46 protein-coding genes and 1 riboswitch (2 of these 47 running past the window's edge) are annotated in these 57,671 nt (G+C 65.1%); of the genes, 22 read left to right on the top strand and 24 right to left on the bottom strand.

Features of this window, described 5'->3' with window-relative positions; all coding sequences use genetic code 11:
- On the bottom strand, window positions 1-1,323 hold the 5' portion of the coding sequence (locus JDV75_RS06240) for a galactokinase family protein (RefSeq protein ID WP_198738351.1). The gene continues 27 nt to the left of window position 1, outside the view; 1,323 of the gene's 1,350 nt are visible here — the first part of the coding sequence; it begins with the start codon at window positions 1,321-1,323; its stop codon lies beyond the left edge, outside the window.
- A gap of 239 nt (window positions 1,324-1,562) precedes the next feature.
- Here JDV75_RS06240 and JDV75_RS06235 point away from each other — a divergent pair, with 239 nt between their 5' ends.
- Window positions 1,563-1,796, top strand: a complete 234-nt coding sequence (locus tag JDV75_RS06235) for a hypothetical protein (RefSeq protein ID WP_198738350.1) — start codon at window positions 1,563-1,565, stop codon at window positions 1,794-1,796.
- A gap of 16 nt (window positions 1,797-1,812) precedes the next feature.
- Here JDV75_RS06235 and JDV75_RS06230 read toward each other — a convergent pair whose 3' ends face one another.
- Both JDV75_RS06230 and pip read right to left on the bottom strand, forming a co-directional pair.
- Window positions 1,813-3,471, bottom strand: a complete 1,659-nt coding sequence (locus JDV75_RS06230) for a CYTH and CHAD domain-containing protein (RefSeq protein ID WP_198738349.1) — start codon at window positions 3,469-3,471, stop codon at window positions 1,813-1,815.
- A 65-nt stretch (window positions 3,472-3,536) separates the two neighbouring features.
- On the bottom strand, window positions 3,537-4,547 hold the full coding sequence (gene pip, locus JDV75_RS06225; protein ID WP_198738348.1) for a prolyl aminopeptidase: 1,011 nt from the start codon (window positions 4,545-4,547) through the stop codon (window positions 3,537-3,539).
- A 127-nt stretch (window positions 4,548-4,674) separates the two neighbouring features.
- On the opposite strand from pip, the gene JDV75_RS06220 reads away from it, so the two are divergent.
- Both JDV75_RS06220 and JDV75_RS06215 read left to right on the top strand, forming a co-directional pair.
- Window positions 4,675-6,015, top strand: a complete 1,341-nt coding sequence (locus JDV75_RS06220) for a glutamine synthetase family protein (RefSeq protein ID WP_198738347.1) — start codon at window positions 4,675-4,677, stop codon at window positions 6,013-6,015.
- A gap of 56 nt (window positions 6,016-6,071) precedes the next feature.
- Complete coding sequence (locus JDV75_RS06215) at window positions 6,072-9,194, top strand: bifunctional [glutamine synthetase] adenylyltransferase/[glutamine synthetase]-adenylyl-L-tyrosine phosphorylase (RefSeq protein ID WP_198738346.1); 3,123 nt, start codon at window positions 6,072-6,074, stop codon at window positions 9,192-9,194.
- Between the two features lie 1,105 nt (window positions 9,195-10,299).
- Here JDV75_RS06215 and JDV75_RS06210 read toward each other — a convergent pair.
- Window positions 10,300-11,091, bottom strand: coding sequence for a CPBP family intramembrane glutamic endopeptidase (locus JDV75_RS06210; protein WP_198738345.1), 792 nt, complete (start codon window positions 11,089-11,091; stop codon window positions 10,300-10,302).
- 420 nt (window positions 11,092-11,511) lie between these two features.
- On the opposite strand from JDV75_RS06210, the gene JDV75_RS06205 reads away from it, so the two are divergent.
- Window positions 11,512-12,186, top strand: a complete 675-nt coding sequence (locus tag JDV75_RS06205; RefSeq protein ID WP_198738344.1) for a biliverdin-producing heme oxygenase — start codon at window positions 11,512-11,514, stop codon at window positions 12,184-12,186.
- A gap of 1,010 nt (window positions 12,187-13,196) precedes the next feature.
- Here JDV75_RS06205 and JDV75_RS12320 read toward each other — a convergent pair.
- Complete coding sequence (locus JDV75_RS12320; RefSeq protein ID WP_418884383.1) at window positions 13,197-13,391, bottom strand: transposase; 195 nt, start codon at window positions 13,389-13,391, stop codon at window positions 13,197-13,199.
- A 2,329-nt stretch (window positions 13,392-15,720) separates the two neighbouring features.
- On the opposite strand from JDV75_RS12320, the gene JDV75_RS06195 reads away from it, so the two are divergent.
- The 3 genes from JDV75_RS06195 to JDV75_RS06185 all read left to right on the top strand — a co-directional run bounded on the left by JDV75_RS06195 (window position 15,721) and on the right by JDV75_RS06185 (window position 19,650).
- Complete coding sequence (locus tag JDV75_RS06195) at window positions 15,721-15,957, top strand: PLD nuclease N-terminal domain-containing protein (protein WP_198738342.1); 237 nt, start codon at window positions 15,721-15,723, stop codon at window positions 15,955-15,957.
- Between the two features lie 1,213 nt (window positions 15,958-17,170).
- Window positions 17,171-18,988: a ribonucleoside triphosphate reductase gene (locus tag JDV75_RS06190; RefSeq protein ID WP_198738341.1), complete on the top strand. Its 1,818-nt coding sequence runs from the start codon at window positions 17,171-17,173 to the stop codon at window positions 18,986-18,988.
- The gene (locus tag JDV75_RS06185) at window positions 18,985-19,650 is read left to right on the top strand and encodes an anaerobic ribonucleoside-triphosphate reductase activating protein (RefSeq protein WP_198738340.1); all 666 of its coding nucleotides are present in this window, start codon (window positions 18,985-18,987) and stop codon (window positions 19,648-19,650) included. Before JDV75_RS06190 ends, JDV75_RS06185 begins: the two co-directional genes overlap by 4 nt.
- A 6-nt stretch (window positions 19,651-19,656) precedes the next feature.
- Here the strand turns inward: JDV75_RS06185 and JDV75_RS06180 are convergent, their stop codons facing one another.
- The 5 genes from JDV75_RS06180 to JDV75_RS06160 all read right to left on the bottom strand — a co-directional run bounded on the left by JDV75_RS06180 (window position 19,657) and on the right by JDV75_RS06160 (window position 23,912).
- On the bottom strand, window positions 19,657-20,310 hold the full coding sequence (locus JDV75_RS06180) for a DUF1345 domain-containing protein (protein ID WP_198738339.1): 654 nt from the start codon (window positions 20,308-20,310) through the stop codon (window positions 19,657-19,659).
- 50 nt (window positions 20,311-20,360) lie between these two features.
- Window positions 20,361-20,780 carry an organic hydroperoxide resistance protein gene (locus JDV75_RS06175; RefSeq protein ID WP_198738338.1) on the bottom strand — a complete coding sequence of 140 codons (420 nt, stop codon included), beginning with the start codon at window positions 20,778-20,780 and terminating at the stop codon, window positions 20,361-20,363.
- Between the two features lie 152 nt (window positions 20,781-20,932).
- Window positions 20,933-22,207, bottom strand: coding sequence for an MFS transporter (locus tag JDV75_RS06170; RefSeq protein ID WP_198738337.1), 1,275 nt, complete (start codon window positions 22,205-22,207; stop codon window positions 20,933-20,935).
- An 83-nt stretch (window positions 22,208-22,290) separates the two neighbouring features.
- Window positions 22,291-23,226, bottom strand: coding sequence for a uridine-preferring nucleoside hydrolase UriH (uriH, locus tag JDV75_RS06165; protein ID WP_198738336.1), 936 nt, complete (start codon window positions 23,224-23,226; stop codon window positions 22,291-22,293).
- 83 nt (window positions 23,227-23,309) lie between these two features.
- A complete protein-coding gene (locus JDV75_RS06160) occupies window positions 23,310-23,912 on the bottom strand; it encodes a hypothetical protein (RefSeq protein WP_198738335.1) in 603 nt (200 codons plus the stop codon).
- 214 nt (window positions 23,913-24,126) lie between these two features.
- Here JDV75_RS06160 and JDV75_RS06155 point away from each other — a divergent pair, with 214 nt between their 5' ends.
- Entirely contained in the window at window positions 24,127-26,097 is a 1,971-nt protein-coding gene (locus JDV75_RS06155) for an ABC transporter C-terminal domain-containing protein (protein WP_198738334.1), read from the top strand.
- Here the strand turns inward: JDV75_RS06155 and JDV75_RS06150 are convergent.
- Window positions 26,094-26,921, bottom strand: a complete 828-nt coding sequence (locus tag JDV75_RS06150; protein WP_198738333.1) for a hypothetical protein — start codon at window positions 26,919-26,921, stop codon at window positions 26,094-26,096. The two genes, JDV75_RS06155 and JDV75_RS06150, sit on opposite strands and share 4 nt — an antisense overlap.
- A gap of 246 nt (window positions 26,922-27,167) precedes the next feature.
- Window positions 27,168-28,604, bottom strand: coding sequence for a type I glutamate--ammonia ligase (glnA, locus tag JDV75_RS06145; protein ID WP_198738332.1), 1,437 nt, complete (start codon window positions 28,602-28,604; stop codon window positions 27,168-27,170).
- A 218-nt stretch (window positions 28,605-28,822) separates the two neighbouring features.
- Here glnA and JDV75_RS06140 point away from each other — a divergent pair, with 218 nt between their 5' ends.
- Entirely contained in the window at window positions 28,823-29,299 is a 477-nt protein-coding gene (locus JDV75_RS06140) for an RDD family protein (RefSeq protein ID WP_198738331.1), read from the top strand.
- Window positions 29,300-29,387: 88 nt separating this feature from the next.
- On the opposite strand, the gene JDV75_RS06135 is transcribed toward JDV75_RS06140, so the two are convergent.
- The 6 genes from JDV75_RS06135 to sucB form a co-directional block, all read right to left on the bottom strand.
- The gene (locus JDV75_RS06135) at window positions 29,388-31,007 is read right to left on the bottom strand and encodes an aspartate-alanine antiporter-like transporter (protein WP_198738330.1); all 1,620 of its coding nucleotides are present in this window, start codon (window positions 31,005-31,007) and stop codon (window positions 29,388-29,390) included.
- Window positions 31,008-31,299: 292 nt separating this feature from the next.
- Window positions 31,300-32,073 carry a DUF4191 domain-containing protein gene (locus tag JDV75_RS06130; protein WP_198738329.1) on the bottom strand — a complete coding sequence of 258 codons (774 nt, stop codon included), beginning with the start codon at window positions 32,071-32,073 and terminating at the stop codon, window positions 31,300-31,302.
- A 67-nt stretch (window positions 32,074-32,140) separates the two neighbouring features.
- Window positions 32,141-33,208 (bottom strand): lipoyl synthase, encoded by a 1,068-nt coding sequence (lipA, locus tag JDV75_RS06125; protein ID WP_198738328.1) that lies wholly within the window; start codon window positions 33,206-33,208, stop codon window positions 32,141-32,143.
- A gap of 44 nt (window positions 33,209-33,252) precedes the next feature.
- Window positions 33,253-34,032, bottom strand: a complete 780-nt coding sequence (gene lipB, locus JDV75_RS06120; protein WP_198738327.1) for a lipoyl(octanoyl) transferase LipB — start codon at window positions 34,030-34,032, stop codon at window positions 33,253-33,255.
- 39 nt (window positions 34,033-34,071) lie between these two features.
- On the bottom strand, window positions 34,072-34,680 hold the full coding sequence (locus JDV75_RS06115; protein WP_198738326.1) for a TetR family transcriptional regulator: 609 nt from the start codon (window positions 34,678-34,680) through the stop codon (window positions 34,072-34,074).
- Window positions 34,681-34,920: 240 nt separating this feature from the next.
- Window positions 34,921-37,044: a 2-oxoglutarate dehydrogenase, E2 component, dihydrolipoamide succinyltransferase gene (gene sucB, locus JDV75_RS06110; RefSeq protein WP_198738325.1), complete on the bottom strand. Its 2,124-nt coding sequence runs from the start codon at window positions 37,042-37,044 to the stop codon at window positions 34,921-34,923.
- Between the two features lie 126 nt (window positions 37,045-37,170).
- Here sucB and JDV75_RS06105 point away from each other — a divergent pair, with 126 nt between their 5' ends.
- Entirely contained in the window at window positions 37,171-37,566 is a 396-nt protein-coding gene (locus JDV75_RS06105; protein WP_198738324.1) for an oxidoreductase, read from the top strand.
- Between the two features lie 61 nt (window positions 37,567-37,627).
- Here the strand turns inward: JDV75_RS06105 and JDV75_RS06100 are convergent, their stop codons facing one another.
- On the bottom strand, window positions 37,628-39,121 hold the full coding sequence (locus JDV75_RS06100; protein ID WP_198738323.1) for a leucyl aminopeptidase: 1,494 nt from the start codon (window positions 39,119-39,121) through the stop codon (window positions 37,628-37,630).
- A 192-nt stretch (window positions 39,122-39,313) separates the two neighbouring features.
- Between JDV75_RS06100 and JDV75_RS06095 the strand changes: the two genes are divergently transcribed.
- Window positions 39,314-40,435, top strand: coding sequence for a branched-chain amino acid aminotransferase (locus JDV75_RS06095; RefSeq protein ID WP_198738322.1), 1,122 nt, complete (start codon window positions 39,314-39,316; stop codon window positions 40,433-40,435).
- A 101-nt stretch (window positions 40,436-40,536) separates the two neighbouring features.
- On the opposite strand, the gene JDV75_RS06090 is transcribed toward JDV75_RS06095, so the two are convergent.
- The 4 genes from JDV75_RS06090 to JDV75_RS06075 all read right to left on the bottom strand — a co-directional run bounded on the left by JDV75_RS06090 (window position 40,537) and on the right by JDV75_RS06075 (window position 43,798).
- On the bottom strand, window positions 40,537-41,391 hold the full coding sequence (locus JDV75_RS06090) for an adenosylcobinamide-GDP ribazoletransferase (RefSeq protein WP_198738321.1): 855 nt from the start codon (window positions 41,389-41,391) through the stop codon (window positions 40,537-40,539).
- 2 nt (window positions 41,392-41,393) lie between these two features.
- A complete protein-coding gene (cobT, locus tag JDV75_RS06085; RefSeq protein ID WP_198738320.1) occupies window positions 41,394-42,437 on the bottom strand; it encodes a nicotinate-nucleotide--dimethylbenzimidazole phosphoribosyltransferase in 1,044 nt (347 codons plus the stop codon).
- Window positions 42,438-42,521: 84 nt separating this feature from the next.
- Complete coding sequence (locus JDV75_RS06080; RefSeq protein WP_198738319.1) at window positions 42,522-43,049, bottom strand: bifunctional adenosylcobinamide kinase/adenosylcobinamide-phosphate guanylyltransferase; 528 nt, start codon at window positions 43,047-43,049, stop codon at window positions 42,522-42,524.
- Between the two features lie 17 nt (window positions 43,050-43,066).
- Complete coding sequence (locus tag JDV75_RS06075; protein ID WP_198738318.1) at window positions 43,067-43,798, bottom strand: DUF3043 domain-containing protein; 732 nt, start codon at window positions 43,796-43,798, stop codon at window positions 43,067-43,069.
- 246 nt (window positions 43,799-44,044) lie between these two features.
- On the opposite strand from JDV75_RS06075, the gene JDV75_RS06070 reads away from it, so the two are divergent.
- Window positions 44,045-44,389, top strand: coding sequence for a HesB/IscA family protein (locus tag JDV75_RS06070; protein ID WP_198736308.1), 345 nt, complete (start codon window positions 44,045-44,047; stop codon window positions 44,387-44,389).
- Window positions 44,390-44,592: 203 nt separating this feature from the next.
- Window positions 44,593-45,141 (top strand): hypothetical protein, encoded by a 549-nt coding sequence (locus JDV75_RS06065; RefSeq protein WP_198738317.1) that lies wholly within the window; start codon window positions 44,593-44,595, stop codon window positions 45,139-45,141.
- Window positions 45,142-45,170: 29 nt separating this feature from the next.
- On the opposite strand, the gene asnB is transcribed toward JDV75_RS06065, so the two are convergent.
- Window positions 45,171-47,093: an asparagine synthase (glutamine-hydrolyzing) gene (asnB, locus tag JDV75_RS06060; RefSeq protein ID WP_198738479.1), complete on the bottom strand. Its 1,923-nt coding sequence runs from the start codon at window positions 47,091-47,093 to the stop codon at window positions 45,171-45,173.
- 518 nt (window positions 47,094-47,611) lie between these two features.
- Here asnB and ctaC point away from each other — a divergent pair.
- From ctaC to JDV75_RS06015, 9 genes are all read left to right on the top strand, one after another.
- Window positions 47,612-48,748, top strand: coding sequence for an aa3-type cytochrome oxidase subunit II (gene ctaC, locus JDV75_RS06055; protein ID WP_198738316.1), 1,137 nt, complete (start codon window positions 47,612-47,614; stop codon window positions 48,746-48,748).
- 16 nt (window positions 48,749-48,764) lie between these two features.
- Window positions 48,765-49,196 (top strand): aa3-type cytochrome oxidase subunit IV, encoded by a 432-nt coding sequence (gene ctaF / locus JDV75_RS06050; RefSeq protein ID WP_198738315.1) that lies wholly within the window; start codon window positions 48,765-48,767, stop codon window positions 49,194-49,196.
- A 742-nt stretch (window positions 49,197-49,938) separates the two neighbouring features.
- Complete coding sequence (gene ctaE / locus JDV75_RS06045) at window positions 49,939-50,553, top strand: aa3-type cytochrome oxidase subunit III (RefSeq protein ID WP_198738314.1); 615 nt, start codon at window positions 49,939-49,941, stop codon at window positions 50,551-50,553.
- A 92-nt stretch (window positions 50,554-50,645) separates the two neighbouring features.
- Window positions 50,646-51,536: a cytochrome bc1 complex diheme cytochrome c subunit gene (qcrC, locus tag JDV75_RS06040; RefSeq protein ID WP_198738313.1), complete on the top strand. Its 891-nt coding sequence runs from the start codon at window positions 50,646-50,648 to the stop codon at window positions 51,534-51,536.
- Complete coding sequence (gene qcrA / locus JDV75_RS06035; RefSeq protein ID WP_198738312.1) at window positions 51,533-52,738, top strand: cytochrome bc1 complex Rieske iron-sulfur subunit; 1,206 nt, start codon at window positions 51,533-51,535, stop codon at window positions 52,736-52,738. The genes qcrC and qcrA overlap by 4 nt, the downstream gene beginning before the upstream one ends.
- Window positions 52,735-54,366 (top strand): cytochrome bc1 complex cytochrome b subunit, encoded by a 1,632-nt coding sequence (qcrB, locus tag JDV75_RS06030; RefSeq protein ID WP_198738311.1) that lies wholly within the window; start codon window positions 52,735-52,737, stop codon window positions 54,364-54,366. Before qcrA ends, qcrB begins: the two co-directional genes overlap by 4 nt.
- Before the next feature lie 831 nt (window positions 54,367-55,197).
- A riboswitch (cyclic di-AMP (ydaO/yuaA leader) is annotated at window positions 55,198-55,369 on the top strand.
- Between the two features lie 15 nt (window positions 55,370-55,384).
- Window positions 55,385-56,005: an NlpC/P60 family protein gene (locus tag JDV75_RS06025; RefSeq protein ID WP_198738310.1), complete on the top strand. Its 621-nt coding sequence runs from the start codon at window positions 55,385-55,387 to the stop codon at window positions 56,003-56,005.
- A gap of 229 nt (window positions 56,006-56,234) precedes the next feature.
- The gene (locus JDV75_RS06020; RefSeq protein ID WP_418884386.1) at window positions 56,235-57,299 is read left to right on the top strand and encodes a C40 family peptidase; all 1,065 of its coding nucleotides are present in this window, start codon (window positions 56,235-56,237) and stop codon (window positions 57,297-57,299) included.
- Window positions 57,300-57,315: 16 nt separating this feature from the next.
- Window positions 57,316-57,671: the 5' portion of a glycosyltransferase family 4 protein gene (locus JDV75_RS06015; protein WP_198738309.1), read on the top strand. Its footprint extends 787 nt past the window's final position; only the first 356 of its 1,143 coding nucleotides appear in the window; it begins with the start codon at window positions 57,316-57,318; its stop codon lies beyond the right edge, outside the window.

Genomic DNA, 57,671 nt, shown 5'->3' with positions numbered 1-57,671 from the left:
CACCTCCGCCGGACGGCCACCAGCCAGGGGGATGACCAGCAGACCGTCGTCGGCCAGCCGTAGTGCGGCGTCGCCGGCACCCCTGCCCTCCCGACCGGACGGGAACCAGGCGATCACCGCGCCGGAGGCACCCGCGTGTGCGGCTCTGGCCGTGGCAGCCCCCCGGCTCCGGCAGAGCTGCACCAGGGCTTCCGTGTCGGAGCCGAGTCCGAACGCGGCACAGGTGTGTTCCTGCGAATCGGTCAGCCGGGAGAGTGCCTCGGCAGTCCGACGCGACCGCAGGAGAGCCGCACAGTCGGAGGCCCGGCCGGTCTCCGCGGTGAGGAAGGTCATCCAACCGGAGGCCTCGGCGACCGGGGGCTGGGCATCCGGCCCCTTCACTTCGTGCACGGTCGCCAGCCACTCGATCACCCGCTCCTCGGAATCGGGCAGCAGCCGCAGCGACTGCACCCCGTAGGTCCGTGAGGCGAGCGCGATGAAATCGCCCCGTCGGCGGAGCTCAGGGATCCGGGACTCCCGGGAATCGGCGGCCTTTCCCGGAACCGCGACGAGAAAGGGGCGGAAGCTCCGGGGGGCCGGTGAGGGCGCGTGGGTGACCGAACCGTCGGCGTAGTCGATGACCGACAGATCCCTCTCGGTGCCGCCCCGCAGCGCCGTGGTGTGTCGGGCCCGTAGCGGCGGAGTGTCACCGAAGATGGCCGCGGACTGGGTGCAGATGTCGGCGATCCGGGTGCGCAGCGGAGCGTCGGGCTGGTGGCCGGCGAGATCCGCGAGGCCGAGCGCGAACGCCGCTTCCGCGGACGAGCGGCCCCCGAGACCGCAACGCGGGGGAATGTCCGAGACCACCGTGATGTCGAACCCGGGTGTCTCGCGGCTGATCAGCTGCCGGTGGATCATCATCCAGGCCACCCCGCCGAGCCGGTTCGCCCAGTCACCACCACCGTCTCCATCGCCTGGCGGCGGTGACGGACACGCTCCAGCGCCGGGATCGTCCTGCGCGGCCTGGTGCCGGTTCGCGTGGGCCGCTAGTTCCGTCATCGTCACCTCGCCCGTCGTGGGCACCGTCCGCCCGTCGGTACCGGTACGAAGCACCCGGACCTGCACCCGGTCATCGGGTCGGCGGGATGCCGTCACCACGATCTGCCTGCCGGAGACACCGGTCAGGACGACTCCTCCGTAGGGGTCAGTGTGTTCACCGATCACCGGGAAGGTCGCGGGCGCGGTGGCGACGAGACCGGGGTCGGTGCCGTAGGTGCTCCGGTGCTCGTCGAGCGCGGTGTTCCGGACGGCATCGTCCGCGATCGGCCACATCAGGTTGGTCAAGAAATCGGCTCCTCGGATCGGTGACGGACACCCCCACTGTAGTCGTCCGGAGGTTCACCGGACGTCGGGCACGGATGGGACGTTTCACCGTACGCGCCGACCGTTCTGCCGGTACCCTTGGACTCCATGGCACCGACGGGCATCGCCTGTCACCGGTGCGGCGGAACCACCCGGCGGTGTGCCGGTCGGTGAAGACCGTGCCGGTATCCCGCCGTACCGATGTTGAGGAGCACCCGCCCATGGACCCCGTGACCCCCGAAGACCGGAAGTGGTACTACAACCCGGAGACCGGCGAGGTGTCTGTCGGCAAGCAGGGCAGCTGGACCAACCGCATGGGCCCCTATGACACCGAGGAGGAGGCCCGGCACGCGATGGACATCGCCGAACAACGCAACCGCGAGGCGGACTCCTTCGACCGGGAGGACGACTCATGGGGTGAGGCACCGTCCTGGGAAAAGGACGCGGGCAACTGAGCCGGAGGGAAGGAGATCAGTGCTTCTTCCCGCCCTTCTTCCCTGACCTGCCCGACTTGTCCCCGGCCTTTCGGCGGGCTTTCCTGCGCTGGTTGTCCAGTTCCGAATACGCGTCGACGACGGCATCCATCGTCCTCCGGTAGCCGGCGAGAGCCTGCTCGCCGTTGGCCATCTCCCGCTGGTACAGCAACCCGTGGAGGAAAGTGTCGGCACCGCCGTCGGCACGTGCCTGCTCCGCCTTGGCCAGGAGAATATCGCGCGAGGTGACCGCGTCCTGGAAGTCCCCCAGTACGGACTGCATCCTGCTGCAAGCCTTGTACAGGTGCTTCGTCCTGAGCCCCGTAGCCGCGCCGACGGCCTCGGCCGAGTAACGCAGTTTCTTCGCGGCCTTCCGGATCCGGTGGATGTTCTCCTCCCGCTCACGCAGTGGAACGGAGCGATCATCCCACACCGACATCGCGTGATCGTGACGCGCGAGCAGTTTCCGGTACGCACGTCCGAGATGGTCCAGCAGTATCTCGGATGCGGTGTCCCCGGTGTCGCCGCTTCCCGGAGCATCGGCATCTCCGCGGAACGGCGGATCGGCGAGCAGCTTCTCCAGTTCCTCCAGCAGACGGAGGTACTCGGGGGAATTCAGGTACTCGACCACCCGGGCGTGCGCGTCGCGGTAGTCGGCGCGGACCGAGGCGACGAGAGCGGCCGTCGCTTCGGGAGCCACCACCCCCGACCCGCCGTCGGAGGTGAGATCCCGGAACCGCTCGGCGACGACCTCCGCATCGCGGGCGGCACCGAGCACCGAAGCCAGTTCCCGGAGTCCGCGTGCGGTACCCCGGTAACGGTCACCGTCCATCACTCCGTCGAAGGTCTCGAGATGACTGCGGAGTTCCCGCGTCGCGACGCGCATCTGGTGCACCGAGTCCCACTCGTCCACCCGGACCCGTGGGTCGTAGTCCAGCAGCCTGCGGTAGTTGTGCTCCAGGACCGCGAGTACACCGGCCTCCGCCGAGTCCGGGGCAAGCTCCGCCACACACGGCGGATGCGGAGCATCATCGATGGAGTCCCCCAGCGCAGCGACCAGCTTCGACGGGCTTTCGGAGGGATCCGCCCCGGCGGTACCGAACAGGTCTGTCGCGGATTCGATCAGGTCCGCTCCGGCGTCGGTGCCGGCGTAGTCGTCCGAGAGCTCTATCTCCCATTCCCGCCAGGTCGTCCTGTCCCCGTCGGGGAGCAGGGACCACGCGGTGACGTGGTCGTCACAGAACTCGGCGCACACGGCGCCCCCGGAGTCCGTCAACGTCGACTCGTGACGCTCGTTGTCCACCCGCGCGATCGGGACGAGCGGCAGATCCCGGACGATGGCCCGCACCGGATCGATGAGCGCCGCCGGAACGGTATTCGCGTCATCGTCGGACAGCTCGTGGTGGAGTTCCCTGCGCCCGCCTTCGCCCGGTAGCTTCGCGTGCCAGCCGGCATCTGTACCACCGGTCCGGCGACGCAGGGTGATCCTCGAACGGGTGAGCCGCAGATCCCCGGTGTCGTAGTAGACGGCGGACAGTTCGTGTACGGCGGTATCCGCGACCCCGTCCACGCCGGCGATCCCGGTCAGATCCGGGACCTCCGTGTCGTCGGTGACGGCGAATTTCGCTTCGACCTCAAAAAACTCACGAGTGGACATGCGTCCGTTTCTACCAGCTTTATCTCCCCTGCATAGGGGAGCAACCGGAGCGGGGGCGGCGCAGATCAGCAGCTCTCCGGCGATGCGTCCGCGAATCGGTCTGTGGCTGCGACGAGAGCCCGGGATATCTCCCGTTCCATCTGCGAGTGACCGGAGGTGGGGCAGATGGTCAGATCCGCCTCCGGCCAGGCCCGGTGCAGATCCCATGCGCTCCGCGCGGGGCACACCACGTCATAGCGCCCCTGGACGATCACCGCCGGGATGTGCCGGATCCGGTCGATGTTGGACTTCTCCAGCAGTTGGCCGTCCCGCAGAAACGCGCCGTTGAAGAAGTAGTGGTTCTCGATCCGCGCGAAGGCGAGCGCGTAGTCGTCGGGCAGGTTCCCGTCGACGTCGTCCGGGACCACCAGTGCGGAGGTCGACTTCTCCCAGGTCGTCCAGGCGCGTGCCGCCCGCAGCGCGATCGCCCGGTCCGGGTCGGACAGCAGCCGGTGATACTCCGCGATGAGATCGAGGCCCGCGACATCGCCGCCACCGTGGGCGCGCCGCACCGGCTCGAGGTAGCCCTCCCAGAGATCCGGGAACAGGTGGTCCGCCCCGCCGTTGTAGAACCAGTCCAGCTCACTGCGTCGGAGCAGGAACACGCCCCTCAGGACGAGTTCCCGGACCCGGTCCGGGTGCGCCTGGGCGTACGCCAGTGAGAGTGTCGATCCCCAGGATCCGCCGAACACCTGCCACCCGGCCACCCCGAGATGCTCACGCAGCTTCTCCATGTCCGAGATGAGGTGCGCGGTGGTGTTCTTCGCCAGGGCGCGGTCGAGGTCGACCGCCGGATCCGCGAGATGCGGTGTCGACCGCCCGCAGCCCCGCTGATCGAACATGATCACGCGGTAGCGTTCCGGATCGAAGAACCGGGAGACCGTTGGATCACTCGCCCCGCCGGGCCCGCCGTGCACGACGACCACGGGTCGTCCCTCCGGGTTGCCGTGCACCTCGTAGTGGATCAGCTGTCCGTCCCCGACGGCGAGACGTCCGGTCTCGTGTGCCTCGGTCGCCGGGTGAAATTCCGTGGGCACCGGTTGTCCTCCTCGCAGTGTTCGAGCGGTGTTCTCATGTTGCGCTCCCCCGGATCAGGATGAGATCTCGGGCGGTCGACGAGTTTACCCCTGACCCGGGGAGTCCGGACCGCTACAGTTGGATGTCATGAACAGCCAACAGGAATTCGTCCTGCGTACCGTGGAAGAGCGGGAGATCCGCTTCGTCCGGCTCTGGTTCACCGACGTCCTCGGCTACCTGAAGTCCGTCGCGGTCGCCCCCGCGGAGCTCGAGACCGCGTTCGCTGACGGCATCGGCTTCGACGGCTCCGCCATCGAGGGATTCTCCCGGGTCAGCGAGGCCGACACCATCGCCCGCCCGGACCCCTCGACGTTCCAGGTGCTCCCGTTCGACCGGGACGAGAGTTCACCCAAGCAGGCTCGGATGTTCTGCGACATCACGATGCCCGACGGCCAGCCGTCCTGGGCCGACCCGCGGCAGGTGCTGCGCCGTCAGATGACCGCCGCGGCCGACGACGGATTCGTGTGCAACATCCACCCGGAGATCGAGTTCTTCCTGGTCAAATCCCTCGACACCGACGGTCAACCACCGGTACCCACCGACAACGGCGGATATTTCGACCAGGCGGTGCACGACGACGCCCCGAACTTTCGCCGCGACGCGATCGAGGCCCTGGAGTACATGGGCATCTCCGTGGAGTTCTCCCACCACGAGACCGCCCCGGGCCAGCAGGAGATCGACCTCCGGTACGCCGATGCGCTCACGATGAGCGACAACATCATGAGCTTCCGCTACCTGATCAAGCAGGTCGCACTGCTCAACAACGTGCGCGCAACGTTCATGCCGAAACCCTTCACCGACCACGCCGGTTCCGGAATGCACACCCACATGTCCCTCTTCGAGGGCGACACCAACGCCTTCCACGACCCGGACGACCCCTACAACCTCTCGCGGACCGCACGCAGCTTCATCGCGGGCATCATCGAGCACGCCCCCGAGATCTCCGCCGTCACCAACCAGTGGGTCAACTCCTACAAGCGGATCGTCTTCGGATCCGAGGCCCCCACCTCCGCCACCTGGGGCCTGTCCAACCGGTCCGCACTGATCCGGGTCCCGAACTACCGGCCCGGCAACGTGGAATCCAGGCGTGTCGAGGTCCGCAACCTCGACTCCGGGAGCAACCCGTACCTCGCCTACTCGGTGCTTCTGGCGGCCGGGCTCAAGGGCATCCGCGAGGGCTACGAGCTCGGTGAGCCCGCGGAGGACGACATCTCCTCACTGACCCGCCGCGAACGGCGCGCCCTGGGCTACAAGGACCTGCCCACCTCACTGGATCAGGCGCTGCGGCTCATGGAGCAGTCGGAACTCGTAGCCGAGACCCTCGGGGAGCACGTCTTCGAGTTCTTCCTGCGCAACAAGTGGCGGGAATGGCACGAATACCAGGCGCAGATCACCCAGTGGGAGCTGCGCACCAACCTCGACTACTGACCCGCCGATGTCTCCGGGGGCCAGGGACAGGCCCCCAGTCAGGACCCTGACCCAGCATGAAACACGCCCGATCGACCCGCAGAACCCTGCCCACCCCGGCGGGCCTCAGCCTCAACGGCTCCGGTGCCGCGCGGGATCTCGACTGGCTCGGATGGATGAACCCGGAATCCGTCGACCTCCTCTGGGCGCTGTCCGGGGCCGGTGACCCGGATCTCGCGTTGAACTCCCTGATCCGGCTGATGGAGGCCCTCGACGCCGCCGACGGGGTACCGAAGGGGGAGATGGGGGACTCCCGCCGCGAACTCGACCGGCAACTGCGCGAGGACATCCCCCTCCGCGTGCGGCTGATCTCCCTGCTTGGCGCGTCCACGGCGCTCGGCGATCACCTCGTCGCCAATCCCGGACTCTGGCCCCTCCTCGCCAAGCCCGCCCCCGACCGTGCCGAGATGACACAGGCGATGCTCGGCTGCGTCGACGCCATCCCGGCCGTATTCGACCTCCCCGACGGCGCGGAATCCGATGACGCCGCCAACGAGTACCTCTCCGCGGCGGGCACTTACCGGGCGCGGATGACCGGCAGGGAGGCCGAGCAGGAACTGCGCCGCACCTACCGGACCCTGCTCATGCGGATCGCCGCCCACGATCTCGCCGGCACCTACCCCGAATCACCACGCCGCGTCGGACAACCCGAGGTCCCCTTCACGGTCGTCGCCGGCCTGCTCACCGACCTCGCCGACGCCGCACTGACCGCGGCACTGGCCGTCGCCGTCGGCGGGGTCTACGGCGACAAACCTCTCGACACCCGTATCTCCGTCATGGCGATGGGCAAGTGCGGCGCCCGCGAGCTGAACTACATCTCCGACGTCGACGTCATCTTCATCGCCGAACCGTCGCACAGTCGCGCGACCCGTCTCGCCGGCGAGTTCATCCGCATCGGCTGCCGTGCGTTCTTCGAGGTCGACGCGGCCCTCCGACCGGAGGGCAAGCACGGAGCACTCGTCCGCACCCTCGAATCCCACATCGCGTACTACAAGCGGTGGGCCCACACCTGGGAGTTCCAGGCACTGCTCAAGGCCCGCCCCATGACCGGCGACCGGGGACTCGGGCACGCCTACCTCGACGCACTGAACCCGATGGTGTGGGACGCCAGCCGGCGGGAGAGCTTCGTCGATGATGTCCAGGCGATGCGCCGCCGGGTGATCGACAACGTCCCGGAGAACCTCCGCGACCGCGAACTCAAACTCGGCCGGGGCGGACTCCGCGACGTCGAATTCGCCGTCCAACTGCTGCAGATGGTGCACGGCAGGTCCGACGAGACACTGCGGGTCACATCCACCGTCGACGCGCTCGGCGCCCTCATCGAGGCCGGCTACATCGGCCGCGAGGACGGACAGAACCTGATCGGCGCGTACGAATTCATGCGGCTGCTCGAACACCGGCTCCAGCTGCAGCGTGTCCGCCGCACGCACACCATGCCCGAACCCGACGACGAGGCCGCGCTGCGTTGGCTCGCGCGAACCTCCGGGATCCGTGGATCCGGGCACACATCCCTCCCGGTCGCCATGCTCGAGGAACACCGCCGGGTCGTCCGCCAGATCTCGTCGCTGCACGCCAAACTGTTCTACCGGCCGCTTCTCAACTCCGTGGTCAATCTGCCCGTCGAGACGCTCCGGCTCTCCGCGGAATCTGCGAAGCTCCAGCTCGCCGCCCTCCGCTACCAGTTCCCCGACCGTGCCTACGAGCACCTGCAGGCACTGGCGTCCGGGGGTTCACGCCGGGCGAAGATCCAGGCGATGCTCCTGCCCACCCTCATGGAGTGGCTGTCCACCACCGCCGATCCGGACGCAGGCCTGCTCAACTACAGGAAGCTGTCCGAGGCCGTCACCGACCGGCAGTGGTTCCTGCGCATGCTGCGGGACGAGGGCATTGTCGGCCAGCGCCTGATGAAGATTCTCGGGAACTCGCCCTACGTATCCGACCTGATCCTATCCACCCCGGACACCGTAAAACGCCTGGGCGACGGGGCGAACGGGCCGAAACTCCTGGACACCAACCCGGACACGGTATCCAGGTCGCTCGTCAGCGCCGCCTGCAGGCACTCCAATCCCGACAAGGCCATCGCGACCGCCCGCTCGCTCCGTCGGGCAGAACTCGCCAGGGTGGCCGCCGCAGATCTGCTGGGAATGATGGACGTCAAGGAGGTCTGTCGGAGCCTGTCGCTCGTCTGGGACGCTGTTCTGGAGGCTGCCCTGCAGGTGGAGATAGCCGCCGCGCCCGAAGCGGATTCCGACGAGGGGCCACCCGCCCGGATCGCCGTCATCGGAATGGGGCGGCTCGGTGGCTCCGAACTCGGCTACGGTTCCGACGCGGACGTGATGTTCGTGTGCGAACCGACCGAGGGAGTCAACGACTCCGATGCCGTGAAATGGGCCGTCGGGATCTGTGACCGCCTTCGGCGACGCCTGTCCAAACCGAGCGACGATCCACCACTGGAGGTCGACCTGGGTCTCCGGCCGGAAGGACGCTCGGGGGCGATCGTCCGCACCGTGGACTCCTACGACAAGTACTACGGGAAATGGGGGGAGACGTGGGAGATCCAGGCACTGCTCCGGGCGACCGCCATCGCCGGTGACCCGGAGGTAGGGGAGCGGTTCCTCACCACCATCGACAAGTTCCGCTATCCCCCGGAGGGCATCAGTACCGATACGGTCCGCGAGGTCCGACGGATGAAGGCCCGGGTGGACAACGAACGGCTCCCCCGCGGAGCTGACCGGAACACACACACCAAACTCGGACGCGGTGCCCTCACCGACATCGAGTGGACCGTCCAGCTGCTCACCATGCTGCACGCACACCAGATCCCGGAGCTGCACAACACCTCGACACTCGAGGTACTCGACGTCATCGAGAACCACGACATCCTCGAGGCCGGCAAGGTCGAAAGGCTCCGGACCGCGTGGCTGACCGCCACCCGCGCCCGCAACGCGCTGGTCCTGGTCCGCGGAAAACGGACCGACCAGCTCCCACCGGCCGGGCCACAACTGGCGCAGGTCGCCGGTGCAGCAGGCTGGGAACCGAGCCGGTACCAGGAGTTTCTCGAGTACTACCTGAAGGTCACCCGTCGGGCCCGGCAGGTCGTCGACGAGGTGTTCTGGGGTGACCCCACCTTCGAACCGTAGAATCCCGGTCGGACACGGATTCCCGCAACCGGGACACCGTGATCGCAGGCCCGGGCGGGGCCGATCACCGTCGACCGCCCGCCCTCAGCGAGGTGGCGGAGGGGTGTGAGCCGGGGAGGAGCTCCCCCGGGGTCACCGAACGATGCGTCATCCCGAACGAACCGGACCGCTTATCCGGTCGCGGTCGTGAGGGGGGCATGATCAATCCCGCGAACACCGCCCCGATCCCGATCCGCCCGGGGCCCAGCCACGGATGGCGGGGCCGGGGACACAGATCCGGACGTACGGCGGATACACGGACGACGCTGGTGCAGATTTCGCCACGTGATCCCGGATCCCTGTCCCCGGAATCAACGGAGGGAGGCTGCAGCTCCGTCATTCCAGCGGACGGGGATCCGGGCCCGGGGACACGCGCCGTCCGGACACTGACGTCGACGACTCCGACCACTGGAAACACCGGCGCGTCCTCGCCCCGCCCGCCCGTCGCACGGCTGAAAAACCCGACCGGCCGTTCCCGTCAATGGGAGATGAAGCCGCAGGAAACCCACGGACGTGAACGCCATGTCCCCGGTGCAGCGGTCACGGAACCGAACAGCGGTGACCGGGGATCGTCTCCGGGGCACAGCCGGCGGTTCCATCACGATTGCCGTGGCGGGCGAGGGAGAGGGGAGGTGAACTGATGTCCCGGAGCGGGGACGACACACAGCAGAATCCAGTCACGAGCGCCATTCACGTCGATGGTGGAGCCGCACCGGATTCTCAGGGGCGTCAACAGTGGGGGAGGGGGACCTGGAGAGCCGACAGGATTCCCGGAGACGGATCATCCGGCCCGGAATCTCCGTGGCTCATCCTCCGTCGTCCCCGGATGCGGAACCGACACCGACGTCTGCGGGACATGGACGGGTGCGACCGTCGGTGGGTACCTTCGCGGATCCGGGACACCTGGGAGCATAGTCATCCCGGGTGTCCCGGAGGTGGATGCGGGGGTACGTACGGGGCGCCGGTTTCCGGGAAAGCGGTGGGTGAACGCGCGAAAGCCCCGTCTCAGTGATGAGACGGGGCCGGCGAAGGGGAAGTGGGGCCCGGGGCATGAATCCCGTACGGGCTACGCCCTAGCGGTGTCCCGGACGTACATCCGGCGTGCTATCCAGATGGCGGGCATCAGCGCGACGAGGAGGATCGCCGCGGCGAAGACCGGCATATCGGGGGTGGGGCCCGACGGAGGATTCGTGAATACCGCGCTGACACCGCCCAGCATGTTGAACACGGCGTGAATCAGGATCACCGTCACCAGATCACGGGTGAAGTGGTAGATGACACCGAGCAGCATCCCGATGGCGAACGCGTAGAGAACCTGGGTGGTCGTGGTCACCACGAGATGCGGATCGGTGATGAGACGTACGAAGTGCATCACGGCGAAAATCGCCGATGACGCGGTGATCGACCACCATGTCCGACGACGGTCGGTCCCGAAGGCGTCGACGAGGGTGTTCTGGATCAGACCCCGGCACAGGAGTTCCTCCCAGAGACCGGTCATGAGGCAACCCAGCACGAAGAACAGCACCGGCCCCACCGATGGCGCCGTGAGTCCTCCGGAGGGAGGGAAGATGAAGAACACGGAACTGAGGATCACACCGGCGAACAACAGGTATCCGCCACGTCGGATGTTCGCGAAGCGGAAGGTGGCGTCCCGGAGCACGGAGACCCGACCGAGGATGACATACAGCAGGCCGGTGACGATGAGCGGAATGACATAGGTGGCCACCGCATTCGGTGAGGCGGGCTGTTTGCTCCCGACCAGAAGGGCAGACACCCAGAGGCTCGCAAGGCCTACCGCCGCGATGAGGACGGCCAGTGGTGCCGCCCAGCGGTGCTGCCAGTGAGTTTGACGCAACATTGTTCCTTTCTCTTGAATGGCACCGGTTTGGTACCGCAGAGAATGCTAGCCGGGCATGACTGACGGAATCGTGTCACCGGCGGTTCTACCCGACAGCTCGCCGTGAACTCACAGGGTTCGCACAGGCGGTGTCGAGAGGTCGTCCGTCGGCGTACCGCCGAGAGAGGGGGGCGGACGCGCACGTTGGGGCCAGTGCCCACCGGTGGAAGGGTCGAGGACCTCCGTCGGTGGAGATATCCCGAGGTAGAGGGCGCGTAGGGGTAGGACGGTCGATACAACATCAACATTTCGGACTATAGATCGGTCAGGGTGCCCTTAGTTACAGTTGAGTCACCGAACGGAGCACGGTACGGCGCACGTGAACCGCAGAAGAGACACAGTCGGAGTGCACGACGCTCCACAATCGAGAAGGCGAACGACATGACCACAGCAATCCAGTCACGGCAGGAATCAGACTTCCTCCCGCTCTCCGAGGCCCTCAAGTCATCCACCGCGGATGCGCACAAGTCAGCGGAGTACTCCACCTTCACGCAGGATCTGATGGCGGGCAAGCTCACGGTCGCGGACTTCATCGCCCTGCAGGAGCAGTCCTGGTTGTTCTACCGGGCACTCGAGAACGCCGCGCGAGTCGTCGCCGATGACCCCATCGCCGCCGCGATCGTGGATCCGGCGCTCGAGCGTGTTCCCTCCATCGAGGCCGACCTCGATGCACTCCACGGCAACACCGAATGGCGCGGGACCGTGACGCCGTTACCCGCCACCGCGGCATATGTCGCCAGGCTCAACGAGATCGCGGACACCGCGGACGCTCCCGGGCTGATCGCGCACCACTATGTCCGCTACCTCGGGGACCTCTCCGGGGGGCAGGTCATCGCCCGCATGATGCAGCGCCACTACGGTCTCGGGCCCGAGGTACTCTCCTTCTACCGCTTCGCCGAGATCCCGAAGATCAAGCCGTACAAGGACAGCTACCGTGCGGCGCTCGATTCCCTACCTCTCGAGGCGAGCGACCGCGAGCGTCTGCTCGATGAGGCGTGCGCGGCGTTCCTGTTCAACTTCAACCTCTTCGCCGACCTCGGGCGCACCACCCGGTAAACAGATCTGAGCAGGTAGTTCAGCTCTTCATCACCCTGCATGACCCCGGCCCGTCACCGGTCCCGAATCCGCATTGATCCCGCGCCAGCCCCGCGGCAGTCTCAGCGGCACCGGGGCACCGCACGCCGGCACACGGGAGTGGATATCCAGAGTCACCGAAGTGGTTGCATGCCCCAACCGCTTCGCCATGGTGGACACGGGGACGCCAGCCTGCAGCGGTTTCACCGCGCGGAAGCGCCGGAAGGTGTGGGATGTGCCCCCGCCGGCGGAACTCCGCCCCTCGACCCCGTGAACGTGCACCGACGCGTGTTAGGCCGCGTCGCCTGCACCATGCCCCCGAAAGATCCGCGACGCTCACCCGCCGCATAATCAACCGGTCAACGCGGCAGCCCCGCGTTGACTGAAACAGTCCCGGCCGGCATCCCCGTGTGAGTCTCGGGATCAACTGCCATGGCGCCCGGGATACTGGGGGCGCCGGTCGTACGGCCCGCGGCACCTTGATCGGCTTTCGGCACCTTGATCGGCTTTCGGACCTGAGCAGCCATCGGCAGGCCCGCCACATCGACTCCGCCGCACGCGGGATAGTGGCTCTTCCGGTTTTGGGGTGCGGTGATCCGGTTGTGGAGTCGCCCGGAGTGAACGAATTAGCGCAGGATGTCGTTGGGGTTACGGAAAGCCCGGGGTGCTGCCCCGGAGGTGTGCGTTGATCGCTTCGACGGGGGATGTTGCCTGTGCCGGTATCGGAAAGACCCAGATCTCGCCGCGTCGTGTCCACGGTGATCGTACGAGTTGGGCGGATACGGCCAGGAGCCACGGGTGCACCCCGGATGGATCGAGCGAAGCACCTTGTCCTTGGCGATCCTGCCGTCCCGGTGCCGGGGACCGGTGTAGGTGTCGATGAGCCGCCGGTCGACGCGGTGGACCACCTGCAACCCCGAGGTGGGGGTAACGGGCGTTCAAGGCAGTGTCGGGGCGGGTTTATCGCCACCCGGTGCACACTTCGGTGTGGGTCAGGATCGTGCGTCGGATCCCGTACAACAGATCCCCGGTGCGGCCGGGTGCCCGCAGGTGTCGTGCTGGATTGGTTGACGGCACAGCGTCAGTTTCCCGGCGGCGAGGTCCACGACGTGGAACCGGTTCATCACCGCGGGTGCGGCAGGCACTGCCGTGGCGGCCGCGGTGTGGTGGCCGGCGGAACCGTCCATGTCCATTATCTTGATCCGGTCCCGGAACTTCCGGTCACGGGTACCCGACCAGCCGGTCGGGACCTTCGCACCGGGGCCCTTGGATCATGTCCGGCAGCCGGGTCGACCCGCTGCCCGTCGACCACCGGTGGGGAGGTCCTCCGAGACGGTGACGAACGCGCCGCTGTCATCCTCGCGAACGTGTTTTCCACTTGTGCGTGCACCCGCACCTCTCCGCCGTCGTAGACCTGGGCCCAACCCACGCCGGGTGCTGCGACGATCGCGGAAAACTCTGGCGTGGTCGACCTCTGAACCGCTGCAGGATCCACTTCGTGCGCCGGCGGGTGGTCGAGGTCCTCGGTTCGGCCGGAGGCGGGAAGTGCTGTCGGATGATCCTCGTGCCGCAGTTGTGGTTGCCGCAGGTGTACCGGGTGACCGCGCGTGCGGACTGGTGGGTTGCCCGACAATCGGCGAATCGGTGAGCGTGCGCTGGAGGTGATCACGCGACCGGCCCGCGACCTTGTGCTCCGGGTATGCCGGGTCGACGGTGACCGGGGCGCAGAAACGGGTGCGTCCGGTCGTCGGCGGCCGCGGCATCGGTGATCATCGCCCCGGAACTCCGCGGTACGGTACATGGCGTCAGCGGCAGACCGGCGGTGGCGTTCAGGGTGGGGGCCCGGAGGTGTGTAGATACGGGCGTGGACAACCTCGATCTTCACACCAGAGGACCGCCTACCTCATCCCGGTCACCACGGTCCTTCCGCCCATGCCGCACTCTCAAAACCGAAAGAGCCGGTAGCATCCTGCTTGGGGCAGTTGTATAAGTTCTTTTTGCTTATGTGTCAGTAACCAGGTTGTCTCTCGAATAGAGAAGAGTGGGGTTATGCACCAGAAGACGGTTCCGTTTACCAATGTGATCTGAATCGTGGGCGCGTTGATCGCGTCACGGATCTGACACAGCACCACTGAATGTGTGATAGCCGTTGTTGCGGCATCCATCTGTGTCGCTTTTGTGGTGGCAGCCACCATCGTTTTCCTCGGAGGGGCACCGGGACTATCGGAAGATGGTCCCCACGAAAACTGATGGAGCTTTGGGGGATCTTCCGGATTGAGAGTGCGTCATGGGACGAGTGGGCAGCATCAGCGCCATCCCGTCCTCAGGTTCCGGGGGCGCCCGATTGTGCGAGAAGCCCGGCCGCCTGCTCGATGTGGCCGAGGAGCCGGACAGCGGTGGGCCGGTTGCCGGACCCCGGGTCTTCAAAACTCGTCGACTCGATCGGGGAAAAAGAGAATACGGGCAGTGGACATGCGCCGCCGGAAATCAGACCATCGTCCGGAAGGCGAACAAGCCCTGACGGGGATGCGTCCGTATCAGGGACAATTGCAGACCACTGAATCAACGCGCAGGCAGCACAAATGAGATTCGGCAGAAAACCCCCAGAAAGGAGGCGTCGAGAGAGCCTCTGGGGGACAGCGCACCATCAGTGGCAGGTTTATTCTCTACGGCGTCTCAGCCAGATGTGGACAGCGGCGACCAGCCGCACTATCGCGGCGAAAATGCCGGCTCCGACCGCCCGGTCCGGGCTGTCGGTGAGGTGCCCCAAGCAACAGGGTGCAGGGGACTGCGATAACGATCCACAACAGCCGCTCAAGAAATATGTATATCTCGCCCCACACTATCGCCGATGGGTCTGCTGCATGAACAGGTGACATTTGAGGTGGCCAGCTCGACAGGGCTGGCTGGAAGGATGTCAGTATGCCCAATCCCTGCCCGAGACAGTTCCGCGAGGACGTGGTCCGGGTCGCCCGCAACCGCGAATACGGCGTGAGCCCGGAGCAGGTCGCCGGGACCTGGGAATCCACCCGATGATGTTGAACAAGTGGCTGTTCCGGGACCTCACCGGCACCGGCGAACAGGCCGGGGTGAGCACCACCGGGTCGGTCGTGGCACGAGAGCTTCGATGCCGCAATCGCCTGCTGCAACAGGAGGTCCAGGTGCTACGACGCGCCGCTGCGTACCTGTCTCGGGCCAACTCGCCCGGAAAAGGCTCTACCCGCTCGTGGGCGAGCTCGCCGCTGACAGGATTCCCGTGGTGGTGACGTATCGGGTATTGAGGATCGCCCGCCATCCCGACTACCGGTGGGGCGCCTATGACGGTTGGCCCCTGTCGAGTTCGAGATGATCACGAAACCGGTAGTCGCCCAGGCTGCGTAACCACTGCCACCTGTTCGTGCAGCAGACCCGAATGCTCGCTCGCGGATGCCGATACCATGGAAGGTGACCACCGCACATGTAATCGGGAGGTATGCCGGTATGCACCTGGACGGGTAGTCACCGCTGGTACCTTCGGTGAGCGATGGAATCATGGCCGCTTCGGTTTCGGCCCTCATCACCGGCCACCTCGTGGTCCTCATTATTCTTCTACGCGATCGCCGAGACCTGACCCACACCATCTTCTTTGGGCTCATCGTGCTCTACGTTCCGGTTGCAGGCCCCGTGGGGTACCTGTTCTGGCGAGGCCACGAACGGCAAAAACAGGCGATCAACAGAAGAAATACACACCGCACCAAAGCGGTATCCGCATAAGATACGGACCGCGGATCTGATGCGGGGATGGGGCACATTCGAGATGGTCGGCCCGGTGGGACCGGCTGGAGGGATGCCAGTTCGCCGGGGCGTATCCCGGAAAAGTTCCGCTGTGACGTGGTGTGTGCCCCACAGTCGTGCGGACGGCGTCACGGTGGGGCGGGCTACCGGGGGTGCGGTGTCAGCCGGTGACGTTGAATAAGTGGCTCCGGCAGCACCGCATCGACACCTGTGAGCAGTCTGGAACCACCACCATCGAGTCGGGGCTTTCCATCGGGCGAACCGGGGTGGACGGTGTTCGGGGGACCTGGCTGCGGCAGGAACCGACGTGCCGGACCGCCCGTCCGTGGCGACCTCTCGGGGTTCCGGCTCCGTGCCGGGGCGCCGAACCAGGTGCGGGTCACGGGGATCTCCGTGCAGAACGCCGCTCGGGGAAGGGGCGCCCTTTGTGTGGTCAGGGACATGTTCTCGGGAGAGGATCGTGGGTTTCTCTCATCGACTCGTGCAGGCAAGCCTGCCTGGCCGTCACTGCATTGGATGACGTCGTAGCTCTCAGGCGATGGAAGATATGGCCGGTTGTCGGCGATGACGCACCCGTGGGGAGCTGCGGGTCGCGATCGTGATCTGGATCGAGGAGACTGACCACCGCCGACGGCGGCACGAGGTGACCCGGACGGTTGATCACCGTCGGATTCGAGATGGTCATGGGGCAGGCAGTCAACGAGGCTGGACAACCACTGTCACCGGATCCTGAGACAGGACTCCGACAGCAGGTCAACCTCGGTTGCCCAGCGATCCCGGTCCCACGAGAACGCGCTACCGGCGATGAGCCGGCCCTCCGCCATCGATGTCGGGGCCGGCTTCCGGATGATCGGGCGTCCCGGGCGCACGCGTCGACAACGGGAACACCCACGAGGGATCCGGTGTATCCGGTTGCCGGGCCCCGGATCGTGGGTATCGGACAAGTGTGTGTCCTGTCCCCGGGGCGGTGGATGTCCTCGCCGGTGTCGGCTCGGCCGGGTGCCGCCGCCACAACGGATGGGGTCCGCAGCCGCTCGCGCGTGCTGGGCAATCGCAGATCTATCGAGGGCGGACGAGTGGCCCTATGGTCCATATATTGTGCCTGTGACCCATTCGGGGCGTGTATATCGTGTTTCTCACAATGACGTTCGAATAATGACACCAGTGTCATTACGGGCTTAGAGTGACGGGCATGAGCACATTCCTCCCTCCCAACGTGAGCCACGCCGCCGACCCGGTCGATCCCGTTAGCACGGTCACCGAGTACCTTTCCCGCGCCGATTGGCGGGTCAACGCCAACGCCAACCAGGACTACTCCCTGGGCGGGCTGATGCTGAACGCCACCGGGAAGGTGGTGGCGAACTACTGGCTGAGCGAGGTGTTCAGCCCCGACGCCGCGGCGGCCCACCGCGACGGCGACATCCACATCCACGACCTCGACATGCTCGCCGGTTACTGCGCGGGATGGTCGCTCCGGCAGCTGCTGGAACAGGGGTTCGGGGGAGTACCCGGCTCGGTGAGCTCCGCACCGCCGAAGCACTTCTCATCGGCCTGCGGACAGATCGTCAACTTCCTCGGCACGCTCCAGAATGAGTGGGCCGGTGCCCAGGCGTTCAGTTCCTTCGACACCTACATGGCACCGTTCGTGCGGATCGACGGCCTCGACTACCCGCAGCTGAAGCAACTCCTGCAGGAGTTCGTCTTCAACCTCAACGTGCCGAGCCGGTGGGGGATGCAGACCCCTTTCACCAACCTCACCTTCGACTGGACCTGCCCCGGAGATCTCGCCGAGGACCATCCGTTCATCGGTGGAGAGGTCATGGACTTCACCTACGGTGAACTCGGTGCGGAGATGGATCTGATCAACCGCGCCTTCGTCGAGGTGATGGCGGAGGGGGACGCCGACGACCGGGTGTTCACCTTCCCGATCCCCACCTACAACATCACCCGCGACTTCGACTGGGACAGCGACAACGCCCGTCGGCTGTTCGACATGACCGCGCGTTACGGCCTGCCCTACTTCCAGAACTTCATCAACTCCGAGCTTGATCCCGGCCAGATCCGCTCCATGTGCTGTCGGCTCCAACTGGATCTGCGCGAGCTCCTCGCCCGTGGCAACGGACTCTTCGGATCCGCCGAGCAGACGGGGTCCATCGGCGTGGTCACCCTCAACTGCGCGCGCCTCGGACACCGGTTTGCCGGCGACGAGGAAGCACTCCTCACCGAGGTGGAGCGCCTGGTCGACCTCGGCGTCGACACGCTCGAGCGGCGCCGCGCGACGATCGCGGAGCTCATCGACGTCGGCCTGTACCCCCACACCCGACGCTGGCTGCCGAGCCTGGACAACCACTTCTCGACCATCGGCGTCAACGGGTGCAACGAGATGATCCGGAACTTCACCGGTGACGCCTACGACATCACCGATCCGCAGGGGCACGCCCAGGTCGCACGCCTCCTCGATCACATCAACTCCCTTCTGGTGAAGGCGCAGGAGGCGACCGGGCACCTCTACAACCTCGAGGCCACGCCCGCGGAAGGGGCGACCCACCGGTTCGCACGGGAGGACATCCGGCGGTTCGGCGATGGGATCATCCACGCCGGAACAGCCGCCGAGCCCTACTACACCAACTCATCCCAACTGCCGGTCGATCACACACCGGACCCGTTCGCCGCCCTCTCCCAGCAGGAGGATCTGCAGGTCAAGTACACCGGAGGCACCGTCCTGCACCTCTACATGGGGGCCGAGATGAGCTCCGGGGACGCCTGCTCCACCCTTGTACGGCGGGCGCTGGAGACTTTCCGGCTGCCGTACATCACCATCACGCCAACCTTCTCCATCTGCCCGAACGACGGTTACCTCTCCGGTGAACACCCGACGTGTGGGCACTGCGGGGAGACAACCGAGATGTGGACCCGCGTCATGGGCTACTTCCGCCCGGTGTCGAGCTTCAACACGGGGAAGAAGGGGGAGTTCCGCGAGCGGACGTACTTCGCGGAACCGGTGCTGTGACCAAGGAGCCGGAGGGCGAGGGGCCAGGGTTGCCGGTCGCGGGGATCATCCCGTTCTCCGCGACGGACTGGCCCGGCCGTCTCACCGCGACGGTGTTCACGCAGGGATGTCCGTGGAGGTGCGTCTACTGCCACAACCCGTCCCTGCAGGACGTGGGCACCGGTTCACATGAGTTCGGGGAGGCTCTGGAGTTGATGGAGTGCCGCCGCGGTCTGCTCGACGGTCTGGTCATCAGTGGTGGAGAACCCACCATGCACCGGGCGCTTCCCGGGGCGATCCGGGAGGCACACCGCCGCGGATTTCCGGTCGGGTTGCACACCTGCGGATACGCACCGGCACGACTCGCGGCGCTCCTGGACGATGAGCTGACCCGGCCGGAATGGATCGGGCTGGACGTCAAGGCGCTTCCGGCGGATCTGCCTTCCGTCGTCGGCTGCACCTCCGCTGTGGCGGAGCGGTCCGCCACAGCGCTCGGTCTGGTCGCTGAGACGGCGCTCCGAACCGGTATGGAGGTGCAGGTACGTACCACTGTCTGGCGGGGTGGAGTCGTGGACCGGAACCTCGGTGAATTGAGGGAACTGGTCGCGGCACACGGGTTCGATCTGGTTGTGCAGCAGGCCCGGAACGTCGACCCTGAGGGCGTCTACCGGCTGCCGGCGTGACCGATCCTAGAACAGGGAGACGACGAGATTGACCGTCGTCGCAGTGACCGCCGTTCCGAAATAGAAGGAATAGAAGGCGTGAACGAGTGCGGTTCGCCGAATCTCCGGTGCCGTGAATGAGGTGTCTGACGCCGCGTAGGTCATTCCGAATGTGAAGGCGGTGTACGCGAAATCCGTGTACCGGGGAGCCTCGGGCTGATTGAAGTCGATTCCCCGACCGGTGTCCCCGTCGGCGTGATCCGAGTAGTGCTGAGAGGCATACTGCAGCATGAACAGCAGATGGACGAATGTCCACGTGGCACACACCGCGATCAATCCGAACAGGGACAACAGGATCCGCTCGTCACCGTGAACACGGGTCGAGTCGTAGATCAACAGACCCACGGTCACCGTGGCGGCGATGGTCGCCGCATTGAGCAGGATCGTGTGGACTCTGTGGGGGACACCTCTGGCTCGGGCATGCTCCCGGGAACCGGCGGGGTCGAGTCGTCCGACCGAGCGCCAGACCATCAGGTCCCAGACCGTCGCTGCGGTGGCCCAGCCTATCGCGGGACCACGCCACGCGGAGGTGAGAACCGTCGCTGCGGCGGTGGCCAGGACGAACACCACCGTGAGAACGATGATCCGGTCGGTTGATTCGCGCTGTCCGAGGGAACCCATGTCACGTACATCCATCCTTCCACGGCCCCGGGAGACAGCCGGCGCGGGGTCTAGTCCTCGACGGCGGTGACCGTGACCTCGATGTTCCCGCTCGTCGCCCGGGAGTACGGGCAGACCGTGTGCGCGGTGTCGGCGAGCTTCTGAGCGGAGTCGAGATCCATGTCCGGGATGTGGACCTCGATCTCGACGGCGAGGGCGAACCCCTCGTCGTCCTTGCCGAGGCTGACCCGTGAGCCGACGGAGGACCCGTCGATGGACGCGCCCTCGTTCCCCGCGACGAGCTGGAGGGCACCGTGGAAGCAGGCGGCGTAGCCGGCGGCGAAGAAGAGCTCCGGGTTCGGGGCGTTCTCCGCACCACCCATCGCCCTCGGAAGAGCGAGATCCGTGTCGACGATTCCGTCGGTGGTGCGGACGTGACCGTCGCGCCCGCCACCGGTCGCGAGTGCTTCTGCGGTGTAGATGGTCTCCATGTGATGTCTCCTTGTCGGCGATGAACGAAAAGTACTGCCCACCGTAGAGGAATTGCCGTTGACGTGTTCCCGGGCGTGGAAACGGGGTGCCACCCGGGACACTCACCGGATGCGTGGACCGGACGCACCTGCGGCATCCGGGAAGACGCGGTTCAACGACCCGGGGCGCGACGTTTCTGCAGCTTACGGCGGCTCATGAGGAAACCCCCTATTCCCGCGGTCCACACGATGAGCGCCGCCCAGCCCGCAACCTGAAAATCCGACCACACGTAGTCCGGTACACCACCCGTGTGGGCGATGTCGAGCAGTACCCCGATACCCTGTGTCGCGATCATTCCCCCGGTGAAACCGCCCATGTTCGCCAGCCCCGTACCCGCCGCCAGTACCCGTCGGTCGACATGCTCACGTACCGTGTCAAAGGCGAAGTTCCCTGCCGGGCTGACTAGCGCCATCGTCAGGTTCACCGCCATCAGTGCGATGTATCCGCGTGGTTCGGAGTGGGAGAGGAACCACACCCAGATACCGGAGAGGATCACCGCGGAGGTCAACACGAGATAATCCCGGCTCCGCCCCGCACGTCCGGAGACAAGCCCGGCCAGGGGGCTGGCGAGCATGATGACCACCATGTTGGCCACCAGGGCGGTGCTGACCTGCGACTGGCTCAGACCGAGTCCCAGGGACATCAACGGAACGCCCCAGATGAGCGTGAACACTATCTGGGGGAAGACGCAGGTGAAGTGGGTGAAGAACCCCTGCCAGCAGGCCGGGTGGGTGACGACGCTACGCAGCGCCGCCGCGAGATGCACGGGAGTGTCCGCCTGCACGGTCCGGGTCGGTTCCGGGATATCGCGGATGACGAGGGAGGCCGCGACCGCAACGATCAGACCGGACGCCCCGAGGGAGACGAACGCCGTCGACCAGCCTCTCGAGTACAGGATCGCGGCGAATGGGACCGCGGACAGCACCTGCCCCAGCTGGCCGAGGGCGGAGGTCAGCTGCATCATCAACGGTGCTCTGCGCAGCGGGAACCAATTCGGCAGCATCCGGAGCACTGAGAGAAACGCCGTCGCGTCACCCGCCCCGATCAACACCCGTGCCGACACCGCGACGGTGAAGGAACCGGTGGAACCGAGGATGATCTGGCCTACGGCCATGATGAGCGCCCCGACCACGAGCATCCGCCGCGGCCCGAAGCGATCGACCGCGAGCCCCATCGGAATCTGCGCCAGGGAGTAGACGCCGATCTGCACCGCGGTGAAGACCGCGACCCGGGACGCATCGATCTGGAAATGCTCCAGGGCGGCGACACCGGCGACCCCGAAGGACGTCCGGCCCGTCGTCGCCGTGATGTAGACGGCGACCGCCGCCAACCAGACCACGAGCGCGCGTCTGGTCACCCGGGTCGTCTCATCTCCGCTGCCAGCCATAGGGAAGACAATAGGACGTGGTGCAGTCGATCACTGATCCCGGACAACCAGGGAGGGGGAGTGTCCGGGGGAAACCGGAACTGCTATCCGACCGCGGCGACCGCGGCGATCACGAGGTCCCAGAACCGCCGGTGGTCTAGCTCCACCGCGACCCTGGTCGAGCAGCTCTCCGGTACCGGTGCCCGGAAATCGGCGACGGTCATGCCGGCGGTCAATGACCCGTTCAATTCCACGTCGACGGGCACGGTGCGGGTCGTCATCACCCCGGGGTCGATGAGGTACGCGACCGCGCAGGGGTCGTGCACCGGCGGATCATCGAAGCCCTGGTTGTCCCTGTACGCCCGACGGAAGAAGCCGAACAGCCCCAGCAGAAAACGGGCCGCGTCGCTGTCGAGAGCCCGGAGTTCCTCCTCGACGTCCGCGGTGGCGAGCGCCTGGTGGGTGAGATCCAGTCCAACCATCGTCACCGGCCAGTCCTCGTTGAACACGATGTGGGCGGCCTCCGGGTCGGTGTGCACGTTGAACTCGGCGACCGCCGTGCAGTTGCCGGTCCTGTAACCACCACCCATCAGGACCACCTCACGGACACGCTCCACGATGCGGGGCTCCTTGCGTACCGCCAGGGCGATGTTGGTCAGTGGCCCGACGGGGACCAGCGTGATCGTTTTCGGTTCGGCGGACATGACCGTGTCGATGATGAAGTCGACGGCGTGCCCGTCCGCGACCTCGCCCGTGATCTCGGGCAGCTCGACCCCGTCCAGGCCGGATTCACCGTGGACGTGCGCCGCCACCGCACCCTCGCGGACGAGCGGTCGCCCACAGCCTGCGTGGACGGGGATCTCCGGATGCCCCGCCACCCGGAGCACGGCGAGCGCATTCCGGGTCACCTTCTCCAGCGTCTGGTTGCCGCCCACCGTCGTCACCCCGACCAGATCAATCTCGGGGTTGCCGGCCGCGAGTATCAGGGCCACCGCGTCATCGTGTCCCGGATCGCAGTCGAGGATGATCTTCCGTGCCATGGTGTTTAGCCCTGCCTGTCCGTGCTCGACGTCGTCGGGGAGTACCCCGGTTCCTTCTCCCGATGGTACGTGGCCCGGATCGCTCAGCGGTCGGAAACCGAGAGGATGCCCCGCTCGTCCTCGGCCCGGGCCGTGACCCGGACCAACTCACCGAGAGGATGGGCCGCAGTCAGATCGAGGGATGCCACGGTGGGCGCGCCGGGCACGTCCGCGAAGACCCGCCACCGCACGCGACCGTTGTCGAGCATCCCGAACGCCACCGCCTGATCGTCGCCGATCTGGGCCAGACAATCGGACAGACGGTCATCGGGAAGCGCCATGGTGACGATGAGTTCACCGTCCCCGGCGGTCGTGGCACCGCGCAGTGCGCGGACCAGATCCCGGTCAGCGGCGAGCGCCTTCGTGAGGCGGGGAACCATGAGGTTCCGCAGATCCAGGTGATCGTCCTCCGGATCGCGGTAGACGCGGACCACCACAGAACCCGAGTCGTCGAGGGGAATCTCGTCGTGGACCTTGAGAGCCACCTCCGATGGTGCGACACCCCGGGCGGCGGCGGCCGCTGCGGTGGCGTCCCTCAGTGCGGCGGCCCGGTCGCGGGTCTCGGTGGTGAAGTCGAAGTCGATGCCGCGGGTGGCGCATTCTTCCCCGGAAATCCGCTGGGTGACATGCGCTTCGTGGGTGTTCATGTCGTCATCAATCCTTGAACCTGGGGTGTGTGGGTCGGTGCGCCCGTGTCGGGCACACCCCCAGGATACGGCACCGTAGGTTAGCGCGACCGGAATGAGTGTTCCAGGTCACTTTGCCAAATGGAGGTTTATATTTCATATAAGAATAGAATGTGAAATCAAGATCGAAAAGACGGATTGACCACCGGAAAACAAAGAGAAAAGCAGGGAGCTCGTGGCACTCAAACACAGAACCTTCGGAGAAATACCGGAATGTCTGGATCCGTTGAAGGGTGTAGAGCGCGCCTATCGGAAGTGGGTCGGAAGGCGGGAGGAATACGATCTGAGCAAGATCGGGGGGAGAGCTTCCGTCGATGTCGGAAATGGTAGGAAGGTTTCGCTTTTCCGCACTGAGGTCGACTCGCGGAACTGCATTCTGATAGAAGACGTTGTCAATTTTTATCGAACGCGCATTTTTGCGGTGGAGGGGTCCCCGAGCCAACCCGGAAGAGCCTTAGTCGAGGTACACGCACCCTCACATAAAGTTGAGTATTACCCGACCCTGGTCTCCAAATTCCTCGCAGATGAGCTGGTTCTGATGGGTAGCGTCGGTCAATCTATGTACGCGGGGGATCCGGTTATTCGTAAAGCTCATCAAGTGAATGACCTACTGGAAAATGTCCTAAACAACCCACGCCGCCGTGAATCGGTGATAGTGGCGGCTATGAACCCCGACCATGCCAACCATCCTCGTATTCAGAAAATGCTCCGCAAGAGAAAAGAGAAAGTGGCAGAGTACTGCGGAAAACTCCATGGGGTTACTTCGGTCTACCTCCTAGATGCGGAGGCAAGTGTGACATTTAATAATCTCGCTTCGCCGAAATACCCGGTGGACCACTATGGCTTGCGGATCTTTCAACCTGGTTTCGACAGCGAAGCGGGGGACGATGCACGCCGGCATCGTCGCTACAGGTTGGAACATCTTGCAGAACCTGAGATCAGAAGAGTTCAGGATTCACTCTATTTCGAATGTATCCGTGCCGTGACAGGGGGAACCGTAGATCGGGAGTTCCTTGATCTGTTGAAGACGGTGGAAGGAAAACGCCGCGGAACAACGACGGCCGGTATCGGCAGAACAACGGCGACAACAGTACCACTGCGCACTACGTGTAGAAGTCCGCTCGACGTTCCGCGCCGAATAAAAGAGCAGTCTCACGGAGATGGCAAAGGTGGTGATCATCTTCCAAGGATCATCGGGGCACGGGAGACTGGAGTCGCGCCGAGCGTGGTTCCGTCCTCATGTCCTGAGGAATCGAAACAGAGTGGTGCGCAACCATCATCCAGGAAATCAGGCGAAGCGGAGAGAATCGTCGATTTGATGGTTGAGTTTTCCGCGAATCTGGGAATCGAAGATCCTGGTAAGGATATTGAAGAGAGCGTCCTCCAGCTTCTCGCTCTCGCAGAAGGGGGTAGCAAGGTTCAGGGTCTGACAGCTCGGATTGAAGAGCTGGAGCGAGAGAAAGCGGAGACGTACGATTTCTTCGACGAGGTCACCGGAGAGTGTGACTATTACAGGGAACTTTACGAGGAGATCAGCGAACAGAACAATCAGCTTGAAGAACAGCTGCAGGAGCGTTGGGAAATCACCGGAGCACTCCATGCGAAACTGCAAAGTGGTCCGTTCTCCAGTTCTCTCTCGGAAAGGCCTGCAGTGAAGACCCCAGCGAGTATGAGCAAGATTATCCAGTATCTTCAGGATGGTGAGACCTTCCGGCATGTGCGCTTTACCGGAGATTCGGGCAAAGCGACCATTCTCGATGAACGTAAGAGTGCGCGAAATATCGTCAGGGCATGCTGGAACTTCATAAAGATGCTCGAGAGCTACGGACGGCAGTACAACTCACCGGGTTCCGTCAGATCCTTGTATCACTACGTGAATGATACGCAGAGGAGCGTTCCGCCCGACCGCTTCGCTGCGGATGAGACGAAGGCTGTGAAGAACAACCCCAAATTTTCGGGCCCCAGAATGTTGCCTGTACCCGCGAACGTGGACCCCAGTGGTTTCGTTTTCATGGCGGCTCATGGTCGACTCGCCAACGACAGTGGCAAGGCTCCGAGAATGCACTTCTTCGATAATCTTCAGAACGACGGCAAGGTGTACATAGGCTACATCGGTGAACATCTTCCAAGTCCCATGACGAACTAGTCTGCACTCGGTGTGATCGGTCTGTCGGGCACACCGATCGCGGCGCTCATGTCGTCGCGTCTGGAGAAGCGGGGCAACTTCGCCCCTTCCAGGTCGTCATTTTCCAGTTCATCGATGATCGAGACCAGTTCGTCCCCGGCACCGGCCTGCACCCGGTCGAAGAGCTCGGGGTAGGTGAGCACCCCGAGGAGTTCGACGATCCGGCTCATGCCGTCGGTGCACGCGGAGACCCGTGACACCGATCCAGTGGGGAACGTGCGCACCGTGATTCTCGCGGCGACGTCCTTTGCGGGAGTGAAATCCGAGATGATCCACCGTCCCTCGCAGGTGTTCCGGGCCACCCTGTCAGTGGACAGGAGCGGCCGAGCCGAGGTGTACGCCCGGGAAGCCGGCACGCCTTCGGACAGAGCCTCCCTGACCCGGGCTAGAGCCGCGTCCTCGTGGCCGTCATAGGCTGGGTCGGTGATGATCACCGTCGCGTCTTCCCCGGCCCGCTCGACGACGACCGGGCTGTCGCCGATGACCGCTGCAGCGAGGTTCTCCGCGTCCCAGACGGCGAGCGCCAGAGTGGCGGTCACCCCGTGGTTGCCGCACCGCTTCTGCGTGTTCTGCAGGGCCGTCGCGATCTGACCGTGGACATGGCCCGGATCCGACACGCTGGCTGCGAGATCCTCCGCGAAGGTAGCCGCGAAATCGGAGACCCGTTCACCGGAGCCGTCCGCCGACGAAATGGGTGAGCATCCGTCGATCGCCGCGATCAACCGGTCGGTGGCGATGACGGCATCCTGGTTCCGTGCTTTCCACGAGTGTGTGTAGGTCACCATGTTTTGTCAGGCTACCGGTACCCGGCTCACCGCCGGGAACAACCGGAGTTCACCCGACCGGTCCGGGGCCGCAGCCCACGGGAGCCACACCTCCGCCTCGTCCCGGTGCAGGACCAGACGCAGAAGGCGGGCCAGAGAACAACGCTCTGGCCCACCTTCTGTCCGCATCAATCCGGGGAGACGGGGATGTGAACTACACGGGTGGCCCCTGACCAGCGGAAACGCAACGGTCAGGGGCCACTCAAATCAGCAGTCGTAGTACATTTCGAATTCCTGCGGGGTGGGACGCAGGCGGACCGGGGTGATCTCGTTGTCGTACTTGAACTTGATGTACGTGTCGATGAGATCCTCGGTGAACACGTCGCCCTCGGTGAGGAAGTCGTGGTCGCGCTCCAGCTCCTTCAGGGAGGCCTCGAGGGAGGTCGGTGCCTGCGGGATGCTGGCGGCCTCCTCCGGGGGCAGCTCGTAGAGGTCCTTGTCCACGGGCGCGTGCGGCTCGATGCGGTTCTTGATGCCGTCGAGACCGGCGAGCATCATCGCCGCGAAGCCCAGGTAGGGGTTACCGGACGGGTCCGGTGCGCGGAACTCGATGCGCTTGGCCTTCGGGTTCGAGCCGGTGATCGGGATGCGCACGGCGGCGGAACGGTTGCGCTGCGAGTAGACGAGGTTGATCGGCGCCTCGAAGCCCGGTACCAGGCGGTGATAGGAGTTCAACGTCGGGTTGGTGAACGCGAGAACCGCGCCGGCGTGGTGCAGGATGCCGCCGATGTAGTAGCGGGCCATGTCCGAGAGGCCGGCGTAACCGGACTCGTCGTGGAACAGCGGTTTGCCGTCCTTCCACAGTGACTGGTGGGCGTGCATACCGGAGCCGTTGTCGCCGGCGATGGGTTTGGGCATGAAGGTGACCGACTTGCCCTGCTGGAACGCGGTGTTCTTGATGATGTACTTGAAGCTCTGCAGATCGTCCGCGGCGTGCAGCAGGGTGTTGAACTTGTAGTTGATCTCCTGCTGGCCGCCGGTGCCGACCTCGTGGTGCGCACGCTCGAGGGAGAACCCGCAGTTCGCCAGGTTGCGGCACATGTCGTCGCGCAGATCCTGCGCGTGATCGTACGGTGCTACGGGGAAGTAGCCGCCCTTCATGCGGTTCTTGTAACCGAGGTTCGGGCTGCCGTCGAGGTTCTCCTCCTCACCGCGGTTCCACCAGCCCTCGACGGAGTCGAGGTGGTAGAAGCCGGAGTTGGTGTCGGTCGCGTAGGAGACCTTGTCGAAGATGTAGAACTCGGCCTCGGCGCCGAAGAAACAGGTGTCGGCGATACCGGTGGAGGTGAGGTACTCTTCCGCCTTGCGGGCGACGTTGCGCGGGTCCCGGGAGAACGGCTCGCGGGTGAAGGGATCGTGGACGAAGAACTTCATGTTCAGCGTCTTAGCTTTACGGAACGGGTCCACCACGGCGGTGGCGAGGTCCGGGAGCAGGTTCATGTCGGATTCGTCGATCGTGGTGAAGCCACGGATGGAGGAACCGTCGAATGCGAGACCCTCCTCGACCGCGTCTTCGTCGAACATCGAGGCCGGAATGGTGAAGTGCTGTTCAATTCCGGGAACGTCGGTGAATCGGATGTCGACGAACTCGATGTTCTCGTCGGCGATGAACTTGGTGACGTCTTCTGTGGTTTCAAATGCCACGGTGACTCCTAATAGCGGGCCGGTCTCGGGGTGCCGGGTGCATGATCGTCTCGGATGATCTCTGGCATGAACTGATTCCGTTGTGGCTGTCGTGGCTCGCGCTGGCAGTCATCTTCGGAAACTGTTCATATATATAACCACTGTACCCAGTATCTGTCGCGCGACCATAACCCACGCCCTGTGCGCAGGGGCACCGCGTGGACGCTAAGTTAGGGGACATGGCACGCGACAAACACAGTTGGCTCGATGGACCGCAGATCCCCGCCGAGAATGAGGACCCACTCGCACCCGCGAAATGGCCCGGTGAGCGACTCGGTCTGCCCGAAGAGGGATACGGTGCGCTGGCCAGCGTCATGCGCCGTGTCGGCGGGATCGCCCTCGACTGGGTCGTGGCCATGCTAGCCACCGTGATCGTCACCTCGATGACGGATGCGCTCGGGGGATTCGCCACCGTCGAGCTGCTGATGTTCTTTATCATCAGCGTCATCTCTGTGACGCTGTTCGCCCGCACCCCGGGCCAGGCGATGATGAGGATGGGGGTGGCGCGGATCGACCGTCCCGGCCAGCGCGTCGGATTCGTCCGGGCCCTGGTTCGGGCCGTTCTGGCCGTATTCATCTTCCCGCCGGTGCTCGTCGACTCCGACGGCCGCGGACTCCACGACCGGGTGACCGGGACAGCGGTGATTCTCGGCTGACCACGGTGCGGAGAAAACAGGAAGGGCGCGTACCCCCCGAGGTGGGTACGCGCCCTGATCTTTCGCGGGGAGTCGATCCCGCCACGCGTCACAACAAGATGAACAGCACAGCCTGGGCGGCAATGATCTTCACCATCATCGACATCGGATACACCGTGGTGTAACCCATTGAGGGCAGCTCGTTCCTGGTCTGGTCGGAGACGTAGCTCAGGATCGCGGGGTGCGTCTGTAGCCCCGCGACGATACCGGCGGCCTGTCCGAACGGTATCCCCATCACACGGTGACCGATGATCAGGGTGAACAGGGAGAGCACGAAGGTCAGGACGGCACCACCGGCGATGATCTTCAGCGTCGCGGGGTCGCCGAGAGCAGCCTTGAATCCGGCTCCCGCTGTGGTGCCGATACCGGCGAGGAACAGTGTGATCCCGAACTGCCGCAGCGCGAGGTTCGCGCCGTAGGGGACCTGCCAGACGATCTTTCCGGTGCGCCCGAGAGCTCCGAGCGTCAGTGCCACGACGAGCGGGCCACCGGCGCTGCCGAGGCGGAGCGTGATGCCACCGGGTAGCGGCAGGGGGATCATGCCGACGAGGACACCGATCGCCATCCCGGCGAGCAGCGGGAGGAGGTTGATGTCGGAGAGCCGCTTGTAGGAGTCACCGAACAGCCGGGTCGCCTGGTCGATCCGGTCATGGGTGCTCACGACCCGGACGCGGTCACCGAGCTGGAGGACCGTGTCCGGGGTGGCGACCATGTCGACGTCACCCCGACGCACGCGGGTGACCAGTATGCCGGGCATACGGGAATTCAACTTCGACAGGGGAATACCGACCATTGAACTGGTGGAGACGAAGATACGGCGGTAATCGAGGCGCTCATCGTGGGTCGGATCTCCCGGGAGGAGCTCACCTATCTCGGCGGCGGCCCGTTCGATCTCCTCGGCCGTTCCCACGATCGAGAGGATGTCCCCGGGTTCCACCGTGTCACCGGGTTCGGGGAGGAAGAGCTTGCCGTTGTGCTCGATCCGGGAGACGATGATCTGGAGGTGCAGACCGTTCCGGAGATTGACGACCTCGGCGAGATCGTCCCGCTCGACGCGGATCCGGCGGGTGATGAGCTTCTGTGGGGCGACCCCGGCTTTCCGTGCCTCGGCGTCGTGGTCTATCTTCCACACCTTGCCCAGGATCGCGACCGACACGATCACCCCGAGAACACCGATGGGGTAGGCGAGGGAGTAGGCGACGACGGGGAGTTCGACGACCTCGGCCAACCGGGCGGGATCATTGACCAGTCCCGGGATGGCGTCGACGACGGCGGCCATGGCGGGCGTGTTGGTCATCGCTCCGGTGAACATGCCGGCTCCGGAGGCGCCGCCGATCCCCAGCAGCGGGATGATGACGAGTGCCGTCAGGGTGGCCAGCAGGATCGCGCCGGCACCGAGGAGGTTGTGGCGGACACCGGTGGTACGCAGCGAGCGGAAGAACCCGGGGCCCGCCTCGAGTCCGATCGTGTACACGAACAGGGAGAGCCCGATGATGAAGACGATCGGAGGGAGCTGGATCTCGGGCTCGGCGGTGGAGAATCCGATGCCGACGAAGAGGACTGCGGCGACACCGAGACTGAATCCGCCGATCCGGAGCCGGCCGATGACCAGACCGATCGACATGATGACGAGGAGGGCCAGGAGCTGATTGTCGACGAGTAGTTGCACATCTCCATGATCCCGCCGGTCACGCCCGGTTTGCAAACGGGTTCACTAGGGGAATCATCACATTAAGGTGCAGGTGGGTGGACATAATGGAGATACCCGGAAAACAGAGATATTCCGGGGCTGTGCCCGAGGGGGTCCGATCGGGCACATTCAGACAATGGCGATCGGCCACCTGTTGGTCCTGTCTCCTGAAAGAGGGCGGTTTCCGGCGTGTCGTGCGAACGGTGCAGAAACCCGGGATACGAAAAGCCCTCCCGGGAGGGGGCCGGGAGGGGGCAGGCACGTGGAGGAGCTACTTCTTCTTGCGGTCGGCGGCCCGACGGGCACGCCGGTTGAGACCGGACATGGAACCGCCCCTCGGTATTGGGCCCTTGGGCAGACCGGGGTTGCCCTGCTGGGTGTCCATCGCCTCCAGGCGGGCGTACAGCGAGTGGACCTCGTCCTTCTTGATGTTCCTCGGGAGCCGGACCATGGCCCGCTGGAGTTTCGCCACCGGTACCTCATCCTCGCCGTCACCGACGTAGATTTCGTACACGGGGTACTGGCTGGCGATACGCTGGAGTCTGCGGCGTTGTTGCGCCATGAGAGGCTTCAACCGCCGTTTCTCGCCTTCCCCGACCAGTACGATGCCGCAGACGCCGACGACACGGTGCACGGCATCCATCTGCGTGGTTGCTGCGACGGCATTGTGGGTCTTCCACACCATTCCGACACCGCTCCGGAGATTGTCGAGCGCCCACCCGGCGGCTCCCGGTTGCCCCTCGGCGCGGCTGTAGACCGATTTCTGCAGGCGGTTGGTGAAGATCCACAGGGCGGCCAGGACACCGAAGATGAGCCCGATGGGCAGCATGAACCACTCTCCGCCCCAGAGCAGTCCGATGAGGAAGCCGACGAGGCCGAGTCCGAGAATGGCCAGCAGAACCAGCGGCAGGAACATTTTGTCCTGCTTCCGCAGCATGTTGAATGCCTGCCACAGTTGGGTGCGCGTCTCCTTGCGTTGGGCGCGCTTAGCGGCTTTCTCTTCCTTCATCGCGGCCTTCGCGGCCGCCTTCTTCTCGTCTGCCATGGCCTCAACAATAGGCGATGCAGCCGGAAAACCGGCCACCGGCCCCGCGGCGCGTGGGCCCGTTCGGTCAGCAGCCGGTGCGCTGGAAGGGGGCGAAGCTCTGTACGGGTGTGTCCTGTGAGGCGCCGTACTTGCCGAGCAGACTGGACGCCTCCTGCGCGGTCGTGCCCTCCGTCGTCTCCTTGAGGTGCGCGAGATTCTCCGGCAGTTCCTCTCCCCGGGCCTCGATGGTCTGGGCGTACAGCCGTCCGGCCCGGTACGAGGACCGGACGAGAGGGCCGGACATGACGCCGGTGAAGCCCATCTCCTTGGCAGCCTCCGCGTGTTCCAGGAATTCCTCCGGCTTCACCCATCGGGCGATCGGGTGGTACATCGGTCCGGGGCGGAGGTACTGGGTGATGGTGAGGATGTCGCAGCCCGCGTCGTGCAGGTCGTGCATCGCCTGTGTGATCTCCTCGTAGGTTTCCCCCATCCCGAGAATCAGATTCGACTTGGTCACCAGGCCGAAGTCGCGGGCCTGCCGGATGACGTCCAGGGAACGGTCATAGCGGAACGCGGGGCGGATGCGCTTGAAGATCCTGGGCACGGTCTCCACGTTGTGGGCGAAGACCTCGGGCCGGGCCTCGAAGACCTCCTGGAGCAGATCCGGTTTTCCGGAGAAGTCCGGGGTGAGGTTCTCGACACCGGTGTTCGGGTTGAGTTCATGGATCTTGCGCACGACCTCCGCGTACAGCCAAGCGCCCTCATCAGCGAGATCGTCACGGGTGACACCGGTGATGGTCGCGTAGTTGAGTTTCATCTCACGGATGGACTCCGCGACGCGTCGTGGTTCGTCTTTGTCGAGGGGGTCGGGTTTGCCGGATGAGATCTGGCAGAAGTCACACCTGCGGGAACACTGCGAACCACCGATGAGGAACGTGGCCTCGCGGGATTCCCAGCACTCGTGCAGGTTCGGGCAGCCCGCCTCCTGGCACACGGTGTGGAGGGAGGCGCCGGCGACCCGCTTCTTCATGTCCTTGAACTCGGGACCGGTTTTTGCGGTGGTGCGGATCCATCGGGGTTTGGTCTCGATCGGGGTCTGCGCGTTGCGGGCCTCGACCCGGAGCAGCTTTCGTCCTTCTGGTGCGACAGTCACGGCCCCCACCCTACCCGGGGGAGTGGGCACGGTGAAAAGTTCCGTCAGGGCTCCGGTGATCCGGATGTCGCATTCGGTCTACCGGTCGGAGCGCAGGGGTCCGGGGCGCTGCCCAGCGTATGGTCCGCGACGGTGAGGCGTCCGGAGAATGCGTTGTCGAGTGCGGCTGCGAGAGGGGCGGTCATCTCCTCGGGGGGCACGGTCCTCCCGAGTTCCGCGGTGAGCGTGGTGACGCCCGCATCAGATATACCGCAGGGAACGATGTGTTCGTAGTACTCCAGTGTGTTGCAGCAGTTGAGGGCGAGTCCGTGCATCGTCACCCCGCGCGTCACACGGATGCCCAACGCGGCCACCTTCCTGTCGGGCCGATCCCCGGATGCGGGTAGCCAGACGCCCGACCGTCCGTCGATCCGCCCGGCTTCCACGAGCCCGGTCTGCCGGACAACCTGGATCAACGCCTCCTCGACACGTCGGACGTAGTCCACGACGTCGATGGGTTCAGTGAGTTTGATGATCGGATAGCAGACGAGCTGTCCCGGGCCGTGCCACGTGATCCGGCCACCGCGGTCCACGTCGACACAGGGGACCCCGTTCGTCGGTCGATCCGCAGGTTGTGTCCGCTTTCCGGCCGTATAGGTCGACGGGTGGGTCAGCATCAACAGCTGGTCGGGGACCTCCCCCGCTGCCCGGGCGGCGGCGATCTCCGCCTGCTCGTGCCACATCCGCATGTAGTCAACCTCGCCGAGTTCTCTGGTGAGCAGTGGAACTGAACAATCGCGGATCGGTGCATCGGCCGGGGTGAACGGGGGGCGTGGCGCAATCATAGTGCACTCAACAGTACAACCGGGGCTGGGGTGCCCCGGTCAGGGGCGGGGCGGTGTCGCTGCGGTCGCGCGCTGTCGGGAGCAGTACGGCTCGAATGTGGCAACCAGGGTCGCCCAGACGGTGTCGGCGAAGGTGGTGTCCGGATAGCGGCCGTCCGTCTCCATGCTGGCGATGCCGTGGGCGGAGGACCAGAGGGTGATCGCGATGAGTTCGGTGTCCGCGATCGAGGTGACCGGGGTGCCCGCCCATTTCTGCATGTCGGCGAGCAGTTGGCGCCAGGGATCCGAACGGAGGGCCAGGCAGTGGGTGGTTCCCGTGGACACCAGGCGGTAGAGCTCAGGTTGCTCGGTCGCTACCCGTCGGAACGCGGCCATCAGATCTGACAGGTGAAACTGTCCTTCATTGTCACGTGTCGCCCACAGGACGTTCCCGATGATCTCGACGGCGTCGATGGTGAGCATCGCCCGGAGTTCGTCCTTGTTCGAGGTGTGCTTGTAGAGCGATGGTGCCTTTATCCCGATTCGCTCGGCCAGGCCCCGCATGGTCAGGGACTCCCACCCCTCTGATTCCGTCATCTCGCGGGCGGTCGCGATGATCTGCTCAGCTCGAGCGGTGCGGGAGGGGAGCGTGGGGGCGGGGATATTCACGGATCTGAATGTATCACCGTTGAGGTACTTGAGATGCAGTATAGAAGCCCTGTCCAACAGGTCTGTCGGGATCTCGCCGGACAGATTCGGGTGTGAAAACCGGCGGAAAGTCTGTGACCGCACCTTTTATCCGACTGACGCAATGCTGAGGCTAGCCTAAAACGGGGGTGTGATGAGGTCGTGAATGACCACCGCCCCACAGTGTTGAAGCGCACTGTGGGGCGGTGGGGAGGGAGCGGACTAGAGCTCCAGATCCTCGATGAAGTTGCCTGCCTCAAGACGATCGCGGACCGTCGTCATGAAGCGACCGGCATCCGCGCCGTCGATGACCTGGTGATCGTACGTCATCGGGAGGAACACCATCTGCCGGACGGCGATCGCGTCAACACCCTCATCCGTCACCACTACCGGGCGCTTGACGATCGCACCGGTACCGACCATGGCGGCCTGCGGCGGAACGAGGATCGGGGTATCCGTGAGTGCACCCTCGGAGCCGATGTTCGTGATCGTGAAGGTGCCGCCGGTGAGATCGCTCGGCTTGAGCCTGTTGTCCCGGGCGCGCTCGGCCAGGTCCACGATCGCCTTGGCCAGCTCCGGCAGCGACATGTCCTGTGCCTTGTGGATGACCGGGGAGAGCAGCCCGCGCGGCGTATCCACGGCGATGCCGAGATTCACGTCCTCGTGGTAGGTCATCTCCTTGGTCTCGGCGTTGTAGCTCGCGTTGACGTTCGGGTGCGACACCAGTGCCTCGACCATCGCCTTCGCGAAGAACGGGAGGTAAGTGAGGTTGATGCCGTGCGCCGACTGGAACGCGGCCTTGTTCGCCTTTCGCAGCTCGGCGACCCGGGACATGTCCACCTCGTGCACCTGCGTCAGCTGGGCCGCCGAGTGCAGGGACTCGAGGGTCTTCTTCGCGGTGATCTCGCGGATCCGGTTGACGCGCTGGGTGGTGCCGCGCAGCTTCGCCTTCTCCGGATCGACGGACTTGGTCGAAGCCCGGGACGCCTTCTCCTGGGGAGCGCCGGAATCACCGGAACCGCCTTCCGCGGCGGCCAGGACATCCTGCTTGCGGATACGGCCACCGACGCCGGTGCCCTCGACGGAATTGAGGTCGACCCCGTGCTTGTCCGCGAGCTTCCGCACCAGCGGAGTCACGTAGGGGACGGACTCGTTGCCGGAGCTCGAAGCCTTCTTCTCCTGCTTCTGCTCGGGCTTCTCTTCCCTCTGCTCGGCCTTCTCCTGCTTCGGCTCCGGCTTTTCTTCCTTCTCCGCGGCAGGCTTCTCTTCCTTCTCCTGTTTCGGCTCCGGCTTCTTCTCCTCGGCCTTCCCCTGCTTCGGCTTCTCCTTCTTGGCGGAGGACTTGCCGGAGCCGTCGCCGATACGGACGATGACCTCGCCGACGTCGACGGTGTCGTCCTCTTCGGCGAGGATCTCGATGATGGTGCCCGCGACGGGGGAGGGGACCTCGGTGTCGACCTTGTCGGTGGAGACCTCGAGGAGTGCCTCGTCGACCTCGACGGTGTCACCGACGGACTTCAGCCAGCGGGTGATGGTGCCCTCGGTGACTGATTCACCGAGTTCCGGCATCTCGACATCGGTGGACTCACCGGAACCGGAGTCATCGTCGGAGTCATCGTCCGCGGCTTCTTCGACGGTGTCGTCCTCGTCCTTGGACTCGGATGCCTCGATCTCCTCCTCGGAGGGAACCTCGTCATCGGAATCGGAGTCATCCCGGCCATCCGATTCGCCGGATGCGGCGGACTCGTCGCCGATGCGGACGATGACCTCGCCGACGTCGACGGTGTCGTCCTCTTCGGCGAGGATCTCGATGATGGTGCCCGCGACGGGGGAGGGGACCTCGGTGTCGACCTTGTCGGTGGAGACCTCGAGGAGTGCCTCGTCGACCTCGACGGTGTCGCCGACGGACTTCAGCCAGCGGGTGATGGTGCCCTCGGTGACTGATTCGCCGAGTTCGGGCATCTCGACATCGGTGGACTCACCGGAACCGCCGCTCTTTCCGGAGCCGGAAGTGGAGTTGTTCTCCGCGTCCTTCCCCGACTCATCGCTCTCGTCGGCGGTATCGGAATCATCGGAGGTTTCGGAATCGGAGTCGTCGGCGTCGTCGGCGGAATCGCCGATCTCGGCGATCACCGAGCCGACGTCAACGGTGTCGTCCTCCTCCGCGAGGATCTTGGTCAGGACACCTGAGGTCGGGGACGGGATCTCGGTGTCGACCTTGTCTGTGGAGACCTCCAGCAACGGCTCATCGGTTTCGACCGTGTCACCGACTTCTTTGAGCCAGCGGGTGATTGTGCCCTCGGTGACGGACTCACCGAGTTCGGGCATCTCTACAGAGAACGCCATTGTGTCAGACTCCTCAAAAACGTCGTGTCGGGTAAAGCTCTTAGTAACTTGAGAGTACCGGTTCAACCCGTCAGGTGTGGCCTTCGGGACACGGAGAATCGGTTTTTCCCCCTACAATCGTTGATTGTGTTCAACATATTCGGTCGCAGCAAGTCAAAACCGGGGCTGAAGCCCCCGAGGGCCCCCGGGGACACGATCCGGGACGACGATCTCGCGGACCTCATGAATTGGGTCGGGGGGAGGACCCTCATCGAAGGATTCGTCGAACCCGAGACGGTGGTCAACGAGATGTCGGTGGTCCTCGTGGACGGGGACGGCGATTTCATCCGCCGGAGCATCGGTGGTCCCAAAGGTATCGACGTGATCGCGAAACGACTCGGCATTCCGGTCTACGATGTCGAGGAGACCGGGTATCCGCAGCGGATGCGCGAACGGATAGAACGGGAGCGGCTGCTGCGGAAACGACGCGAACAGCAGGAACGCAGGGCCAGGTTCGAACGGGGTGAGAATCCGCACGCGTGATTCCCCGGTCCCCGAGACCACTCCACAGACAACCGGGGCTCCGGAGGGCCTGGTCTCGGGGCTATTCGCCCGCGATCCCGGTGAGAGCCTCAACTATCGTCCGGACGGGAACCCCCGTCGCCCGCTTCGGGGTGCAACCCCAGACCCCGTCGGTGTTGAACGCCGGACCGGCGACATCGATGTGGGCCCACTCCACGCCTTCGGTGACGAAGGTGCTGAGGTAGTGACCGGCACCGAGCATTCCGCCGTTCCGCGAGGGATTGACGTTCCGGAGATCGGCCACGGAGGACTTCATGCCCTCGGCCACATCCTCGGGGATCGGCATCGCCCAGGCGTCCTCGCCCACCGCGCGGCCGTGCGCGGCGACCCGGTCCCGGAATTCCGGGGAACCCATCACTCCGGCGGTACGGGCGCCGAGTGCCACCAGCTGTGCGCCGGTGAGAGTCGCGGTCTCGATGAGATAGTCGGGGTCGTCCTCACAGGCCCGTGCGATGGCGTCCGCCAGGATCATGCGCCCCTCCGCGTCGGTGTTGATGATCTCCGAGGTCGTGCCGCCGTAGTGGGTGACCACGTCACCCGGGCGGTAGGCACCGCCACCGGGCATGTTCTCCGCGAGCGGTACGGTCGCGGTGACATTCACCCGCAGGTTCAGTCGGGCCGCGGCGATCACGGAGGCGATGACCGCCGCGGAGCCTCCCATGTCGGAGATCATGTGGTCCATGTTCGAGGACGGCTTGATCGAGATACCACCGGTGTCGAAGGTGATTCCCTTGCCCACCAGCGCCACGGACTTCGAGGCCTTCCGGGGGGACCAGGTCAGGCGCAGCAGACGGGGTTTGCGGCTGGAACCCTGGCCGACCGCCATGATGCCGCCGTATCCGTCCTTGAGCAGGCGTTTGTCGTCGAGGATCTCGACCTTGACACCGTGCTCCCTGGCCTCCTTCGCGGCGATTTCCGCGTAGGACTCCGGGTAGAGGTGGGATGAGGGGGTGTTGACGAGGTCGCGGGCGAGGATAACCGCTTCAGCGGTGATCTGTGCGGCGACGAACTCCTTCTTGTCGCCGCCGAGGAACACGACCTCGCCCACGGTCCGCTTGTGTCCGGGTACCTCATCGGTCTTCAGTCCGCGGTAGTCGTAGGCGCCGAGGGTGATTCCCTCGACCGCCGCGCGCAGGCCGAAGGCGCCGATGGTCGTCGCCACGCGGCTGAATCCGCGGAGACTGCGGGAGGCGACACCCGCAGCCCGGCGGAGCCGATCGTCGCTCAGGTCATCCGCGTTGCCGAGGCCGACGGCGATGACGGTACCCACGCCCGTGGCCTTGAGGCCTGGGACCCGGGTGATCTCCTCCTTGGCGCCGGTGGCACCGACTGCGGCGAGCTGCTGCCACACGGCGATCTCGACCTCATCGTCGAACAGTCCGGTGGCCGCCAGCTCGAGTCCCTCTTCGCCCTCGAAAACAGCGACGAGCAGGGCGTCGGTGTCGCCGGAGATCTTCTTTGCGAGGCCGAGGGCGGGGACGCCGCCTCTTGCGGGAAGCGTGAAAGTGGCAGTCACAGTGATATTCCTCCAGAGATAACTTGGTCGGACCTGAACGCCCGTGGCCGCGCCGGAAAACGGGGTTCCTGACCCGGTCGGGCTCGGGCACAAGCCTAGTCCGACCGGCACCGGACCGTCCGTGAAGGACATCCCCGGAACAGTGTGGAACAACCGCGGGACCCCGGATAACGGAGGTGTAACCTTGTGTCCATGAGCTCCCTGAACTTCGAAGTGACCCCGACCGATAATCCGACCAGTGCCGAACGACGTGCCGAGATCCTCGCGGATCCCGGATTCGGCCGCTACTTCACCGACCACATGGTCACCATCGAGTGGACCGCGGACAAGGGCTGGCACGACGCCAGGGTCCGGCCCTACGGCCCCCTGTCCCTCGATCCCTCGACCTCGGTGCTGCACTACGGCCAGGCGATCTTCGAGGGGCTCAAGGCATACCGGCACGCGGACGGATCGATCCGTACCTTCCGCCCCGACGCCAACGCCGAGCGTATGCAGCAGTCCGCCGCCCGGATGGCCATGCCGGAGCTTCCCGTCGACGTGTTCATCGAATCCATCCGGCAGCTGGTCGACATCGACCGCGACTGGGTTCCCGCGGCCGGGAGCGAGGAAGCCCTCTATCTCCGCCCGTTCATGATCGCGACCGAGAGCACGCTCGGTGTGCATCCCTCCACCAGCTACACCTATGCGGTCATCGCCTCGCCCGCCGGTGCCTACTTCAGCGGCGGCGTCAATCCCGTCTCCGTGTGGCTCTGCGAGGACTTCGTCCGCGCGTGCCCCGGCGGTACCGGTGCGGCGAAGTTCGCCGGCAACTACGCCGCCTCCCTGAAGGCCCAGGCGCAGGCCGCTGAGAAGGGCTGCGACCAGGTCGTGTGGCTCGATGCCATCGAGCACTCCTACGTGGAGGAGATGGGCGGCATGAATCTCTTCTTCGTCTACGGTGACGGCGACGCCGACACGGCCCCCGGTGAGGTGACCGTCGCGACCCCGGCGCTCTCCGGCTCGCTGCTCCCCGGCGTCACCCGCCGTTCCCTGCTGCAGGTCGCCGAGGACCGGGGTTTCCGGACCGAGGAGTTCCGCATCTCCACGGAGCAGTGGCGCGAGGAGGCGACCTCCGGCAAGCTCCGGGAGGTCTTCGCCTGTGGTACCGCCGCGGTGATCACCCCGGTCGGGCACGTGAAGAGCAGGCAGGGCGACTTCGACATCGCCGACGGCGGCTCCGGTGACATCACGATGAAGCTCCGCGGGATCCTCACCGGCATCCAGAAGGGTGAGATCGAGGACACCCACGGCTGGCTGCACACCCTCGTCGACTAGACGCGGGGATCCGGGCGCACACCGTTCCTCCTACCGGGGAACGTCGTGCGCCTTTTTCCGTTTCGGGTCCCAGTGTCCGTGCGAACTGCACCGGCCGGGGATCAGAGGGATTGTGCGATCCGGACGACGATCAGAGCCGTCAGCGCACACACCGCCGTCGTCATCTCGATCAGTGCACCCATGCAGTCGCCGTTGAGACCACCGAGTCTGCGGTTGAGATGCCGGGAGACCAGCAGCGCGAAGCCCACACCGCCCACCCCACCGGCGGCCACACCGACCGTGGCGGACACAGCGGTGGAACCGGACAGGAGAAGCGCTGCGCTGCCGCCGGTGGCGACGGTTACAGCCAGCCACCAGAATCCGACCCAGCGAAGTGGAACCGTCCCGATTATCATCGCGCCGAAGCCGCCCTCCGAGAACGGACGGAACAGCCGACTGCACCCGATCATCGCCGACATCCTGGACAGAGCCGGTACCATCCCGACGATCAGAATTCCTGCGGGCGCGGACGGCAACGCGAGCAGATCGGACAACGCCGCCACCTGGACCGCCAACGTGACCAGGACGGCCCCCATCCCGAGCGCACCCGTGTACCGGTCCGCGATGATCTCCCTGGCCCTCTCCGGTGCCGCGTAGGAGCCCAGGGCGTCGCCGACGTCCGCGAGACCGTCGATGTGCATCATCCGCGTCAGCAACTCCCAGGAGGCCACGCAGAGCACGGCCGTGAGCAGCGGGCTGAGGCCCAAGAGGGTGGCGACCGATCCGATGCCGGTTGCGACGGTCCCCAGGAACAGGCCGGGAACCGGGAGCGCCGCCATGGCACGCCGACCGGTGGTGCGGTCGAACACGGTCGCCCCGGCGACCGGGAGAACAGTCAACCAACTCAGAGCGGTGAACAGCCCCTCGCGGAACGCCGGGCCGTGTTCGCCGGTCGTCTCGACCGCTTTGCCGGACAACGTCAGTGTGCCCCGGAGACGCCGGCGGACTCGAAGGTCGTCATGTCCCGCATGATGTCCACCGCGACCCGGACCAGCGGCAGGGCGGCCGCGGCCCCCGATCCCTCACCGAGGCGCATGCCGAGTTCGACGATCGGTTGCTTGCCGAGGTGCGCGAGTGCGATGCTGTGCGCCGGCTCGACGCTGCGGTGACCGGCCATCCACCACGCCGCGGAACCGGGGGCGAGACGCTCGGCCCACAGGGCTGCGGCGGTCACGACGACCCCGTCGAGCAGGACCGGTGTGCGGCGCACGGCGGCCTGTGCCAGGAATGCAGCCATCGCCGTCATGTCGGGGGAGGACACGGTACGCAGGACCGCCACCGGATCGTGTTTGAGGTCCCGTGCCCGGAACATCGCGTCCCGGACGACCGCCGTCTTCCGCTTCCACCCCTCATCATCGATGCCGCTGCCCCGACCGACGACGACGACGGGTTCCGTTCCGGTTGCCAGGCCGATCAGGACGGCTGACGGAGTGGTGTTGCCGATGCCGAGATCGCCCGCGATGAGAAGGTTCGCCCCGGAATCGACCTCCCGATCGGCGATCCTTTTGCCCACCTCGATCGCGCGGAGTACCTCTTCCTGCGTCATCGCGTCCTCGATGTTGATCGCTCCGCAGCCGCGACGGACGCGGTCCGGGCCGGTTGCGTCATGATCGAGGGAGATGTCGGCGACCTGCACCCGCGCTCCGGCCGCACGGGCCAGAACGTTCACCCCGGCGCCCCCGACCTCACCGATGTTGTGGGCCATCTGCAGGGACACCTCCGCGGGGTACGCCGAGACGCCGTGGGCCGCGACCCCGTGATCGCCGGCGAATACGACGACCGACGGGTCGGAGATCCTGTTCGGCGGGCAGCAGCCCTGACACGCGGAGAGCCATACGCCGATCTCCTCGAGGCGGCCGAGGGAACCCACGGGCTTCGTGAGGGTCAGCTGGTGGTCCAACCCGGCTCGGTGCATGTCGGCGTCTGGCGGTGTCACGGGCGGGAACAGGTCGGGTTCAGTCATGAAGCCGTCTCCTTCGGTGGTGGCGTCTGCCGGGCCGGGGCCCGGCGGGGGAGGGCCGGATTACTCGGGATACCCGGCCGGGAACTATCCCAAGACTAGCGGGCGTCCGGCGACAACCAGGATCGTTTCCTCGCAGACCTCGGCCAGATCTCCGTTGAGTTTCCCGATCTCATCCCGGAACAGGCGCGCGGACCTGTGCTCCGGGATGACCCCCATCCCCACTTCGGGGGACACGAGGATGAGTCGGGAATCCGCGGGAAAGCGCGCCACCGCGGACACCAGTTCCCGGCAGCGCGGGCCGACGGTGCCCCGGGGTGCGTCCCAGGCGTGCGCGGAGTCGATGGTGTGTGTCAACCATGTGCCGAGGTCGTCGACGATGATCCAGCCCGGCGGGGGATCCGCGAGAACCTCGACCGCGTCCACGTCATCGATGGTGTTCCAGTGTCCGGGACGGCGGATGGTGTGCTCCCGGATACGTTCCGAGAAGTCGTTGTCGCCCGGCCACGGTCGGGCGGTCGCTATGTAGGAGACCCTGGTCGCGTCCGCGGGTACCAGCCCCTCGGCGTGGGACGATTTGCCGGAGCGGGCCCCACCGAGAATGAGTGTGCGCACGGGGTACGGTGCCGGTTCTAGATGTCGTCGCCGACGTTGACGCGGGGTTTCGGGGTGCGCAGTTTCCGCGGCTGTGTCGACCGGGAGTACGCGTAGAAACCGAGCGAGAATCCGGGGGCGGTGCTGCCGGGGAACCGCTCGTGGGTGGCCCGGTTCACCCGACGGCCGATGAGAACGCCCTCGATGAAGAACATCAGGATGACGGCCATCGCGATCAGGGTCAGGACATTGGCGACCACGGGGTAGTACTGGGAGGTGAACATGACCACCAGGAGAACGAGGGCCACCGGCATGAACAGGGAGTTGAAGAATCGACGGCTGTCGACCCAGTCCCGGGCGAACCGGCGTTCCGCGCCCTTGTCCCGGTCCTGGAGGTAGCGCTCATCGCCGGCGTCTATGTGTTTCTGTGCCTCGTGCCTGCGTGCGGCGCGTTCGTCGCGCTCGCGCTTCTTGTACGCCTTGTATTCCTCTCTGGTCATCGACGCCTTCAGCGCCTTCTTCCGCTCGCGCATCTGGCGGAATGTCTGCGGGGTGTCCGCAGGTTCCCGGATGATCCCCTTCTCGCGTTCGACCTCCCGGCGCTTGGGCGTCGGCCGTCCCTTGGGTGGGGTATACCCCTTCGGTAGGGAAGCGTCCCGGGAATCGGACGGGGATGCGCCGTGCCCGTCGACGGCACCGGCCCCGGTGGGACCGGACTGCGTCGTGTCGTCGGCGTCGGTACTCGAGGATTTCTGCCAGGGTAGTTTCACGCACTCAAGGGTACAGGGGGCCTCTCCCGACCGGGAATACCGGGATGGGCCCGTGCGTTGCACCCGATGTCCCCCGGAAACCGGAATCCGGCGGACGGTGCCGTCCCGGTAAGTCCCGGTAATCCCACGCGTGTGACGCCTGCGGCACCCGGTAGGTGCACCACTGCCCGGCGCAGTAGTACGGTGGTGCACACGAGTTCTACGTCACCCGTCAAAGGGTGCCACTTATCAAGGAGAGACACCGACATGACCGCACCCGAGACAAGCACCGGTGTGATCCTCACTGACGCCGCGGCGGCCAAGGCCAAGGCACTGCTCGATCAGGAGGGTCGCGACGACCTGTCCCTGCGCATCGCCGTGCAGCCAGGTGGCTGCGCCGGCCTGCGCTACCAGCTCTACTTCGATGACCGTGACCTCGACGGCGACAAGGTCGACGTCATCGGTGGTGTCCGCCTCGTCGTCGACAAGATGAGTGTCCCGTACCTCAACGGTGCGCGGATCGACTTCGCGGACACCATCGAGTCCCAGGGATTCACCATCGACAATCCGAATGCATCCGGTTCCTGCGCCTGCGGGGACTCCTTCAACTAAAGCCGAAGATAGCCCGGTGCGTCAGCGTCGGGGCACCCCGCAGACGACGGCCGCTGAACCGCAGAGGTTCAGCGGCCGTCTCGTCTGTGCGGGCAGGGTGTTGCGGGGGTGGATTCCCCGGGGCTCCGCTAGGCTCTGCAGGCGTGCAGCCCACTGGTTGACCGCACGTACGGGTCGTCTGTCCCGGGAAGGATTCCACCGCCATGTCCGCACTGGATCGTCTGCTCGAGTTGTTCAACCGGAAGATGACGTCTCTCCGGGAGCAGCTCGTTGGATGCGAAGAAAGGGAGCGGATCGATGCTCTCGCGGTTGCGGGCCTGTCGGCGGACGGGGTCACCCCGACCACTCCCCGGCGGCGGCCACACTTCGCCCGGGTCGAGGGGCTCCTCGTTCTCGTGGTGTTGATCGTCCCGGGGGTGTTCCCCCGGGACGAAATGATCATGCCGGCATCCTGGCTGGCCGGAACGCTGCTCTGTGCCCTGTTCTGGAACCTCATCCTCGGTCTCTGGCGGGATTTCACGTCCGTGCACCTGCCGACGGTGCGCAGTGCGTGGTACGAGATCGCCGTGGGAGCATTGTTCACCGTGCTGCTCGGCTATGCCGCGGTCCGGCTCGTCGACGCCACGGAGATGTCGAAGGTGATGACCGTCGCCATGGTCCCCGCGGGTCTCACGGTGACCGCGACGATCAGCCTCCTGCTCCGCAGGTTCGTGCCGTACACCCCCCAGACCAGGTGGTGGCTGTACTCCTAGCACGGTACCGGTGGGGGTGCCCCGTGGCGTCAGATCTCCACGGGGTAGTCCCTGTCCTCGATGTCCGGATGGATGCGGTCCTCGACGAAGATCCCGTGCCAGATCATGAAGGCCAGTACGGTCCACAGGCGGCGCGAGTGGTCGGATGCGCCCTTGCGGTGTTCCGCGAGCATCTCGCGGATCGCCGGGATGTTGAAGATGTGCTCCGTACCCGATTCGTTGATCGTCGCGAGCGCCCAGTCGTGGAGTTCATCTCCGGCGAGCCAGTGCCGCATCGGGACGGGGAAACCGAGCTTCCTCCGGTGCAGGACGTGCGGGGGAACGATCTGTTCGAGGGCTTTGCGCAGGGCGTATTTCGTGGTGCCCTCGGCGATCTTGAGGTCATACGGGATCGTCTCGGCGACGGCGAACACCTCCCGGTCGAGGAACGGGACCCGGAGTTCCAGCGAATTGGCCATGGTGATCTTGTCCGCCTTGACGAGGATGTCGCCGCGCATCCAGGTGAAGAGATCGAGATGCTGCATCCGCGCGACCGGGTCCATGTCCACGGATTCGGCATAGATGGGTGCGGTCACGTCGGTGTGGTCCCAGTCGCGCCGGGCATCGGGAAGTACGCGCTGCAGTTGTTCCCAGTTGAAGGAACGCGCGTTGCCGTAGTAGCGCTGCTCCATGGGCGTTGTTCCGCGTTCGAGGAGGGACTTCCCCTTCATTCCCTCGGGAAGTGAGCGGGAGAACATCGCCAGAGCCTTCTTGAGCGGATCCGGGATCCGGTTGAAAGGTGCCAGCGACAGCGGTTCCCTGTAGATGGTGTAGCCGCCGAACAACTCGTCCGCGCCTTCGCCCGAGAGGACCACCTTGACGTGTTTTCTGGCTTCGGCGGCGACGAAGTAGAGGGGGACCAGCGACGGATCCGCGACCGGGTCGTCGAGGTACCACATGATCTTGGGGACGGCTTCGGCGTACTCCTCCGGGGAGACGATCTTCACTATGTGCTCCGCACCGATCGCCTCGGCGGACTCCGCCGCGACATCGACCTCGGAGTACCCGTCGCGTTCGAAGCCTGTCGTGAAGGTGAGGAGATTCGGGTTGTGGCGCTTCGCCAGGGCGGCGATGGCGGTCGAGTCGATTCCACCGGAGAGGAAGGAACCGACGGTCACGTCGGCGCGCATGTGCTTGGTGACGGAGTCCTCGAGAGCCGCGGCGATCCGGTCGAACAGATCCTGCTCGCGTCCCTTCGTGACGGGGCGGGCCGGGAACCGGGGGCGGAAGTACCGACGCTGGGTGACGTCACCACCGGGGGACACGGTGGCGGTGCACCCCGACTCGAGCCGCCGGATCCCGGAGTGCAGTGTCTCCGGTTCCGGCACGTACTGCAGATCGACGTAGTGCTCGATGGCGCGGTCGTCCAGGGCCGGGTCCAGACCGATCGCGGGCCCCATCTCGAGGATGCACTTCTTCTCGCTGGCGAACACGGTTCCGCGGTCCGTGGTCGCGTAGAAGAGCGGCTTGATCCCGAACGGATCCCTGGCGAGAAAGAGCTGCCGTTCGGTCGTGTCCCAGATCGCGAACGCGAACATCCCCCGCAGGTGTTCCACCACCTCGGCTCCCCAGTGGTGGAATCCGACCAGGATGGGTTCACCGTCCCCGGAGGTGGAGAACGTGTACCCGGCCTCCTCGAGCTCCCCGCGGAGTTCGAGGTAGTTGTAGATCTCGCCGTTGAACGTCATCGTGTAGCGGTCGGGCTCGCCCTCGGGGCCCCAGGAGATGGGCTGGTGGGAGTGGGCGATGTCGATGATCGAGAGCCGGTTGAATCCGAAGACAGCCGAATCATCGTGCCAGGTGCCGTCCTCGTCCGGGCCGCGGTGCCGCATGCAGGGCAGGGCCTGCTCGACAGCTGCCACGTACGACGCGGCGTCACCGCCGGACGTGAGCATTCCTAGTAGACCGCACATTGCCGGGTGTCCTTCTTCCTGTCGGGGTCGGGTACTTGGGACGGTCCGGATCTGAACCGGACTCATTGGGATCACTGTACTTGGGTCGTTCCCGCGGTGGCTCGGGCAGTCTCCCGGGTGTGCGGATGTGAGTGCCTCGGCTCTGCCGGGTATCCGTGTACCACTGCGTGCGGGGGTGACATCGGGGGCATTGCCGAGTTCCCGACAGTGGGGGTGGCGAAAACCCGATACTCCAAAGCGTTTTACGACTCACTGGCTGTCGGGTCGATCCATTCGCCCATTTGAGGGTAGCCACAAGATGGAGGTGGTGTGAGTTGCCTAACAGCAAGAGGGGTTCATGTTGGGTTTGACCATGGCGCATGCAGTAAAATCCTCACTGTTTTATCAGGCGTGGGAAGATCGCGCAGGTGCAGCGACAGCGAACGGCGTGGATTCCAGTGCCGGATGCGATAGTCTGCGAAGTTAGGAAGGGCGTTGACGTCCTTACATATCTAGTGTGGACAGGAAGGCAGACACACGTGGAACAGCGAAACAAGTGTGGCTTCAGTAGCAAGGCGATGCTCGCCGGCACCATCGGTGCGGGCAGCCTTGCACTGACCGGCTGTGATGTCGCGGCACCCGGCGGCACCATCGGTCATCTCCTGCGGTTCGGGTGGCCGGAGGGAATCACGCCCGAAGCGACGGCCATGGGTAACTTCTGGGTCTGGATCTGGGTCGCGGCCTGGATCATCGGCGCGGTGATGTGGGGTCTCATGCTCTACTCGCTCTTCGTGTTCTCCGCGAAGCGTGCCGAGAAGCAGGGTAAGGGTGAGTTCCCGAAGCAGGTGGGGTACAACGTGCCCGTCGAGCTCGTGCTCACGGTCATGCCGATCCTGATCGTGCTGACCATCTTCTTCTTCACGGTCCAGACGCAGGACAAGGTCACCGCCCTGGACAAGGATCCGAAGGTCACCGTCGACGTCACCGCGTTCCAGTGGAACTGGAAGTTCGGGTACGGCGAGGTCGCCCCCGAGCTCTCCCCGACGGGCAGCCTGTACGACGGCACCGATCAGGAGCGCCAGGCGGCCGCCGAGCAGCACGAGGGCTTCGAGACCACTCGTGGGGCCGAGGGTGAGGCCCACCACGCCACGGAGGCCGGGCCGATCCACGGCAAGCCCGCCTCGGATCTCAGCTACCTCCACTTCAACAAGATCGAGACCATCGGTTCCACCGAAGAGGTTCCGGTTCTGGTTCTGCCGTCGCAGACCGCCATCGAGTTCGACCTCGCTTCCGCGGATGTCGTCCACTCCTTCTGGATTCCGGAGTTCCTGTTCAAGCGCGACGCATTCCCGCATCCGGAGGCAAACCTCTCCGAGCGCCGCTTCCAGGTCGCTGCCATTGAGGAGGAGGGCGCATTCGTCGGCCGCTGCGCGGAGATGTGCGGTACCTACCACGCGATGATGAACCTGGAGATCCGGGTCGTTTCCCCGGAACGGTTCACCGAGTACCTCAGGTACCGGATGGACAACCCGGACGCACCGAACTCGGAGGCGCTGAAGGCCATCGGTGAGGCTCCCTACGCGACCAGCACCAGCCCGTTCCTGCCCGGACGCACGGATACCAGATCCGTCAGCCCCGGCAGCAACACCGTCGACCTCAACAAGACCGCACTCTAAAGGGAGCTGACCAACAATGAGGAATGCCTCCAAGATCTTCTACGGGATCACCGTATTCATGGCGGTCATGGCCGTGATCTACGTCGTCACCACCATGCACCTCAACGATTCCGGCAACATCCAGGGGCTCGAGTGGGCCGGCGCAACCGGGCTCGCGCTCTCCGCGGGACTCGCACTCATGCTCGGGGCTTACTTCCACTTCACCGAGCGCCGCATGGACATCCTCCCGCAGGACTGGGAGGAGGCCGAGGTTGAGGACGGCTCCGGGATGCTCGGATTCTTCAGCCCGTCGTCGATCTGGCCGTTCGCGATGACCTGCGCGATCGCCGTGCTCGGCTACGGGATCGTGTTCATGGCCTACTGGCTCATCGCCATCGGAGCCGTGCTCCTGATTCTCTTCGCCACCCTGCTCAATCTGCAGTACGGGATTCCCCGCGAGAAGCACTGACACCGAGTATCAGCCTTTTGTTCCTCCAGCCTTCCGGAGGAAAATGGTGCCCCATCCGCCGGCCGGATGGGGCACCACCTTTTTGGGTGGGCGCCACCGGTAACGGGTGTCCGCAATGGCTCCCCGAGCGGACTTTTCTGAGAACGGTGGAATAGCGTGATGAGTCGTTGCGACGCCACCGAATTCGCGATCGCGGCGTCGCGCTGTCGTTTCCCGCCTTCACCGGCCGGGTCCGGTGGAATGTTCGTCGACCGCCCCCGCCGGCACCGTCGGGGGCTTTCCGGCGGGGGGATCTGAAGAGTGCGCCAGCTGAAACAACTCATGCTGGGAATGGTTGATCCGACGGTGTCCCCGATGGACTCTGGTGGCCGTTTCTGGCGGCGAACCGGCTCAAAAAGCCAGGTTATCGGGGGTCAAACTAAAGTTGTAGACGGCGCCCTCGAGGGCTCGCTAAAATGTGAGAAGGCACACACCTGATTCTTGAGACGCCGCTCCGCAATATGGTCGGGGGTGCCCGGGAAGGTCTGTGGTTGGCGTGGGTCGGGGGAGGTGTCAAGGGGGTGCGGGCCTGCTACCTGCGAAAACCGGCCGTCGGATGAAAACGGCTTAAAGTTCCCGGAGGGCGGGAAAATTTCTGGAAATTTAAGGCGACCCCGCTGACACCTGCATCTTTTGGTGCAGGGCTAAATGAGTCGGGGGGCGTGAGGTGACTTGAACCTGAAAACCGACCATACTGGTTCACGTGACGAGCGCAGTAGGAAACCCAGGAATGGCAGCAACGCAACGTGTTGCGGCACTGAACCGACCCAACATGGTCAGTGTCGGCACCATTGTGTTCCTGTCGCAGGAATTGATGTTCTTCGCTGGCCTGTTCGCGATGTACTTCGTGTCTCGCGCCAACGGCCAGGGGGAGAGCTGGGACCACTGGACCAGCTTTCTCAACGTCCCGTACGCGTTGGTGTTCACCACCATTCTGGTGGCCTCATCGTTCACCGCGCAGTGGGGCGTCTTCGCCGCTGAAAGGGGTGACGTATTCAGCCTTCGGATCTGGTACACGATCTCGACGCTCATGGGTCTGACCTTCCTCGGTGGTCAGATGTACGAGTACACGCACGCGGTGCACGAGGGAATGACCATCCAGAGCAGCGTGTACGGTTCGGTCTTCTACATCACGACCGGATTCCACGCGGCACACGTTCTCGCGGGTGTCCTCGCCTTCGTGGTGGTCCTCCTCCGTGTCAGCAAGTCCAAGTTCACGCCCGCCCAGGCGACCGCGGCGATGGTGGTGTCCTACTACTGGCACTTCGTCGACGTCGTCTGGATCGCGCTGTTCATCACCATTTACTTCATTAAGTAGGCCGTAGCTGCCGACGCGATCACGGACTCACCCCCGGGTATCCGCGCACAGGCCTACAGCCCTTCACTTTCCGAGCACACGTAATAAGGAAAATGATGGAAACCAACCCACAGACCACCGGGAACGCTGCTCCGGCAGCGGACTCGGCCAAGAAGGTCAAGAACCGCCGCAAGGTTCGGCGCACCGTAGCTGGTGCAGTCGCGCTGACCGTCGGTCTGACCGGTACCGGCCTCCTGGCCGGCGCTCTGACACCTGATGTTCAGACCGCCACCGCGGCCAAGGATGAACAGTCCATGATCCAGGAGGGCAAGGACATCTACGACACCGCGTGCATCACCTGCCACGGTGCGAACCTCCAAGGCGTGAAGGGCCGTGGTCCCTCTCTGATCGGTGTCGGTGAAGGCGCCGTCTACTTCCAGGTCCACAGCGGCAGGATGCCGATGATGTCGAACAACGCCCAGGCTGAACGCAAGCCTGCCCGGTACAACGAGGAACAGACCCTCGCGCTCGCGGCATACGTCAACGCGAACGGCGGCGGACCCGGAATCGTCCGCAACGAGGACGGCTCCGTCGCTCTCGACAGCCTCCGGGGCGCGAACTACAACGGGAACATCGACCCGGCGGACGTCGCAAGGGGCTCGGAACTCTTCCGCCTGAACTGCGCATCGTGCCACAACTTCACCGGTAAGGGCGGCGCACTCTCATCCGGTAAGTTCGCGCCTCCGCTGGCTCCCGCGAATGAGCAGGAGATCTACCAGGCAATGCTCACCGGTCCCCAGAACATGCCGAAGTTCTCGGACCGGCAGCTCTCTCCGGACGAGAAGAAGGACATCATCGCCTTCCTGAAGTCCGTCAAGGAAACCCCCGACCAGGGTGGTTACGGTCTCGGCGGTGTCGGACCGGTCGCTGAAGGTCTCCTGATGTGGCTGTTCGGCATCGTGGTTCTCGTCGCCGCCGCTCTGTGGATTGGATCGCGCTCATGAGCAATACCGACAAAAAGTACACGACCCAGGAACTCAACGCGATGTCCAACGAGGAGCTCGCTCGCCTGGGTACCGAGCTCGACGACGTCACCGTCGCGTACCGCAAGGAACGTTTTCCCCTCGACAACGATCCCGCCGAGAAGCGTGCGGTGCGGACAGTCGGCTTCTGGTTCGCCCTCGGCGGCATCATGGCTCTCGCCTGCATCATCATCTACATCGCGTGGCCGTGGGAGTACAAGTACCTGGGCCAGGACGGCCTGTGGGTCTACTCGCTCTACACCCCGCTGGTCGGTCTGACCCTCGGACTCTCCGTGCTCTCCCTCGGATTCGGTGCGGTCGAGTTCGTCAAACGGTTCATCCCGGAGGAGGTCGCGGTACAGCGACGTCACGACGGCCCCTCTGACGAGGTCGACCGGAAGACGATCGTCGCGCTGCTGAATGACTCTTGGGAGACCTCGACCCTCGGTCGCCGGAAGGTGCTCATGGGGATCATGGGCGGTAGCGCGGTTCTCGCAGGTATCGCCATGTTCGTCCCGCTCGGCGGGATGATCAAGAACCCCTGGAAGAAGGGCCCGCTCGGCATTCAGGGTGACGGAACCCTGTGGACCTCCGGTTGGACGCTCTTCGACCACGGCGAGAAGCTCTACCTCGGCCGGGACACCGGTGCGATCGCCGAGGAGCACGACGGTCACATGTCCACCCAGGGTGTCACCCGCCTGGTGCGGATGCGTCCCGAGGACATGCAGGCAGGCGGCATGGAGACGGTCTACCCGCTCCCGGTCCACTACGTCAACGACGGTGACTCCTACGATCCGAAGCTGGACGTGTACGAGGAGCAGATGCACTCGATCCACGGGCCCCGTAACCCGGTCATGCTCATCCGGCTCCGCAGTGCGGACGCCGCCCGTGCCGTCCAGCGCGCCGGCCAGGAGGCCTTCCACTACGGTGACTACTACGCGTACTCCAAGATCTGTACCCACATCGGTTGTCCCACCTCGCTGTACGAACAGCAGACCAACCGCATTCTCTGTCCGTGCCACCAGTCGCAGTTCGACGCTCTGCAGTACGGTAAGCCGGTGTTCGGCCCCGCCGCCCGGGCACTGCCTCAGCTGCCGATCACCGTTGACGATGAGGGCTACCTCGTCGCGGCTGGCAACTTCATCGAGCCGGTTGGTCCGGCCTTCTGGGAGCGTCGCTCATGAGTAACAAGAAAATGGCCCAAGTAGCCGACAACCTCGATTCAAGGCTGACGATCTCGGGTGTCATGCGCACCCAGATCAACAAGGTCTTCCCGACGCACTGGTCCTTCCTCCTCGGTGAGATCGCGCTGTACAGCTTCGTGATCCTGCTGATGTCGGGCATCTACCTCACCCTCTTCTTCGACCCGTCGATCACCAAGGTGATCTACGACGGCACCTATGCACCGCTCCGCGGCATGGAGATGTCCCGCGCCTACGAAACCGCACTGAACATCTCCTTCGAGGTCCGGGGCGGCCTGTTCATCCGGCAGCTGCACCACTGGGCCGCCCTGATGTTCGCCGTGTCCATCATGGTCCACATGATGCGCATCTTCTTCACCGGCGCGTTCCGGCGCCCGCGTGAGGCGAACTGGATCATCGGCTGCATCCTGCTGCTCCTCTCGGTGGCCGAGGGCTTCTTCGGATACTCGCTCCCGGACGATCTGCTCTCCGGCGTCGGTCTCCGGATCATGTCCGCGATCGTGATCTCGCTGCCCGTCGTGGGTACGTGGATGCACTGGCTCATCTTCGGTGGAGACTTCCCCTCCGATCTGATGCTCGACCGCTTCTACATCGCCCACGTGCTGCTCATCCCAGGCATCCTCCTCGCGCTGATCGCTGCGCACCTCGCCCTGGTCTGGTTCCAGAAGCACACCCAGTTCCCCGGACCGGGCCGCGCGGAGAACAACGTGGTCGGTGTCCGGATTCTGCCGGTGTTCGCCGTGAAGTCCGTGGCCTTCGGTCTCATCACCTTCGGTCTTCTGGCTCTGCTGGCCGGTGTCACCCAGATCAACGCGATCTGGAATCTCGGCCCCTACAACCCCTCGCAGGTTTCCGCCGGTTCTCAGCCCGACATCTACATGCTGTGGACGGACGGTGCGGCCCGCGTCATGCCGGCGTGGGAGCTCTACTTCGGTAACCACACCATCCCCGCCGTCTTCTGGGTGGCGGTCATGCTCGGTATCCTCGTGGCGCTGCTCTTCACCTACCCGTTCATCGAGAAGAAGATCACCGGCGACGACGCCCACCACAATCTCCTGCAGCGTCCCCGCGACGTGCCGGTGCGCACCTCCATCGGCGTCATGGCGATGGTGTTCTACTTCCTGCTGACGCTGTCGGGTGGTAACGACCTCTTCGCCCTGCACTTCAATATCTCGTTGAACGCGATGACGTGGATCGGTCGTATCGGTCTGGTTGTCCTGCCCCCGTTGGCGTACTTCCTCACCTACCGGCTGTGCATCGGCCTGCAGCGGTCCGACCGCGAGGTCCTGGAGCACGGTATCGAGACCGGTATCATCAACCAGATGCCCAACGGAGCGTTCATCGAGGTGCATCAGCCCCTCGGCCCGGTGGACGAGCACGGACATCCGATCCCGCTCGAGTACGCCGGTGCCAAGGTGCCGAAGCAGATGAACGAGCTCGGTTACGGCGGCCAGCCCGGCCGTGGCGGGTTCTTCAAGGCGGACCCCGAGGATCTCGCGGCCAAGGCCCGGGAGATCGAGGAGGCGAACCACCACGAGGAAACCGAGATGTTCCGTCGTCTGCAGGACTCGATCCGTGCGGAGGACAAGGCCCGCGGTTTCGAGAACTGACGGTTCTCTCCGGCCCTTCCCGGAACCCCGTTGCCCGACCGGGCAGCGGGGTTCCGCGCATTCAGGATGTCGATCCGGTGTAACGATCCGGCGGTCCGCCCGAGAACGACATACGGTGTTCTTGACGGTGGATCGCGGCCGGGCGCCGGTGGGAGAACGTGAGGATCCACGATAGAACACGGGCTCGGATGGAATCCGTCGCGGTGGCGGCCCCGGTGTCCACGGAAGCCCGCACACGTGGGTATAGAGGTAACAGGGAACCGCCGTTGGACCCGCTCCTTCCCGCCGTTCGGATCAGGTGCACGGTGGCGGAACGGGTCCGGCAGTCCTGGAACGGCTGCATTCGGAATCTCGAGCGGTGTTCGGCGTGGCCGCGATCGGGAGCGGGCTCCGCGCAGTGGCGTTGTCGCGTCGTGCGCATGTGCTCCGGAGGACGGCGTCTGGTCGTGCCCGTTTCGGCGGAATTGACAGCGCACGCGGAAACTGTGACCAGGAACACATTATTTAATATCGGCAGTTTTGTTTCGTGGGTCGCCGGTGACGTGGGACCTCGGGCTTTCCGCCCCCGACTGAGGGAATCTGCAGGTCAACGGCTTTTTCTGGCGAACTGTGGGTGGTGGTGCCTGTGAAGGATGTTGGTGGTGTGAATCGGTTCAGGAACGATGTAGAAACGATAACGGACCGATAACAACCCGTGTTTCGCCTTGTGAGTGGACATGTTGTTATCCGTTTCGTAATCTGATCGAGACATTGCGGCAGGCGAAGGGGAATTCCCGGGAGCACCGCCAATGAGAACCGAAAACTGAACCTTTTCGCACTCTCGGTCGAGGACGGAACCGCCGTCCGTGATCGACACCGCGAGCCGGGGACCCGACAGCCGAGCTTTCTGGGGTGAGTCCCGCACGAGAACGGCCGCCGTAACACGTGGCGTCCGTGGAGTGGGGTAGGAGCCTTCCGCTTCCGAACCCGACAGCTAACCCGGCAGGTACACAACACTGGAAGATTTGGAGATTCATTCGTGGGTAAGCACAGCCGCCGTAGTAACAAGACGGTCCAGCGCACAGCAGTAGCGTCCGTCGTCACTTTTGGCGCCACCGCCGCACTGGCGGCACCGGCGCAGGCCGCGCAGGTCAACATCCCGAACACCGACCTCTCCTTCGAGGTTGCCGGGCTCGAGAACGTTCCCAACATCGCAGCGGTGCCCGGCATCTCCGAGTGGGTTCCCTCGCTCGCGGGCCAGGCCGCGCAGGCGGACTACTCGGCCATTGCCGCGGCCCCTATCGCGCAGCCGGCCGCCGAAGGCCAGCGTGTCGTCGAAGCCGCCCGTTCCAAGATCGGCTCCCCGTACGTCTGGGGTGCCACCGGCCCGAACGCCTTCGACTGCTCCGGTCTGACCTCCTGGGCCTACGCCCAGGTCGGCAAGCACATCCCCCGCACCTCCTATGCCCAGGCCGCCGGCGGAACCCCGGTCTCCTTCAACAATCTCCAGGCCGGCGACATCATCGCCTTCTACTCGGGTGCATCCCACGTGGGCATCTACTCGGGTCACGGAACGGTCATCCACGCGATCCAGTCGGGCACCCCGCTGTCCGAGACCTCCATGGACTACATGCCCTTCCACTCGGCGGTCCGCTACTGATACCGCGCAGGATCTTCTGAGGCCGCCATCCGGGAATCGCCCGGATGGCGGCCTTCTTTCGGTCAAAGAGACGAAACATCAGAAACACCTGTCACAACCTACGGTTTTCCGGGCGTTTTCAAAGGTTGGCCCGTTTCCTCGACACCGTTCCTCGTTCTATAGTTTGTAGGTGCCGATCGTCCCGACGATCCGCAGCTCCTCGCCCGCACTCCCCGAAGGTGAATATTCCGTGCAGTTCTCCCGCTTCCGTCGCCAGCAGCTGGTACTCGCAGGTATCACCGCGCTCAGCATGTCACTCTCACCGGTCGCGCCCGCGGTAGCGGACCCGACGGATGCACCGATGGCCGCCCCCGGTACCGGGGATCTCGGATCCCTGATCGACGAGCTTGACCGACTCTCCCATGAGGCTGAGGAGCACACGGAGGAGGTCAAGGCTCTCGAGGAGCAGCTGGCCGACCGGGAACGCGAACTTGACGACCTCAGGGGGCGCGCCGCGGAGGCGCAGGAACGGGCGGATTCGGCCGACCGCGAGGTCGAGGACGCGCGCGCGGAGGTGAACCGCATCGCCCAGTCCCGTTATCGGGGGGTGACCGTCGATCCGCTGACGATGCTCATCGATGCGACCGGCCCCCAGGAGGCGATCGACCGCTCCGCGTACATGAACGCCCTGTCCCGCCGCTACTCCGATTCCCTCCGGTCGCTGGAGGAGGCCCGCGCCCGGGCCGGTGAGGCCCGTGGTGCGGTGTCCCGCGCCCAGGCCCAGGCGGAATTCCAGGCCGGGGACCTCCGCGTACGCAGGGAGAAGCTCGAGAAGGAGCGCGAGGAGCTGGACAAGCGCACCGCCCGGATCCGTGACCGCGTCGAGAACATGTCCGCCGCCGAGAAGCTCGCGTGGATCAACAAGAACGGCCCCGTGGACCACTCGCTGGACGGGATCATGGGGTTGAATCCCTCCGGCATGTCCGCCCTCGAGCAGGCGATGACGAAGATCGGGGCGCCGTACGTGTGGGGTGCCACCGGCCCCAACGCCTTCGACTGCTCGGGTCTGGTCGTCTGGGCCTACGCCCAACAGGGCAAGCACCTCCCGAGAACCTCCCAGGCGCAGATGGCCGGTGGTGTTCCGGTGAGCCGGGACCAGCTGCAGCCGGGGGATGTCATCGGGTACTACCCGGGAGCGACACACGTGGGAATCTACGCCGGTGACGGGATGGTCATCCACGCCTCCGACTACGGGATTCCGGTGCAGGTGGTTCCCATGGACTCCATGCCCTACGCCGGCGCGCGCCGGTACTGAGCCGGGTCCACCGTCCATGACGCGGACGCTACTGGTAACCAACGACTTTCCGCCGACGCTGGGTGGCATCCAGTCCTATCTCAGGGACTACGTCGACACGCTGGATCCCGCGGACACGGTCGTATTCGCATCCACCCAGGATCGTGCCGCCGCAGCGGAGCACGACGCCGGGGTCCGGTACCGGGTGTACCGGTGGGATCGCAGGATCATGCTCCCCACCCCGGCCACGGCCCGCGAGATGGAACGTATCATCCGTGCGGAGAACATAGAGACCGTCTGGTTCGGGGCGGCCGCACCGCTCGCGCTGATGGCGCCGGCCGCGCGCCGCGCAGGTGCGCGGAGAATCGTGGCCTCGACTCACGGGCACGAGGT

The sequence above is a fragment of the Corynebacterium meridianum genome (genome assembly GCF_016342265.1).
In the GTDB taxonomy this organism is placed as follows: domain Bacteria; phylum Actinomycetota; class Actinomycetes; order Mycobacteriales; family Mycobacteriaceae; genus Corynebacterium; species Corynebacterium meridianum.
The sequence above is the reverse complement of the archived record's forward strand: the minus strand, read 5'-3'. Positions and strand labels throughout refer to the sequence as shown.

Coding starts and splice junctions, on each gene's coding strand:
- JDV75_RS06235 (WP_198738350.1), top strand. CDS start 1,563: ATGGACCCCGTGACCCCCGAAGACCGGAAGTGGTACTACAACCCGGAG.
- JDV75_RS06230 (WP_198738349.1), bottom strand. CDS start 3,471: ATGTCCACTCGTGAGTTTTTTGAGGTCGAAGCGAAATTCGCCGTCACC.
- JDV75_RS06220 (WP_198738347.1), top strand. CDS start 4,675: ATGAACAGCCAACAGGAATTCGTCCTGCGTACCGTGGAAGAGCGGGAG.
- JDV75_RS06215 (WP_198738346.1), top strand. CDS start 6,072: ATGAAACACGCCCGATCGACCCGCAGAACCCTGCCCACCCCGGCGGGC.
- JDV75_RS06210 (WP_198738345.1), bottom strand. CDS start 11,091: ATGTTGCGTCAAACTCACTGGCAGCACCGCTGGGCGGCACCACTGGCC.
- JDV75_RS06205 (WP_198738344.1), top strand. CDS start 11,512: ATGACCACAGCAATCCAGTCACGGCAGGAATCAGACTTCCTCCCGCTC.
- JDV75_RS12320 (WP_418884383.1), bottom strand. CDS start 13,391: ATGGACGGTTCCGCCGGCCACCACACCGCGGCCGCCACGGCAGTGCCT.
- JDV75_RS06190 (WP_198738341.1), top strand. CDS start 17,171: ATGAGCACATTCCTCCCTCCCAACGTGAGCCACGCCGCCGACCCGGTC.
- JDV75_RS06180 (WP_198738339.1), bottom strand. CDS start 20,310: ATGGGTTCCCTCGGACAGCGCGAATCAACCGACCGGATCATCGTTCTC.
- JDV75_RS06175 (WP_198738338.1), bottom strand. CDS start 20,780: ATGGAGACCATCTACACCGCAGAAGCACTCGCGACCGGTGGCGGGCGC.
- JDV75_RS06170 (WP_198738337.1), bottom strand. CDS start 22,207: ATGGCTGGCAGCGGAGATGAGACGACCCGGGTGACCAGACGCGCGCTC.
- uriH (WP_198738336.1), bottom strand. CDS start 23,226: ATGGCACGGAAGATCATCCTCGACTGCGATCCGGGACACGATGACGCG.
- JDV75_RS06160 (WP_198738335.1), bottom strand. CDS start 23,912: ATGAACACCCACGAAGCGCATGTCACCCAGCGGATTTCCGGGGAAGAA.
- JDV75_RS06150 (WP_198738333.1), bottom strand. CDS start 26,921: ATGGTGACCTACACACACTCGTGGAAAGCACGGAACCAGGATGCCGTC.
- JDV75_RS06140 (WP_198738331.1), top strand. CDS start 28,823: ATGGCACGCGACAAACACAGTTGGCTCGATGGACCGCAGATCCCCGCC.
- JDV75_RS06130 (WP_198738329.1), bottom strand. CDS start 32,073: ATGGCAGACGAGAAGAAGGCGGCCGCGAAGGCCGCGATGAAGGAAGAG.
- lipB (WP_198738327.1), bottom strand. CDS start 34,032: ATGATTGCGCCACGCCCCCCGTTCACCCCGGCCGATGCACCGATCCGC.
- sucB (WP_198738325.1), bottom strand. CDS start 37,044: ATGGCGTTCTCTGTAGAGATGCCCGAACTCGGTGAGTCCGTCACCGAG.
- JDV75_RS06095 (WP_198738322.1), top strand. CDS start 39,314: ATGAGCTCCCTGAACTTCGAAGTGACCCCGACCGATAATCCGACCAGT.
- cobT (WP_198738320.1), bottom strand. CDS start 42,437: ATGACTGAACCCGACCTGTTCCCGCCCGTGACACCGCCAGACGCCGAC.
- JDV75_RS06070 (WP_198736308.1), top strand. CDS start 44,045: ATGACCGCACCCGAGACAAGCACCGGTGTGATCCTCACTGACGCCGCG.
- JDV75_RS06065 (WP_198738317.1), top strand. CDS start 44,593: ATGTCCGCACTGGATCGTCTGCTCGAGTTGTTCAACCGGAAGATGACG.
- asnB (WP_198738479.1), bottom strand. CDS start 47,093: ATGTGCGGTCTACTAGGAATGCTCACGTCCGGCGGTGACGCCGCGTCG.
- ctaF (WP_198738315.1), top strand. CDS start 48,765: ATGAGGAATGCCTCCAAGATCTTCTACGGGATCACCGTATTCATGGCG.
- qcrC (WP_198738313.1), top strand. CDS start 50,646: ATGATGGAAACCAACCCACAGACCACCGGGAACGCTGCTCCGGCAGCG.
- qcrA (WP_198738312.1), top strand. CDS start 51,533: ATGAGCAATACCGACAAAAAGTACACGACCCAGGAACTCAACGCGATG.
- qcrB (WP_198738311.1), top strand. CDS start 52,735: ATGAGTAACAAGAAAATGGCCCAAGTAGCCGACAACCTCGATTCAAGG.